Source organism: Clostridium vincentii (assembly GCF_002995745.1).
In the GTDB taxonomy this organism is placed as follows: Bacteria; Bacillota; Clostridia; order Clostridiales; family Clostridiaceae; genus Clostridium; species Clostridium vincentii.
In genome coordinates, this window is the sequence record NZ_PVXQ01000013.1 from 1 (window position 1) to 57,671 (window position 57,671).

Sequence of the window (57,671 nt, forward strand, 5' to 3'; positions counted from 1 at the left end):
ATAAATCCAACTCCATTCTTTTTATCTTAGCAATAAAATTATAATGGATAATTTATGTATTGGGGAGATGTTTTTACATCTCCTTTATTTTTTTGCTACCTTTGCCTACTAAAATTATACTCTAACGATTATTTAAGGTTATGTTTAGATTCTTTTTTATGCATTTTAAGATTTATATATTATATAATATTTTACACAAAATAGGAGCGGGAAAGCTTAATAAGTAATATTGTGGGGGTGGTGAAAAAATGAAGTATTTGTTTATAGTAAACCCAGTAGCGGGAAAAGGAGAAGGATTAAATTACATTCAAGAGATTAAAAAATTATTTAAAGAAGAAGAGTATTACATAGAAGTAACAAAAAGGAAGGGACATGCTATAGAAATTGCTAAAAAATATTCTTCAGAATCAGATTATATTATTTATGCAGTAGGTGGAGATGGGACAGTTAATGAAGTAGTAAATGGAATTGTGGGGAGTGATAGTTCATTAGTTATTATACCTACAGGCAGTGGTAATGATTTTATAAGAACTATTGACCCTAATTATAAGAAAAAAGATTTCTTACATAAATTAATTGGGGGCAATACTACCCTAGTTGATATTATAAAAATAAATGAAAAATATTTTTTAAATATAGCTTCAGTAGGACTAGATGCCGATATTGTTTATAATGCTATAGCATTTAAGAAAATGAAACTTGTTAAAGGAGATATGGCATATATTTTTAGTGTAGCTAAAACCATATTTGGCAAAAAAGGAATACCTCTTAAAGTTAAACTAGATGGTAAAGAAATTTGGGATGGTAAGGTATTGCTTTTAGCCATAGCTAATGGAAAGTGTTATGGAGGAGGAATAAAAATAACTCCTAATGCAGAGATTGATGATGGATTAGCAGATGTTTGTTTAGTTGAAAATTCAAATCTTTTAAAAATATTTCGATTACTACCTAAATTAGCTACAGCGAAACATACAGAATCTAAAGAGGTCATAATTTATAGGGCAAAACAAATTGAAATAGAAGGTGAGAATATATTCAGAGTTAATATCGATGGAGAAATTGTAGAGTCTGACAGATTAATAATGCAGGTTATTCCTAAGGCTATTAAGTTGGTTATACCGGAGAACTAAAGAATAGCGAATATAGGCTTAAACCCTTTATAGGGAAAAAAATAAATTTTCATTGAACTTTTTCTAAATTTTTACGTTTAATATATGAAAATAAAGTGGAATTTATATAACTTAAAAAAGATATGGGAGAGTGGGAGTATGTTAATAATTAATAATTTTTCTAAAACTTTTAAGGGTGGTAAAAAAGCAGTGGATAATTTAAATCTAACAATAGATGCAGGTGATATTTATGGATTTATTGGTCATAATGGAGCTGGAAAGACAACAACTATTAGGGCTATTGTAGGAGTTATGGAGTTCGAGGAAGGGGAGGTTTTAATTGAGGGTCATTCTATAAAAGCAGAACCACTTTTATGTAAGTCTAAGATTGCTTATATTCCTGATAATCCAGATTTATATGAGCATTTAACAGGAATTCAATACTTGAATTTTATTGGTGACATTTTTAATGTTGGGAAATCAGATAGAGAAGTAAGTATAAAAAAATATGCTGATTTATTTGAAATCACCAAGAACTTAGGAGATTTGATATCCTCTTATTCTCACGGAATGAAGCAAAAGCTTGCAATTATATCTGCACTTGTACATAAGCCAAAACTTTTAATTTTAGATGAACCATTTGTTGGACTAGATCCTCAAGCTGCCTTAACTTTAAAAAATATAATGCACGAATTATGCCATGATGGTAGTGCAATTTTCTTTTCTACCCATGTACTTGATGTTGCAGAAAAATTGTGTGATAAAATTGCAATTATCAAAGATGGTAAATTAATTGCCAGTGGGAAAACAGAAGAATTAACCAAGGGACGTACTTTGGAAGAGGTTTTTATGGAGGTAATTAAGCATGAGTAATGGCTGGATAATACTTTTAAAGGTACAACTAATGAGCTTTTTTGGAATCAATGAGCTGCGGTACTCTAAGGATTCTAAGAAACGGAGAAGTCTAATTATTTTTGGTGTATCTATAATTATTGTTGGAATTTGTGCAGGTGCATATAGTGCTGCTATGGCCTACGGTTTAGTTAGTATGGGAATGGTAGAAATTATTCCTGCTTATATGTTGATGATAATAAGTATTATCACTCTCATGGTTACTATGTTTAAAACAAATGGCATATTATTTGGATTTAAGGATTATGATATGGTTATGTCATTACCTGTAAAAACAAGTGCTGTCATCACCAGTAGGTTTATGATGATGTATGTTTTAAACTTTTTATTTGAATGTGTTGTTATTATCCCAGCATCTATTATTTATGCAATAAATATAGTACCTGAGCCAAGTTATTATATTATGATGATAATTAGCATTTTTATTATCCCCCTGATTCCAATGACCATTGCAACAACTTTTGGAGCAATAATTACAGCAATTTCATGTAGGTTTAAATATAAAAACCTATTGAGTATTTTGATGTCTTTTGGACTTTTTCTGGCTTTTTTTTATTTATCTATGAGTTCTAAGAATTTACAGGTAGAGGATGTGGCTAATCTAAGTTCTGCCATGATGCAACAAATAAATATGACTTACCCAATTGCTAGAATATTTACAGAAGCTATTTGTAATTATAATATTTTAGCATTTTCAGCATTTATTTTAATTTCCGTTACTTGGTTTTATGTATTTATTAAACTTATATCATGGAAATATAATGAGATGAATACTGCACTAACAAACCATGAAACAAAAAGAAATTATAAAATGAAGTCTCTTGAAATATCATCTCCTTTTATAGCTTTGTACAAAAAAGAATTGAAACGCTATTTTTCTTCAACCATATATGTAATGAATACTGGTTTTGGAGTGGTGCTTTTATTAATAGCAACAGTTTTTATTGCTATATTTGGTGTTGAAAATTTGGATACTCTTATTGGGGCTCCGGGGATTTCAGCTATGATTTCAGCATCAGCACCATTTGTTATTGCCACAATGATTTCAATAAGCTGTACCACAGCCTCTGCAATTTCTTTGGAAGGCAAGAATTTATGGATATTAAAATCCTCGCCTATAAAGGCAAAGACAATCTTCGATAGTAAAATAGCAGTTAATCTAACCATCTTATTGCCAACGGTTATTGCATCAGGAATTGTTCTAGCAATTAGATTAAGGCTAGGTATTTTAGGGACCCTTATGATATTCATAACTCCAATAGTGTATTCCTTTTATATTGCCATTGTTGGAATTTTTACCAATTTAAAGTTTCCTAATTTTGACTGGACGTCTGAAACAGTTGTAATTAAACAAAGTGGCGCAACCTTAGTTTCCATGGTAGTTCAAATGCTAAGTGTAATAATTCCTTTTGGATTGATATTTGTCATACAAAAAGAATTATCAAATTATATAGTCATTGGAAGTACAGTTGTTATTGCAACAATTGCAGTAGTATTATACTCTTATATTAGCAGCCAAGAGCTATAAAGATAATAGGGATGAGGGATATTAAATGAATATAGGATTAATAGGGTACGGTGGAGTAGGTAAAGCCTTTATAAGATTATTAGAGGAAAAACATATCCATTGCAGCATTAAATACATTCTAAAAAGTGATGGGGGAGTATTCAATTCTAAGGGCTTAGATATTAATGATGTTATTAAGATTGAGGATAATATTAAAGAGCATGAGGAGTGGATGGAAGGCAGAAACTTTGAAAATGTTATAGATGAAAAAATAGATTTTTTAGTGGAGCTAACTCCTACAAATATGAAAACAGGGGAACCTGCATTAACATATATAAAGGAAGCTTTAAATAGAGGGATAAATGTTGTAACAGGAAATAAAGGGCCTATTTTAATTAATTATTTAGGCTTAAAGGAGTTAGCTAAAAAGAATAATGTTTCCCTTGGGATAGGCTGTACAACAGGGGGAGCTCTTCCTAGTATAACTGGAGGTAGGGTTGATTGTGCAGGTGCTAGAATTGAAGAAATTCAAGGTGTGTTAAATGGTACAACTAATTATATATTAAAAGAAATGGGAACTAAGGAAATAGAATATGAAGAGGCACTAAAAAATGCTCAAGAATTAGGTATAGCAGAAACAAATCCTAAGATGGATGTGGAGGGTTTTGATACAGCTATAAAGATGATAATATTAACTAATGCCCTACTGGGAAAAAAGCTGACCCTAGAGGATGCAGAAATAGAAGGAATAACTAAAGTAACAGTTAAGGATATAAAAGAAGCGGAACAGGAAGGTAAGAAAATTAAATTATTAGGCAAGGTTTTCACTAAAAAAGGTAATATAAAGGTTAAGGTAACACCAGTGTCAATAGATGAAGAACATCCTTTATATTTTGTGGAAGGGAAAAATAAAGGGATATACTATAGGACGGATACCTTAGGCGATATAACTATAATAGGTGGAGCTTCCAGTACTAGAAATGCTGCAGCTGCAATTTTAAGAGATATTGAAAACATTAAGATTATGAGGGTGTAAGTTATGAAGAATAAAATAAGAAAAGATATTATTGGGAAAAGAGATTCTTTAGATTTAGAGAAAAAGAGAAATTTTGATAAAATTATAATAGGAAAGTTAAAAGAGACAGAGGAGTATAAAAAAAGTAAAAATATATTTATATATATAGGTTTTGGTAGTGAAATAGATACAGCAAAATACATAGAAGAATTCTTAATGGAAGGAAAAAAGGTTTTTGTCCCTAGAACTAATATGGTGATTAAGACTATGGATGCAGTAGAAATTACATCCCTAAAAGAATTAGAAAGAAATAAGTTTGGAATATTAGAGCCGAATAAGAATAAGGAATCCATAGATAAAAATCAGCTTCAATTAATTATTATGCCAGGGGTCGCCTTTGATATTGATAAAGGAAGAATAGGTTATGGTGGAGGATATTATGATAAGTATATGGAATATATAGCTGAAGGCATTCCTAAAATAGCATTAGCTTATGAACTTCAAATTATAGATAAGGTTCCTAGGGAAGACCATGATATTCTTCCAGACTCTATAATTACAGAAAAGAGAACTATAATTCAGCCTGTATTGGAGTAATATTAATTAAATTAAAGCGTATATAAAAAAATAAGAAGTGAAGATTCTTTTTCAAGGAATTTTCACTTCTTATTTTTTATACATCTTTAAAGAGTAACAAAATGGATAAAAACAATTTTAAATAAAGTACAAATATTACTTATCTTGAAAAACCATATTTACCACACAAAGTTGTAGGATATAAATAATAAGTGGGAGATGGACTAAATTTCATGCAATTTAATCCATAAGCTGCTTAATTAAAAAGAGAGAAATTATTGATTTAGAGTAAACTGAAAATGATATACTTAGATTAGGAGGTGAAATCATATGAAGATTGCAGAAGTATGTGAAAAATTTGGTCTTTCTCAGGACACACTCCGCTATTATGAACGCATCGGGCTGATTCCTCGTGTTAACCGCAATAAAAGTGGAATTAGGGATTATACTGAAGAAAATTGCAGGTGGGTGGAATTTAATAAATGTATGCGAAGTGCAGGACTTCCAATTGAAGTATTGATTGAGTATGTTACGCTGTTTCAACAGGGTGATCAAACCAGTCAGGCAAGAAAAGAACTTTTAATTGAACAACGTAAACTGCTTAAAGCAAAAATGGAAGATATGGAAAAAACAATTGGACGTTTGGATGATAAAATTACAAGATACGAACAGGCAGTAGTTGTAAAAGAAAAAACACTAAAAAGATCTGAGGAGTAGTCTTGTGATATAGAGTTTCAAGTTTAAACAGTAATATACTACAAAACAAGACCAGCAAATTAATTTGCTGGTCTTTATATTGCTTACAAATTATAAATATATAATTTGTGTAAACAAAGTAATATTAATATTTTTTTAAATTAGGTATTAATAAATTTAAGCCTATATCTCTTTGTTAGCAATTTCAGTTAATATTCTAGTTTCAAATTCTACTAGAGCTACACTTCCTTCATCACCATCTTTTCTACTTCTTACAGATACTGTGTTTGATTCAGCTTCCTTTTCTCCAACAACTAGGATAAAAGGAGATCTCTCTAGTCTAGCTTCTCTTATCTTGTAACCAATCTTTTCAGCTCTGTAATCAGCTTCGACTCTTATGCCTTTGTTCTTTAATGATTTAACAACAGAATCTGCATAGTCATTGTACTTATCTGAAATTGGAAGAACCTTTGCCTGAACAGGAGATAACCATGTTGGGAAGGACCCAGCATATTTTTCTATAAGCATAGCTAATGTTCTTTCATAACAACCTATTGATGATCTATGGATTATATAAGGACGTTTCTTTTCTCCATTCTTATCTATATAAGTCATGTCAAATCTTTCTGCTAAGGCAAAGTCAATTTGAACTGTAAATAGTGTATCTTCTTTACCATGAACGTTTCTGCATTGGAAATCAAGCTTTGGACCATAAAAGGCAGCTTCATCATCAGCTTCAACATAATCAATTTTTAAGTGATCGAGTATTTGCTTCATTACAGATTGAGTATGGTCCCAAGCCGCAGGGTTATTTATATACTTTTCAGTATTTTTAGGATCCCATTTAGAGAATCTATAAGTAATATCCTCAGCGATACCTAAAGTAGACATTATATAATCAATTAATTCAAGAACACCTTTGAATTCTTCTTCAAGTTGTTCAGGTGTAACAATTAAGTGACCATCAGCTAAGGTAAACTGCCTTACTCTTGTAAGTCCGTGCATTTCACCGGAAGCTTCATTTCTAAATAAAGTAGAAGTCTCACCATATCTAATTGGTAGATCTCTATAGCTATGTTGCTCTGCATTGTAAATTGTATATTGGAAAGGACAAGTCATGGGTCTTAGAGCCATAACTTCCTCACCTTTTGATTCATCACCTAAAACAAACATTCCATCTTTATAATGATCCCAGTGGCCAGAAGTTTTATATAAATCACTTTTAGCCATTAATGGAGTTTTAGTTAAAAGATAACCTCTTTTTTCTTCTTCATCTTCAACCCATCTTTGAAGTAGTTGAATTATTTTAGCTCCCTTTGGCATCATTAGAGGAAGACCTTGACCTATTTTTTCATCGGTCATAAATAGTTTTAGTTCTCTTCCTAGTTTGTTATGATCTCTTTTTTTAGCTTCTTCTATAGCTTCTAAATGAACATCTAATTCAGCCTTTTTTAAGAAAGCAGTTCCATAAATCCTAGAAAGCATCTTATTCTTTTCATTTCCTCTCCAGTAAGCACCAGCACTTCTGAGTAACTTAATTGCTTTTACTGGCTTTAAGGACATTAAGTGTGGTCCAGCACAAAGGTCCGTAAAGTCACCCATCTTGTAGAAGGAAAGAATTTCTCCTTCTGGTAGGTCGTTTATTAACTCAACCTTGTATGGTTCACTTTCCATTAATTTTAAAGCTTCTTCCTTTGGAAGTTCAAATCTTTCTATAGAAGGATTTTCTTTAATTATCTTTTTCATTTCAACCTCTAGCTTTACTAAATCTTCAGCAGTAAAGGGTGTCTCTACATCAAAATCATAGTAAAAACCATTAGTTATAGAAGGTCCTATAGCAAGCTTTGCAGTGGGGAATAGTCTTTGAACAGCATAGGCTAAAACGTGAGAAATACTATGACGTACTGCGTCTTTACCTTCTTGAGAATCAAAGGTGCATATACTAAGCTCTGCATCGTTATTTACTATATGACGAAGGTCTGAAACCTTACCATCTACAATACCGCAACAAGCATTTCTAGCTAGACCTTCACTAATACCTTTTGTTATGTCTAAAACTGAAACTCCAGGTTCGAATTCTTTAATAGAACCATCTTTTAAAGTTATTTTAATCATTTTTAAAATCTCCCTTCAAATATGTGTTAATAAATATTTTGTAAAATAAAAAAACCCCGCTCTATGATGACATAGAGACGAAGTTTATCCGTGGTTCCACTCTAATTACCTATAAAATAGGTCACTTATGGTTATCGTAACGTGATAAAAACGGACTTTATTAAAGCCACTCAGAGATGGTTTTCAGTTAATTTCATTTAAAAATACTCTCAGCTAGGTATTTTCTCTCTGCAAATGAAGTGCTAACTTACTGTTCTCGTCATCATTTTGTATATTCATTAGTATTAATTATAATTATATTGATTTTATATGTCAACAGATTAATAAAATTAACCTGTTTTTAACTAAAAACAAACATAATTTTTGCAAAAAACTATTAATATTAGAAATATTGGTAGGGGGTAATTATATGTTTAAAAGTATTAAAAGTAAATTATTAATAATATTAGTTCCTATATTTATTGCAGGGTGTATATTCCTTTCAAACTATGCATACCAGTCAGCAAGTAAGAGTTTAACTGAAAGCAATTTAAATATAATGAGCGAAATGAATAAAATAGCAGCAAATAATGTAACTGAACAAGTTAATAAAGAATTTAAGATTTTAGATATAATATCGAAAAATACAATAATTAAAAATGATAGTTTATCATTAGAAGAAAGAATGAAGGAAGTAACCCCTTTAATTGAAGTAAATGACTCTTTGGATGTTGCAATTGCTGATAAAGATGGAAAAGCTATCTTTTTAAGTGGGAAGAGTGAAAGCATCAAGAATACAAAATATTTTATGGCAGCTATGTCTGGGAAAAGTGAAGTGTTAACACCTTATTACGATTATACTTTGCAAAAGAAGGTGATTGCTTATTCTAGGGCCATCAAAAATGATAATAATGAAAATATAGGAGTAATTGTAGCCTTTAAAGATAGTAGCCAACTAGGCTCTATAACGAGTTCTATTAAATTTATGAATACTGGTAGTGGATTTATTGTAGATAGTTTTGGTAATTATATAGCCCATGAAGATGAGAGTTTTGTAAAGGAAAACAAAAACATAGTATCTATTACTGCAGATGGGCAAGATCTTACAGCTTTAAATAATGTAGGAAAAAATATGACAAGTGGTTTTTCAGAATCTAATGAATATGTATATGGTGGCATTGAAAAATATGTTACATATACTCCAGTAGGTGAGAGTGGATTATCTCTTGCAATATCCATAGATAAAAGTGATTTGTTAGAAAAGTTAATAGCATTAAAGATTACTAGTATTATTGTTACAGTAGTTGTTGTTGCAATATTAACAATAGTAATAATATTAGTAAGTATTAATATAGCAAGACCTCTTAAAAGAACAAAAGAGTATGTTCATATAATGGCAGATGGAGATTTTACAAAGCAAATTAATCCTAAATATATGAAAGGAAAAGATGAGGTAGCAGATATATGTAAGTCTATAAATAGGGCGAAAGATTCCATAGGGGATATGATATATTCTGTTAAGGATACTTCGGAAGGCGTGAGAGTTAATGCTAATGCGTTATCAGATATTTCTGTGGATTTACTTGCATTAACAAATAATATAACTGTAGCTATAGAAGAAGTATCAGATAGAACAGGAAATCAATCAAATGAACTATCCATTATAGTTGAAAAACTTAACTATTTTAGTGAAAAAGTAAATAGTATAAATAATAACATTAATCATATTAATTTAAAAGCAGAAGAGGTTAGAGTTGAAGCTATACAAGGGAATGAGGATATGAAAAATTTAGACAATGGGATAACTAACTTTAATATTAAGTTTCAAAAGTTAGTTGAAGAAATAGAAAGTATTAACGAACATATCCTAAAGGTAAATGCCATTACAGATTTAATTAAAGAAATATCAGACCAGACAAATCTTCTAGCTTTAAATGCAGCAATTGAAGCAGCTAGGGCGGGAGAGGCTGGAAAAGGCTTTGCTGTAGTGGCAGATGAAATAAGATCTCTTGCAGAAGAAAGTAGCTCATCTTCTAAGAATATATATGGAATTTTAAACGAACTAAGAAGTAGAATTGGAGGAGTAGTAGACTCAAGTGATGCGATTAACCTTGAATTTAAATCTCAGAGGGAAGGTGTTAATAAAGCATTGCAAGCCTTTAATGGAATATCGGATTCAGTTAGGGATATAGCTCCAAAGGTTAAGGATATTAAGAATGATTTTGATAAATTATCAAATAGTAAAAATATTATAGTAAATATAATAGAGGAGATAGCCATATCGTCTGAGGAAACCTCTGCCTCAACAGAAGAGGTAATAGAAGCCGCTATAAATTTAAATAAAAGTAGTGTTGATTTAGAAACAAGTTCAAATATCCTTTTAGATAAGGCAGATAATTTAATGAAGAGAATTGAAAAATTTAGTATCCTAGATCCAAATAAGATATAAATATATTGACTTTTTTTAGGATGTAAGTATATAATAATAATACAACAAGCAGATGTGGCGGAATTGGCAGACGCGCTAGACTTAGGATCTAGTGCCTTCGGGCATGGGGGTTCGATTCCCTTCATCTGCACCAAATAAAAAGAAGTAACTTTAGAAGTTGCTTCTTTTTTTGTATAAAATTCCAAAATAACTTAATACTATTAATAAAGATTGTTCATAATACGGTTTATTTCTATATGATCTAAAGTTTCTTTAGAATATAATGTTCCGCCCATAAGAGTTAATATAATAGGATCCTTTTTGTAGCCTTCTTTATATAATTTAATATTTTTAGTTATTCTTTTTAAAGCATTTATGGAGATTTCCAGTATATGTCCTAATTCTTTAAAAGTATAATATTCTTTAGGAAGCAGAAAATAAAGTTTATCTTGTAGCTCCAGTTTATATTTTATATCTGTTTCAATAGAATGATGGGGACCATCTTTACCTCGATGGTGTTTCTGGCAAAGGTAGGTGTAGTTTATCTCTATATCTAAACCTCCTTCACTTCTATGAACAATATGATGAATATCAGCTTTTTTGTTGCAGACTTCGCAGAGAAACAATAATAAACCTCCTTAACTATTATGAGTATATTATATAATAAAAGCTTTATTAATTCAATTTATTGGAAATAGAAAAACAATAAAAAACAGTATATATTAATAAAGTTAAGGTATACATTGTAATGTAATTGAATAAAAATTAAAAAAGAGGTATAATATACTATATAGGAAAAGACAATAAATAATATATTATACAGTATATAATATTATATAAAAGGGAGAAAGGTGATAGTAGGTGAGGCAAAACTATAATTCTATTAAGTACTGGGAAAGTGTAGTAAGTGAAAATAAGACTATACGAGGGCATATGTTTATGCAGGCTCCACCAAGGGCGAATTCTTTATACATTCATACGCTTATTTTTAGTAAAAACAATGGAATAGACAATATTTATGCGTATTTTCCAGATGTAAAATTATTATTAGGATATATACAGTATTCTTTTTTACAAGAAGCCTTTTATAAATGGATTTATGGTAAGAATAAGATGATAACAAAGATACCAGCATTACCTGTTGAAAAAATAATTAAAGGTGGACTACAAAGAGGGCTAATAACAAGTGATATTGCAAAGACTATGATAAATAATTATAGTAGAGTCGCTAAAATGTGGGATTTACCTAAAGAGAGAGTGTTTTCAGAATTAACAAAATTTATTAGAGACTTTAATAGAACTTGGTTTGGAAATAATCAAGAATTCTTATATATGAAAATTTTTAAAAGTGCCGTAGAACTTGGAGATTTCGTTGTAGAGTCAACTATGATTACAAATGATAAAGAAGAGTTCGAAAATAAGATCGGAGTTACAATAGATGAATGGAATACTATATGTAAACATGCAACTTCGGATAAGTTAGTAGGAGAAAAGTTTCAAAATATTCTACAAAAAAGTTTAACAGAAGTTATATAGCAAATTTATAAATAAATAGCAGTATATCGTTCGGAACAACTCGTGATGGCGAACAAAAGAACCTTTGAAGGAAAATCCTTCAAAGGTTTTATTTTATATCTAAAAGACAGATACTTTGAGATGAAATTCCTAGTTCTTCTCCGGTAAAACCAAGCCCTTCTTCTGTTGTAGCTTTAATATTTATCTGTTCTACAGATATATCTAATGCAGACCTAATATTTTCTCTCATTAAAGATATGTGAGAGGCCATTTTAGGCTTTTGAGCTATAATAGTGGAATCTATATTGGAAATTACAAAACCTTTTTCAGATATCAAGTGCCCTACTTCTTCTAATAGTTTAATGCTTGAAATTCCTTTAAAGTTCTCATCAGTATCAGGAAAATGCCGACCAATATCTCCAAGGGAAGCAGCGCCTAATAAGGAATCCATTATTGCATGTAATAAAACATCTGCATCAGAGTGTCCTAAAAGTCCAAGGGGGTGAGGAATTGTAACTCCTCCAATTATAAGTTTTCTGCCAGGGACAAGACGATGTACATCATACCCCATTCCTATTCTCATATCGTCACCTCTTTTTTTCTTAATATTTTATCATAGTTTAAGGTGATTAGATACTTTATAAAAGTTTTTTTTAGGAAGAGTCTCCTTTAAAATTTTATTTTTATTATTGAAATGCTTCTTAAAGTGGTTAAATATTAAAAAAAAGGCAGAAAGGAATGTATAGTTTAGATAACTAACTTTTTTATGAGTGAATATAAAATCAACATATATAACATTGTTATTCATAATAAAACCTCTTTCAGTATAATAGCTATACTATAATATATTTAGGTTTAATCTCATGTATACAAAACTTTATTAGTTTTCGATATGGTATAATATAATATATGAAGAATTAAATTATTTGGCATTATTAGAGTTAATAGAGTATTAACTGTTTAAATTTCATAGTAAATGCTTTGGAGGCTGGTAAAACTTGAAAGATTTTAATAAAGATAAATATACATTTGTAAGTACAGTAGCAATAGTAGATATCGGAGAAAAGGCAGTAAAGCTGAGGGAAAAGCAAATAGCCATTTTTCTAAAGGAACTATTGTTATTTAAGGTATTATTAAAGGATTTAGTGGGACATTCCCCTAGCTATAAAAATAAAACGGTTATATTAAACTTAGCTTATTATATAATTGAGGATACAGAAATGCTTGAAAGAATATTTAAAAAAAAAGAATTACCTTTAAGGAAACTTGAAAGAGAAACTAGGGCATCTAGAGCATTTTTGGAGATATGGCAGGATTATATATTAGCTTATATAATTATTCTATCAAATCCTAATTATAAATATATACAAGATTTTTTGAAGATCGAATTAAAGGAAGAAAAGACTACTATAGCACTTTATGAAAATACAAAGGAAAGAATTTTAAAAGGACTAGCATTAAAAGTAAATGAACAAAGTGCTATTATTATGACTGTGTTAGGGGATTTTGTTAGAATAAAAAAAACAGAACAACTAATGGTAGGAGAAGTAGGTCAAGGAAAAAAGAAAAGGGGCGTAACTGATTATAAATTACATATAGCTATTGCAATAATTCTTATAATGCTAGTTTCTTTTGGATTGTATAAAGATTATAACAAAGTAGTAACTACTGTTGTAATTAGTAGTACTTCACAAATCAAGCTTGAGCTAAATAGAGGAAATACAATAATATATATTCATACTGTGACAGATAAAGGGAACGCTATGATTTCATCAGTGGAGCCTATGGATAAGAATATTGATATAGGTTTAAAAGAGCTTATTGAGTATGCAAAGAATGATAAAATGATTCCTGGTGATGGTATAGTAGTAACCATAATAGGAGAACCTTTGAAATATGGAATACTTAAAGAAACAGCTCAGTATATTAAAGATAATGACATATCAATACAAATAAATAATGATGGCAATTTACATAATATATATGAACTTGCAGATTAGGAAAAGGAAGATAAAAATGAAGGAAAATAATATAATAATACATGAAGATAGAGCTGGGGATATAAGACTAAATAAATATATAAGTGAAACAGGAATCTGCTCTAGACGAGAGGCAGATAAACTTATAGAAGCGGGTAAAGTGAAAATTGACGGACTTGTAGCAGCTATGGGAACCAAGGTTGCTAAAAATCAGATAGTAACAGTCAAGGGTAAACAAATTTCAAAGGAAGAGGAACTTGTATACATTGTATTAAATAAGCCTATTGGAATAACTTGCACTACGGAAAAGAAGATTAATGGAAATATTATTGATTTTATAGGGCATAAAAAAAGAATATTCCCTATAGGAAGATTAGATAAGGATTCTCAGGGGCTAATTTTACTTACAAATGATGGGGACATAGTAAATAAAATTTTAAGAGCAGGGAATAGTCATGAGAAAGAATACATAGTTAAAGTTAACAATCCTATTAAGAAGGAATTCATAGAAAAGATGTCCTCAGGGGTAGGTATATTAGGAACTATAACCAAAGACTGTTATGTTAGAAAAGCGGGATCCAATAGTTTTAAGATTATATTAACTGAAGGGATGAATAGGCAAATTAGAAGGATGTGTGAAGCTTTAGGATATGAAGTAACTTCACTTAAAAGAGTAAGGATCATGAATATAACTCTTGGAGAATTAAAAATAGGTCAATGGAGAGAACTTAGATCAAAAGAATTATATGGATTAAATGAGCTAATAAAAGAATCAAATAAATAATTTTATATAAATAGCCACCCATAATATGGGTGGCTATTTATGTACCTGCAATAATTGAACCTTTAATTTTGTATTCCTAAAAGTCTATCTTTAAATGTGTCTATAGAATGAAGAGAATTCACGTAAATTCTATCTAGAGTAACAGGGTTATCAGTTCTATCTGCTAGCCCTGTATCTGTAGTAAAGGCTATAGAATATCCGGAAGCAATAGTAGCTTTTTTAGTATCCTCATTATAATCACCATAAGGGTATGCTACAGAAAGTACATCTTTTTTTGTGATACTTTCAATTTTAGATTTAGAACTTTTAAGTTCTTCTAATTGTTCTTCATATGAAAGGGTATCTAAATGAAGATGACTAACGGTATGGCTTTCTATATCAATTCCATAGTCTGACATTTCTTTAATTTGGCTACTAGATACATAATAATTGCCAATGTCTGTTTCTGATGTAATTACAAAAATAGTTGCTTTCATGTTTAATTCTTTTAAAATAGGGAAAGCATAGGTGTAATTATCTGTATATCCATCATCAAAAGTAATAAGAATACTTTTTTCTGGTATAGCTTTATTATTTTTAATATAATCATTAACTTCAGTCATAGTAAGGCTAGTATAGCCTAAGTCTTTAATTAATTGAAGTTGTTCTTTAAGTTGAGTAGGAGAAACATAGAGTTCTTCTCCAGGATGTGCAGGGTCTACTGCATGATAATATAAAACTGTTACACCCACGTTTTCATTAGTAAGGGTAAGATCTTCAAATCTATTCTTTTCTTTAGGAAGTTCAACATCATTAGTTTTATTTTCTTCTAAAATTTCGTTATCCTGCTTATCAGAAATATTTTTATTAATTATAAATATAATTGAAAAAACTATGATTAATGACATCACAATAATCATGATACAAAGCGAGACTTTTTTCAAATTCGGTTTATTATTCATTATTTACCTCCAATATAAAATATTACAAATTAAATTTTATCACAATAATAAGCTTAAAACAAACTAACAGAAAAATATAGTAAAATACTGGATATAATCCACATAGTCCACAATTGGTTGTGGATAACTTGTTCGATATCTGTGGATTTGTATGTTAATAGTTGTGTATAGAGAAAAAAAGAAAATATCATACAGGATTAAATAAAAAAAGGTGTGGATAACTTTATATGTAAATTATTAATATAAATTGATATTGACAATATGTAAGGCTTCTAAGAGATAAGGGCATAGAATAAATTGTCGATAAATGTAGTTTAATTATTTGCTCTGCAAAAAGGCTAAAATAATAGTTAATATAGATAATTGAATTGACAGTATATAGTATAAGAAGTAATATATAATCAATGATTTAATCGTTGATTAAGGAGGCGCAAAATTATGAGTGAAGAAAATATTTCAAAAAGAGATATGATATTAAAAGTTGTCCTTGATTATATAACTAATCATAATGATTATGATATAACCATAAGAGAAATAGGCAGATTAGCAGGCGTTAATTCTGCAGCCATAAGCTATTATTTTGGATCTAAGGATAATCTAATAAAGGAAGCTTCAAAATATTATTATATTTCATCAAATAAAATATTTGAGCAACTAAAAAATAAAAATATAAAGCCAAGAGAAAGAATGATCTTATTTTGTATGAATTATTCGGACCATATTCTAATGTACATAGGTTTTTTAAAAGCTCATATATCAAGTTATATTGTAGAGAAGGAAACTGAGTGTGAAATGGAAGATTGGTTAGGAACTAATATAGAAGAAATTAGAACAACTATTAAAGAGCATACAAAAATTTTAGACGAAGAAATATTAAATTTTAAAGCAATACAATTAATCTCAAGTATGGTTTATCCAACATTAATGAATAAGTATAAAGATGTTATAGGTGGAATGGACTATTGTAATTATGAAACAAGAAAGAAATATTATGAGAGTTTAGTAGATAGTATATTAAATATTTAACAAAAAGGGGTCATGATAATGAGTATAGAAAAGATTGTAGAAAATCAAAGGTTATTCTATAGAAGTAATAAGACTTTAGATGTAGATTTTAGGATAAAGCAATTAGAGAAATTAAAAAGGGTAGTAAAAGAAAATGAGGATATTATACTTAAAGCTTTAAAAAAAGATTTATATAAGTCTGATTTTGAAGGATATATAACAGAAATCGGAATATTATATGAGGAAATTAATTTAGCCATGAAGAAGTTAAAAAAATGGGCAAAGAGGGAAAGGGTTAAGACTTCAATAATGTACTTTCCAGCTAAAAGTTACATATATAAGGAACCTTATGGTGTAGTGCTTATAATAGGACCTTTTAACTATCCATTTCAATTAGTAGTTTCACCCTTAATTGGTGCTATAGCAGGAGGGAATTGTGCTGTAATAAAACCTTCCGAGCATACAGTAGCAACCTCTAAAGCATTAGAAAAAATAATAAATGATAATTTTGATGAAAAATATATAAAGGTAGTTGATCCTTTGGGAGGAAGAGAGGTAGTTACAGAGTTACTTGAATCAAACTTTGATAAGATATTCTTTACTGGAAGTGTTAGGGTAGGTAAAATAGTTATGGAAAAAGCTGCGAAGAGGCTTATACCAATAACTTTAGAGCTTGGAGGGAAGAGTCCTTGCATTGTAGATAAGGATGTTAACATTAAAATGAGTGCCAAGAGAATAGTTTGGGGTAAATATTTGAATGCGGGACAAACTTGTGTAGCACCAGATTATTTATGTGTTCATAAAGATATTAAGGATGAATTGCTAAGGGAGATGGTAAAGGAAATAAAATTACAATTTGGAGAGGACAATAGAAAGTCTCTTGATTACCCAAGGATAATAAGGGTAGAAGAGGTAGATAGACTTTCTCGTTATATAGATGAAGGAGACATTTATTATGGAGGAGAGATAGTAAGAGAAGAAAAATATATCTCCCCAACAATACTTATAAATATAAAAGAGGGAAGCAAAATATTAGAGGAAGAGATTTTTGGACCGATATTACCGGTTTATGAATTTAATAACTTGCAAGATGTATTAGATAAAGTTAATGAGGGACATAAACCTTTAGCTTTATATTATTTTTCTGAACGTAAAGACCAAATTGAAAAGGTATTAAAGGAGAGTTCATCAGGTGGCGTTACAATAAATGATACAATACTTCATGTATCCTCAGGCTTTCTACCTTTTGGTGGGGTAGGGAATAGTGGAATGGGTTCTTACCATGGAAAGTATAGCTTTGAATGTTTCTCACATAGTAAAGCTGTTTTAAAGAGAGGAACTTTTACTGAATTTTCCTTTAGATTTGCACCTTACAAGGATAAAATAAAATTAGTTAGAAAAGTTTTTAAATAGAATAAAGGTGATTGGCACTTATGTGTACCAATCACCTTTTTTCTACTTAAAATTTTAATTCAAATAACATGGCATAGCTACTTTATTGTAAAATACTATTATTTTATGTATGAGCAACAGTAATCAACCACTTCTTTAACTACAACAGTAAATTCTGAATTTGAATGAATTGAAAAACTATCTCCTTCTTTTAAAGAGACGAAATTATCCTCGCCAGGTAATTTTGCATCCAAAGAACCCGCAGTAATTTCCATTAACTCCTTTTCAACAGTAGAAAATTTATAAGTTCCAGGCATCATTATGCCTAAAGTTTTCTTTTCTCCATTTTCAAGGATAATAGTTCTGCTTGAAACTTTGCCATCAAAATATAGATTAGCCCTTTTTATTGCTGTAACATTAGTAAAGTTGCTCATTAGTAAAACCTCCATAAAAATTATATAGTATTAATTACACCTTGATTTTAATTGATCATCAAGTAATTGTTTAGCTACTTTAGGGTTAACTTTACCCTTTGAAGCTTTCATAATTTGACCCATTAAGAAGCCAGCAGCTTGAGCTTTACCATCAGCAAAGTCAGCAACAGACTGAGGATTTGCATCAAGAACCTGAGAAATTATTTGTTCAACTTCTGAAGTATCACTAATTTGAGTTAGTCCCTTAGATTTAACTACATCTAAAGCAGAAACTCCTGTTGTGAACATTTCCTCGAATACTTCGCGTCCAACAGTGTTGCTTATTTTCCCTTCTTCAATAAGGGTTATTAGCTCATATAGAGACTTAGAAGTTATTTTTATTTCAGTATCATCTAAATCTTCTTTAAGAAGTCTTAAGAAGTCTCCTAAAAGCCAGTTAGTAACAGATTTTGCTTTTGCTCCTAATTTAATTGTCTCTTCAAATAGATCAGAAAGCATTTTATTATCTATTATTATTTCAACTTCTTTTTCAGGTATACCATAGGATTCGATAAATCTTGCCTTCTTTGCCTTAGGCATCTCAGGAAGGGAAGATTCAATTTCTTTTATTTGCTCTTCGTTTATTATAATTGGAACTAAATCTGGTTCAGGAAAATATCTGTAATCATGGGCATCTTCCTTGCTTCTCATTGAGACAGTTTTACCCTTACCATTATCCCATCTTCTAGTTTCTTGTTTTATCTTATATTCTTCACCATAAGTATATAATTCTCTTTGACGTTTTTCTTCTTTTTCAAGAGCTTTTTGAAGCTCTTTAAAAGATCCGATGTTTTTCATTTCAACCTTAGTGTTTAAAACATCTGTGCCAGCTTCACGAATAGAGATATTAGCATCACATCGTAAAGACCCTTCTTGCATTCTACAGTCTGAAATATCAGCATGTTGCAAGATTGCTTTTATAGTTTTAAAGTAAATAACTGCCTCGTCAGGAGAGCGTAAATCTGGTTCTGAAACCATTTCTATAAGAGGGACTCCAACACGATTGTAGTCAATTAAAGATACATTGTCTTCATCAACATGAACTAGCTTTCCAGCATCTTCTTCAATATGAATTCTATTTAAGCGGATTTTTTTAGTTACTCCGTTAATGTCTATTTCAACATAACCCCCTGAACATAGTGGTGAATCAAATTGTGAAGTTTGATAAGCCTTTGGAAGGTCAGGGTAGAAGTAGTTTTTTCTATCCATTTTATTTAATTTATTAATTTTACAGTTAAATGCTGTTCCTGATTTAATAGCTAAAGCTATTACTTTTTCATTAAGAACAGGAAGAGTTCCAGGTAGGCCTAAACAAATAGGACAAGTGTTATAGTTAGGATCCTTACCAAACTCAGTAGAGCAGGAGCAGAAAATTTTAGTTTTGCTTTTTAATTCGGCATGTACTTCAAGACCAATTACGGTTTCTAAACTCATATTAATTCTTCCTTTCTATACTAAAGTATTGGGGCAAGAGTAGATATTTTGACTTCTTGCTCTAAGGCATAAGCTACCTTAAATATTTTTTCTTCACCAAAGTGAGGACCTATTATTTGAATACCTATAGGTAAACCTGATTCGCTTTTCCCATAAGGAAGTGAAATAGCGGGAATACCAGCAAGATTTATATTAATTGTATATATATCACCTAAATACATTGCTAAAGGATCTGTACAGTTTTCTCCAATCTTAAAAGGAAGGGTAGGAGTAGTAGGACTTAAGATAACATCATATGTATCAAAAGCTTTCTTAAATTCTTCCTTAATTTTCTTTTTAAGCTTTAGAGCTCTGTTGTAGTATGCATCATAATAACCAGAAGATAAAGCATAAGTTCCTAGCATAATTCTTCTCTTAACTTCAGTACCAAAAGCTTCAGTTCTAGTTTTAGTTATTAATTCATCTACATCTACAAATTCTTTAGTACGATATCCATATCTTATTCCATCAAACCTTGCTAAATTTGAACTAGCTTCAGCAGAAGAAATAATATAATAAGCAGATAAACCTTCCTCAGTAATAGGAAGAGAAATCTCCTCAACTTGAGCTCCAAGAGCTTTTAATTTTTCTATAGAATCAAGTAGGGAAGCTTTAATTTCTTCATCAAGACCTTTTTTAAAGAATTCTTTAGGAACTCCAATTTTCATACCAGAAACTCCAGATTCTATAGTAGATAAGTAGTCTTTTTGTATAGGTTCTTTATAAGTTGTACAATCTAACTCATCAGATCCTTGGATAATTTCAAGAGTTAGGGCAGCATCCTTTACTGTTTTTGATATTGGTCCTATTTGGTCTAAGGAAGATCCAAAGGCTATAAGGCCAAATCTTGAAACTAAACCATAAGTAGGTTTAAGTCCAACAACTCCACAAAATGAAGCTGGTTGTCTTATAGAACCACCTGTATCTGAACCTAATGAAACTGGAGCTAATCCTGCAGCAACACAAGCGGCAGAACCACCTGAAGAACCTCCTGGAACTCTTTCTAAGTCCCAAGGATTACTAGTTACTTGGAAGGCTGAGTTTTCAGTAGAAGATCCCATTGCAAATTCATCCATATTAGTTTTACCAATAATAATAGCATCTTCTTTAAGTAACTTTTCTATTACAGTTGCATTATATGGTGGAATAAAGTCTTCTAATATTTTAGATGCACAAGTGGTAATGATACCATCAGTACAAATATTATCCTTTATAGCTATTGGAACTCCAGCAAGGGCTCCAATAGGTTCATTTTTAGCAATCTTTTCATCAACTATTTTTGCTTTTTGTAAAGCATCTTCTTCACAAAGTCTAAGGTAAGATTTTACTTTAGGATCAATAGATTTTATTCTTTGAAATAATGAAGTAATTACTGAAGTGGCAGTAAAACTTCCATTTTTAATTCCGTCTCTAATTTGGCATATATCCATATTTTCAATGTTCATTACTTCATCTCCTATTCAATAATTTTAGGAACTATTATTGCAGTACCCCTCATGGATTTAACATTTTGTAATAGCTTTTTTTTATCTTCAAAGCATTTCACTTTATCTTCTCTAAGAACTGGCTTTAAATCATCAGCGTTAAGGTCTAAATTAATATCACTTAAATCAAAGTTATCTATGGATTCAAAGTGAGATAATATGCTTTCAAATTCTCCTATAAGCGTTTGAAATTCCGGCTCAGTAAAGCTAAGCTTTGACAATTTAGCAATATATTTAACATCTTTAATTTCAACTTTCATAATTTCATCCTCCTATGGTTCTAATCTCTTTAAATCTCTTGGTAGTAGAGTAGCTTCTCTAATGTTTTCAAGATCCAATATTTTTAAAGTAAGTCTTTCAAGACCAATAGCAAATCCTCCATGAGGTGGCATACCATATTTAAAGGTCTCTAAATAGAAATTAAAATCTTCTGGATCTAATCCGAATTTTGTAATGTTTGCTTTTAACATTTCATAGTTATGAATTCTTTGACCACCAGTAGTTATTTCAAGTCCTTTAAATATAAGGTCAAAACTTCTAGTAAGACTTGGATTTGTACTATCTGGCATAGCATACATTGGTCTTTTTGCAACAGGATATTCAGTTAAAAATACAAAATCACAGTTATAAGTTTCCTTAACATATTGTGAAATTAATACTTCACCTGCAGCATCTATATTACCTATTGGAGATTTTTTATTGTATTTTTCAAGTAATATATTATGTGCTTCTGCAAGAGGAATTCTTGGAATTTTAATAGTTTCAGGAAGCTCAATATTATACATTGCAAGTTCTCTTTCACAGTTTTTTCTTAAAGCAGAATACAGATAGTTTAAAAAATCTTCCTCAAGATCCATAATATCAGTTTCGTCTTTAATAAATCCCACTTCAACATCAAGACTTATATATTCACTTAAATGTCTCCAAGTACCGTGAAGTTCAGCTCTATAGGCAGGAGCAATTTCAAAAACTCTTTCAAAACCAGCACCAACCATCATTTGTTTATAAAATTGAGGACTTTGGGCTAAAAATGCACGTCTACCAAAGTAGTCAACAGTAAACATTTCAGAACCACCTTCAGTGCTTGAAGATATAAGTTTAGGAGTATGTATTTCTGAAAATCTTTGACTTCTTAAGAAAGATTTAAATGCATCAGTAATTTCTTCTTGGATTCTAAAGACAGCTCTTGCTTTAGGTCTTCTTAGGGATAAACCTCTATAATCTAATTGTTTTTCTAAAGCGACCTTTTGTTTGAATCCATTGATTTCAAAGGGTAGCTTTTCATAAAAAACATCACCTATAATAGTAATTTCCTTTGTGTCCAATTCTAGTCCACCTGGAGCTTTTTCATTAACAATCTTTTCTCCAATAGCTTCTATACACATTTCTAATCTTAATTTTTTAGAATTTTCTTTATCCATTACCAATTGAACAATACCAGTTTTATCTCTAAGATGTACAAATGATACCGTACTAAGCTCATGAATTTTATGAACCCATCCCTTTACAAGTACTGTACTTTCAGATACATCTTTAATGTCACATACATAAACTCTTTTCATTTTTTAAAAAGCCTCCTTGTTAATTTAAGTAATTATAGTTTTAGAACAAAATATCCCTATACTTATTAAAATAGTATAGGGACGAAAAACTTCGCGGGCCACCCTAGTTAGCTAAAGAATTTAAGGTTTACGGAAATATAAAAACCGTTCCTATACTTGCGTATAGGAACGGTATATATCCGTAATGCCATCCTAAATTATCTTAAACTTACTCTTAATTAGTACAAAATATTATAATTTTATACCTAGTCATGTTAACGGTTGACTACCGGCTAAGTCTACTCTTTTCATTTCGGTTAGCGTCTCAAAGGTGTTCTTCCATACATAAATCATACTAGGCTCACACCAACCCTAGCTCGCTAAAAATCAAGTAAGTACTTACTCTCCTCATCATTGACTGTTTTTAAACTATATTCTAATTATTTACTATTATATGCTCTAAATATAAATTAATCAATATAATTTTCACTATTTATAGAAAAAAGCACAAGTTCTCTTATGTATTTACACCTTCATTTAGGTCAGCATCTTCTTCATCTTTTTCCATATCATTTACAAATACCTTGTATATTTGAATTATGAAAGTAGGTAAAAATGCTAGTAAGTATATACCTGCAATTAAGGTTACATCAAGTTTAGCAACTTCAAATAAATGTTGTAATGGTGGTACAAATAATACTAGATTTAAGAATACTAAACCAGCACCGAAGGCATACCAACTAAATTTATTAGAAAATATTCCAAGGGCGAAGAGCGATTTTTTTCCTCTGCAGTTAAATCCATGAAACAATCTAGCTAAGCATAGAGTAGAGAAGGCCATAGTTTGCGCAATTGCTTTATTTCCAGTAGATAATCCGATATGGAAAGCAATTAAAGTAAATATAGCGATTAAAAGACCTTCAACAGCAATTTCTTTCATGAAGTCTTTAGTTAATATAGATTCCTTACTACTTCGTGGTTGATCTTTTAATAAGTCTTTCCTTGATTTCTCCATACCTATTGCAATAGCAGGCAAACTATCTGTTAATAGATTAATAAATAAAAGATGTACAGCGGCAAAAGGTACTGGCAGTGCCATAATAGATGAATATAAAACTGCTAGAATTCCTGACATATTACCTGATAGCAAGAATCTGATTGAATTCTTTATGTTTGTATAAATATTTCTACCATTAGTTATAGCCTTAACAATAGTAGCGAAGTTGTCATCAGTAAGGATCATAGAAGCTGCATCCTTAGAAACTTCAGTACCTGTGATACCCATAGCAATTCCTATATCAGCTTGTTTTAAAGCGGGAGCATCATTAACCCCATCACCTGTCATAGCAACAATGTGGCCTCTATTTTGCCATGCACCTACTATACGAATTTTATGTTCGGGAGAAACTCTTGCATAAACTGAAATGTGCTCAAGCTTTTTATTAAGTTCATCTTCAGAAAGCTTGTCAAGTTCTAAGCCTTCAAGAGCTATGTCTCCATCTTGTAAAATACCTATTTGTTTAGCAATAGCAGAGGCAGTAATCTTATGGTCTCCGGTAATCATAATAGGTTTAATTCCAGCCATTATACAATCTTTAACAGCTTCAGCGGATTCTACTCTTGGTGGGTCAATCATAGAGACTAATCCAAGGAATACATATCCATGCTCATCATCTAAAGAAAGATCTTTTTCGTTAGGCAATACCTTATAAGCAAAGGCAAGTACTCTTAAACCATGTTGTGAAAGAGATGTATTTGTATTAACTATTTTTTCTTTATCCGTAGGTAGGATCTCACGAATTCCAACAGAGGTTTTAATATGAGTAATTCTATTTAGTAATACATCAAAAGCTCCCTTAGTATACATAATATATTCTCCATCAATTTTGTGGACAGTACTCATAAGTTTTCTGTCAGAATCAAAAGGGATTTCATTAAGTCTACTATGTTTAGTTCTAACATCACCTTCAATAAATGAATGACTACGACCTAGGTTTACAAAAGCAACTTCAGTAGGGTCACCCATTTCAACTCCATAAACGGAAGTTGAATCATTACATAATATTGCAGCTCTTAAAATAGATTTATGAACTGCATTAGATAGATCTAAATTCTCAGATTCAATTAAACTATCATCAACGTATATTTGCTTGGTTGTCATCTTGTTTTGTGTTAAAGTACCTGTCTTATCAGAGCAGATTATTGAAACACAACCAAGACTTTCAACGGATTTTAGATCTTTAATTATAGCATGTTGGTTTGCCATCTTTTGAGTACCTAAAGCTAGTACTATCGTAACAATGGAACTTAAGGCTTCAGGGATTGCAGCAACAGCTAAAGCAACAGCGAACATTAAGGAGTCAAGCATAGGTCTGTTCCTATAAAGACTTAATCCAAAAACAATTATGCAAATTACTAGAATAATAAGGGCTAGTTTTTTACTGAAATCATCTAAGGTTAGTTGAAGAGGTGTCTTTTTTTCCTTAGTTTGCTCCATTAATGTTGCAATTTTCCCAAGTTCAGTATTCATACCAGAAGTAGTAACAACAACAGTTGCTCGTCCATAAGTAACTAATGAACTAGAGAAGACCATATTTTTTTGATCTCCAAGGGCAATTTCAGTTTCATTTATAACTTCAGCGAATTTTTCTACAGCTTCAGATTCACCTGTAAGAGAACTTTCATTAATTCTTAATGAAAAGTTTTCAATAATACGACCGTCAGCCACAACTAAATCTCCAGATTCAAGTAATAAAATATCTCCAGGTAAAACCTCTCTAGAAGGAATTTCAACCTTAATCCCATCTCTAATTACTTTTGCACTTGGTGCTGATAAAGCCTTTAAGCTTTTTAAAGATTGTTCAGCTTTTACATGCTGAACAGTTCCTAAAATTGCATTCATAATAATAACTGCAAAAATAACTATAGTGCTTTCAGAATTACCAGTTGCCATTGAAACAAGTGCAGCAATAATTAGGATAACTACTAGTAAATCCTTAAACTGTTCAAGAAATATTACTAAAGTACTTTTCTTTTTCTTTTCAGTTAATTCATTAAATCCATTTTTTTCTAAAGAGCTTTCTACTTGAGCTGTAGATAAACCATTTTTTTCTACATTAAAAACTTTTAGGACATCCGTTGATGTCTTTGAAAAAAACTTTTCCATAATATGCTCTCCTCCTAAAATTTATAAGTGAATAAGATAATAAAAAAAGACCTTTAATATAAATAGGATAAGCCTAATTATATTAAAAGTCTTGTAACCATAAAGGTATATAACACCAGGTTTAAAAAAACCGGGATTGTTGATGTTATATTTTAAACTACTCCCTTTTAATCTTAAATTATTTATTTATAGTACAATAATACGTGACTGCAAAAAAAATGTCAATAAAATAAATTTAAAAAATTTAAAAAGATAGGAATGGAATTAGAATTTAAGCAGATACTAATTAGTTATTCTCATTAATAGAATATGGTGACAAAAAATGAAAAGGATATTAAATTTTCTTTAGCCTGAATTATAATAATCACAACATACCAACTGGTCATATAATAGAGTAATAACACTGATATGGAGTTGGAAATTAGTGATATACGGGCTGATTTTAGCTGGAGGTAAAGGTAGTAGATTATACCCTTTATCCAGAGTAAATGAACCAAAGCAATTTCTCAAAATAATAAATGAAAAAAGTTTTTTGGTTAATACAGTAGATAGAGTAACTCCCTTGATAAGCAAAGAAAATCTATATGTTGTTACAAATAAAGATTATCAAGAGAAAATAAGGGAAGAACTTCAAGATATTAATAGAGAAAATATTGTTGCTGAGCCTAGCAATAAGGAAACTGCAACATGTATAGGTCTTTCAGCAGTAAAATTACTAAAAAAAGATGTAGATGCGATAATTGTAGTTCTTCCATCAGATCATTATATAGAAGGAGAAAAAAATTATCTGGAGACACTTAAGCAGGGTGTTGAACTTGCAAATAGACGAAGGGCGATAATTACTTTAGGAATAGAGCCAACAAGGGCAGAGACTGGATATGGATATATTGAAATGGGAGAAAGAATTCCAGGGAATATTGCTACCTATAAAGTAGCTAGATTTACAGAAAAACCTAATGCAGAGGTTGCTACAGACTTTTTAAGTAAAGGAACTTATCTTTGGAATTCTGGAATGTTTATATTTAGAGCAGATGTAATTCTTAGGGAAATAGAGAAATATTTACCGAAAATGCATAAGTCCCTAATGGAGATATATAAACACATTGGAGAAGATGATGAGGAGAAGGTAACAATAGAACAATATAAGCTTATAGACGGTATTTCTATAGATTTTGGTGTTATGCAAAAAACAAGGAAGGCTCATGTAATAAAATGCGATTTCTCATGGGATGATATAGGAAGCTTTTCGTCATTAAGTAGATTTCTTGGAAGGTATAGAAATAATAGTATCTCTAAAAATGTTCATTTAGAAGAATGCGAAAATTGTTCTATATTTGGTAAGGGAAATCTGATAATTGGCTTAGGAGTTAAAGATCTGGTGGTAGTTGATGCCGGCGATGTAATATTGATCATGGATAAAAATAAGGATCAAGAAATAAAGCAATTATTAAATAATTTAGGTAAAGAAAAAAAATACAAAGAATATTTATAATAAATAAGCTGTTCCAAAATCATTTAAATAATTTTGGAACAGCTTATTTATTATTTGTAATCTAAAGGTATTACAGTAACACCTTTATCTTGAAATTCATAAATGTCACTTTCTTTAATATCAGAATCTGTAATTAGATGAGAGATTTCATGTATATCTCCACTAGAAAAACTGTGATGTTTTCCTACTTTTAAACTATCGGCTAGAACATAGACCGGGCCACTACAACGATTTATCATTTCATGATTGATTAATGTTTCTTCAAGGACTGAAGTGCTGATACCTGAATCAAAAGTTATTCCACTCACACCTAAAAAACATTTATCTGCCGTTATTTTAGAAAGAATATAAGTGGCGAATTCTCCAATTAAAGATTGTTTTCTTTCATAAACTTGGCCACCTGTTAATACTAGTTCAATATTAGGACCAATAGTTGATTGAAGAGCCTTACCATTATTAGTAACCACATAGATCCTTTTATCACCTAAATATTCAAGTATTAAAAGTGCAGTTGAACTGGAATTTATGAAGATTGTATCTCCATCCTCTATTAAATCAGCTGCATATTTTGCAAGGATGTGTCTTTTTTCATTATAAGTTGAATCAAATATATTCTCTTTAGAATTAACTTTATTATCGTTATCTATATTAGTAGCTAATTTAGCACCGCCATAGTATCTGACTATTAAACCTTCATCATCTAAAGCTTGTAAATCTCTTCTTAAAGTAAGAGGAGATATATTTAATTTTTCTGCTAGCTCATTAGTGTTAATTGATTCATTGTTACTTATATAATCTAAAATTCTTTCTCTCCTTTTAGAGACTATGCTGTGAGTTTTTTTCATATCTATCGCCATCCTTACTTTATAAATATAATTTAAGTATATTTATAAATTCATATTTAAATCTTTAAACAAATTACTATTCTATATATATTCCCTATAACTATTATATAACAAACATTCAAAAAGTTCAATTAAAACAATCAAAATAGAATAAAAGTAAAAGAAACAAAAATAATTCAAAAAAAGCTTGAATTATTTGAATGATTGAAGTAATATGAATACATAAACAAGCAAAACAATCAAAAAAAATAAAACAGAAAGTTCAAAAATAGTAAAAACAATAAAAGTCTATAAAAATAAATTATAATATGTAAGGGGAGATTAAAATGTCACAAGTAGATAATATTACAAGAGAATCATGGATACTTAAAACTTTTCCAGAATGGGGAACTTGGTTAAATGAAGAAATAGCAGAAGAACAAGTAAAACCAGGAACATTTTCAATGTGGTGGCTAGGATGTACAGGCATATGGGTTAAATCAGAAGGCGGCACAAATATTTGTATGGATTTTTGGTGTGGAAGTGGAAAGAATACAAGAGCAAATAAAAATATAGGACCTCAACATCAAATGGCTAGAATGAGTGGAGGAAAGAAGCTTCAACCAAATTTAAGGGTAGCACCTTTCGTATTAGATCCATTTGGAATTAGGGAAATTGATGCAGTTGTATCAACACATGACCATAATGATCATATTGATATAAATGTTGCTGCAGCAGTTATGCAAAATTGTGATTCAAGTGTTCCGTTCATTGGACCAAAAGCATGTGTAGATAAATGGATCGGATGGGGAGTACCAAAAGAGAGATGTATAATTGTTAAACCAGGAGATACAATAAAAATTAAAGATATAGAAATAGTTGCATTAGAATCATTCGATAGAACAGCATTAATTACAGAACCACCAATGGGTGATATAAGAGGAACAATGCCAATTGATATGGATATTAAGGCAGTTAATTATTTAATAAAAACTCCAGGTGGAAATCTTTATCATAGTGGAGATTCACATTATTCAAATTATTATGCAAAGCATGGAAACGATTATAAAATTGATGTTGCATTAGGATCATATGGAGAAAATCCAAGAGGAATCACAGATAAGATGACATCAGTAGATATTTTAAGAATGGCAGAATCGCTAAAGACAAAAGTAGTTATTCCATTCCATCATGATATCTGGTCAAATTTCCAGGCTGATACAAAGGAAATATTAGAATTGTTTGATATGAGAAAAGATAGATTACAATATAAATTCAATCCATTTATTTGGCAAGTTGGAGGTAAATTCACATTCCCAGAAGATAGTACACACAGAGAATATCATTATCCAAGAGGCTTTGATGATTGTTTCTCAACAGAAATAAATCTACCATATAAATCATTTTTATAATATATATAGGGGGTTAAAAAAATTAACCCTCTATATTAAAAATCAGGAGGCAGACATTATGTTACAAGAATTAATAGATAAAAAAAGATATTCATTTCATGAAGGTTTTGATACTTGGGAAGAAGCAGTTCAAGCTTCTTGTAAACCTTTAATAGAGGATGGAGCAATAGAAAGTGCTTATGTGGATGCAATAATAGCAAATGTGAAAAAATATGGACCATATATAGTTATAGCACCAAACATTTGCATACCACATGCTCAAGAAGGGATTGTAGGAGTTAATGAAACAGCAATGTGTTTTATGAGAACTAAAAATCCAGTTCATTTTGGTGATGATTCAGAACAGGATGCAAGATTATTTTTTGTATTAGCATCAACAGATAATAATGTACATTTAGAAAATTTATCAAATATGGTTGGATTAGTAGAGGATGAAGCAATAGTAGATAAATTACTTGAAGCTGAGTGCAAGGAAGATTTAGAAAAAATTGTTGAAATCTTAAAAGCAAAGTCTATATAACCAAATTAATGGTTAATAAGGATAGAAAGAAAAACTATACGAATAAAGATAACTTAAAATAAATTTATTAAACATAGGGGGAAATAAAATGGAAATATTATTAAGTGTATGGAAATTTTTTCAGGTAAATATTTTGACAAACCCAGCATTCTTTATAGGATTTATAGTACTTATAGGTTATTTGCTATTAAAACGTCCAATATATGAGGCAATAGCAGGATTTATAAAAGCTATAGTTGGTTATTTGATCTTAAACGTAGCAGCAGGAGGACTTGTAAATAACTTCCGGCCAATACTAGCAGGATTAAAAGACAGGTTTAATTTAACCGCTGCAGTTATTGATCCTTATTTTGGACAAACAGCAGCACAATCAGCCGTAGAAAATGCGGGTAGATCCTTCTCACTTATGATGATAGTACTATTAATAGCATTTATTTTTAATATAATCTTAGTATTATTTAGAAAACAGACAAAAATAAGAACAGTATTTATTACGGGTCACATAATGGTTCAACAATCAGCAACAGCATTATGGATAGTAATATTCTGTTTCCCAGAGTTAGCTGATACACAAGTAGTAGTTATGCTCGGTTTATTACTTGGAACTTATTGGGCAGTAGCGTCAAACCTTACAGTTGAGGCAACTCAAGAATTAACTGAAGGTGCTGGATTTGCAGTTGGGCATCAACAAATGTTTGGAATTTGGATTACAGACAAAATAGCAGGAAAAATTGGTAATAAAGAAAAATCAATAGAACATCTTAAATTGCCAGGGTTCTTACAGATTTTTAATGATAACGTAGTTGCAACCGGTATCCTAATGATGATATTCTTCGGAGCAATCATGGGAATATTAGGAGCAGACTTAATGCATGAAATAGATAAAACATTTGCAGTCGATAGGAACTTTGTATTTTATATAATGGAAAAATCATTAAACTTTGCAGTGTACTTAAGCATATTACAACTTGGTGTTAAAATGTTCGTTGCAGAACTTACAGAATCATTCCAAGGTATTTCAGATAAAATTTTACCAGGATCAATGCCAGCAGTTGACTGTGCAGCAACCTATGGATTTGGGCATGCTAATGCAGTAACAATTGGATTCTTATTTGGAGCATTAGGTCAATTTATATCAATTATAGGATTAGTAGTATTTAAAAGTCCAGTATTAATAATCACAGGTTTCGTACCAGTATTTTTTGATAATGCAACTTTTGCAGTATTTGCAAATAGAAAAGGTGGATTACGAGCAGCAATGATCATTCCCTTCGTATCAGGAATTATACAAGTATTAGGGGGAGCATTTGCAGCTTACTACTTTGGATTAGCACAATATGGCGGATGGCATGGAAACTTTGATTTTGATACAGTATGGCCAGTAATCGGAGTTCTTATGAAAAACTTTCAATATGTAGGCTTTGGCGTTGTAGTGCTAGCATTACTTGCAATACCACAATTCCAATATAGAAAAAATAGGAAAGGTTATTTTAAAATAGCAGAAAACTATGAAGAATATATTAGTGAAATGGAAGAAGCAAAAGCTTAAAGGGGGATTTAAAATGTTAAAAGTAATAGCAGCTTGCGGAAGCGGTATGGGTTCAAGTCAAATAATAAAGATGAAAATAGGTAAGGTTTTTAAAAAATTAGGTATAGATGTAACAATTCAACACAATAGTGTAGGAGAAGCTAAAAGCCAAGCTTCAGGCTTTGATGTGGTATTTTGTTCACAAGTATTAACATCAAATTTTAAGAGAGCAGAAGATTCAGGAACTATAATCATAGGATTAAAAAATATTATGTCCGAAAAAGAAATGGAAGAAAAAATCATAGAACAAATAGTAAATAAGGAATAGTTTATCTAAGGCTTAGATGAAATTTAACAATTGAATTTTATCTAAGCCAAAGAATATAGGAGATATAAAAATTACATTAGATTAATGTAAGTTGAGGTGAATGGAATATGAAAATTATAAAAAAGCATTTGGATGAAATGTACCGTGCATACGCAGCAAGTTCAATGGATATAGATGGTGAACTAAATTTGCTAGTAGCGTCTGAAGAAAAAGGATATCCTTGTTATGCATATAGTGGTAAAAATTTTAATCACCGTCATACAGTTTGGGATAATGGTGGAGGATGCATGTCAATTATTCCTATTCCAAAGCGTAGTAATGAATTTTTAGCTGTTCGTGACTTCTATTTAAAGGAGAGTCCAAGTGGTGCTCGTTTAGTCTGGGGCCATTTAGTTGATGGTGAATGGGTTATTGAAACTGTTATTAAATTACCTTATTTACATCGTTTTGACCTATGGGATGTTGATGGAGAAATATATTTTATTGGAGCTACTATAGCTGATCTCAAAGAGTCTAAAGATGACTGGAGTCACTCGGGAACTATCTATTATGCTAAATTACCAGAAGTATTAACTGATGGGCTAGCCCTTAAAGTTCTTAAAAAAGGTTTATATAAAAATCATGGGTATACTCGTCATATGATAGATGGAAAACCTCGTGGTACTTTTGGCTGTGAGCAGGGAGTGTTTGAAGTAATTCCAAGTAAAGATGGAGAATGGCAAGTCGATCATTTAATGGAAGGTAAAGTCAGTGAAGTTGCTTGGTGTGATTTGGATGGCGATGGTCAAGATGAATTGATGACTATTGAACCCTTTCATGGAAATTCAATGAAGATTTATAAGTTTATTGATGGAAAGTATACTGAAATTTATACTTATCCACACGAAATTGATTTCGCTCACACTTTAGTAGGGACAACCCTTTGTGGTGTACCAAGCTTTGTTGGTGGTATAAGACGTATAGATACTGAATTATTCTATATCCAATGGATTGATGGAAAATGTCAGGAAACAATTATAGAGAAGGGTGTTGGGCCAGCTAATGTGGCAGTCATCAATTTGAAAGATTGTGATTTAATTATTTCCGCTAACCATACAAAGAATGAAGCATCAGTATATAAAGTGATAAAAAATTAATTTGGTTTAAGTTAGGGGGATACTTAATGTTAGAAGAATTAAAAAAAGAAGTTTATGAAGCAAATATGCTTTTGACAAAATATAAATTGGTAACTTTTACATGGGGAAATGTTTCTGCAATAGATAGAAAATCTGGATTAGTTGTAATTAAGCCATCAGGTGTTGATTATGAAAAAATGGGGCCAAAAGATATGGTTGTAGTTACTTTGGATGGAGACATAGTTGAAGGAAACTATAAACCATCATCTGATACACCTACCCATCTTAAGTTATACAAGGATTTCAATCAAGTTGGAGGAATTGTGCACACCCATTCAAGATGGGCAACTATATTTTCCCAAGCAGGAAAATGTATTAATTCATATGGTACAACTCATGCAGATTACTTTTATAATGAAATTCCGTGTACAAGAGAGATGACACCAGAGGAAATAAAATCAAACTATGAATATAACACTGGTGGAGTTATTATTGAGACATTTAAGCACATAAATCCAACACAGGTCCCAGCGGTTTTAGTTAAAAATCATGGGCCTTTTACTTGGGGAAAAGATGCTATGGAAGCAGTGCATAATGCAGTTGTATTAGAAGAAGTTGCAATGATGGCTTGGAATACAGAAGTGTTAACAAACCATACAATTGAAACTATGCCAAAAGAATTAATAGAAAAGCATTTTATGAGAAAGCATGGACCAAATGCTTATTATGGACAATAAATTTATCTTTAGAAAGTTGGTGATTTTATGAAAGAATATACATTAGGCTTGTATGAAAAATCTATGCCAAATTTTCTATCATGGGAAGAAAAATTAAATTGTGCTAAAGAATGCGGATTTGATACTGTAGAAATAAGCATAGATGAAACTGATGAGAAGTTAGCAAGGCTAGATATGAGTAAACAAGAGAGACAGGAGCTTGTAGATCTAATGTTTAAATGTGATGCTCCTATAAGAACAATGTGTCTAAGTGGACACAGAAAATATCCTTTAGGAAGTATGGATGAAGCTACTAGGAACAAGGGCATGGAGATTATGAGAAAAGCTATTGATTTAGCTTCAGACTTAGGAATTAGAATAATTCAATTAGCTGGATATGATGTTTATTATGAAAAAGGAAATGAAAAAACAAAAAAAATTTTTGAAGATAATTTAAAAGAATCGGTTAAAATGGCTGCTAATAAGGGAGTAATTCTTGCGTTTGAGACTATGGAGACAGAATTTATGAATACTATAGAAAAAGCAATGGAATTCGTTAAACTGGTTGATTCTCCATATCTTCAAGTTTATCCAGACTGTGGGAACATAGTAAATGCGACTTTAGATTATGGAACAAATCCTATAGACGATTTAGAAAAAGGAAGAGGACATATTTCGGCTGTACATTTAAAGGAAACTGTTCCAGGGAAGTTTAGAGAGATTACTTTTGGCACCGGGCATGTTAACTTTGAAAAGATAATTAAAAAATCATGGGATCTTGGAGTGAGAAAATTTACATCAGAATTCTGGTATGTTGGAAATTCAGATTGGAAAGATGTAATTAAAAATACAAAAGTTTTTATGGATGAAAAATTTAAAAAAGCTTTAGAGGAAAATTAAAAAATAACTTATTTTAAAGTATAAGTATTGAGGTGTATAAAAATGAATAAACAAGAGTTGATTTCTATAGCAAAGAAAGTTAAAAAAAATATTGTTGAAATGATTTATGAGGCAAGGTCAGGACATCCAGGAGGATCATTATCTTGTGCAGATATAATAACGTATTTATATTATGAAAAAATGAATGTAAACGTTGAAAAACCAAATGATCCTAATAGAGATAGATTTGTTTTAAGTAAAGGCCATGCTGCACCAGCACTTTATGCAGTACTTGCAGAGAAAGGATATTTTCCTAAGGAAGAATTAAAGAAACTTAGAAAATTAGGTTCACTTCTTCAGGGACATCCAGATTCCAAACATATATCTGGGGTAGATGTTTCAACAGGTTCTCTAGGACAAGGAATATCAAATACAGTAGGTATGGCATTAGGCCTTAGAAATCAAAAGAATAATGCAAAAGTGTATGTGGTTTTAGGAGATGGAGAACTTCAAGAAGGGTTAGTATGGGAAGCTTCAATGGCAGCAGCTCATTATAAATTAGATAATATAGTTGCAATTATTGATAACAATGGACTTCAAATTGATGGAAAAAATGAGGAAGTAATGGGCGTTGAACCATTAGATAAAAAGTTTGAAAGTTTTGGATGGAATGTTGTTTGTTGTGATGATGGGAATGATTTTGATAAAATAGATGAAGCATTTTTAAGAGCTGACAAAACTGAAGGAAAGCCAACTGTAATAATTGCAAAAACAGTAAAGGGTAGTGGCGTTAGTTTTATGGAAAATAAAGCAGAATGGCATGGACAAGCACCTAATAAAGAGGAAAAGGCAAAGGCAATAAAAGATATTATGAATTAAATAGATTCAAACTTGTTTCTATAAAACATAGTAAAAGCTAGGAGGATTAAAAAGATGGGCAAGGCTACAAGAGAATCTTATGGAATGGCTTTAGTTGAACTTGGACGAGAAAATGAAAGAATAGTAGTGTTAGATGCTGATCTTTCTAAGTCAACTAAGACAAATGGATTTAAATCAGAATTTAAAGATAGATTTTTTAATTCAGGAATTGCAGAACAAAACTTAATGGGAATGTCTGCAGGATTTGCTAACGTAGGAAATATACCTTTTGCAAGTACCTTTGCAGTATTTGCAACGGGAAGAGCTTTTGAGATAATAAGAAACTCAATTTGTTATCCGAAAATGAATGTAAAAATAGCAGCAACTCATGCTGGAATAACAGTTGGGGAAGATGGAGGAACACATCAATCAATTGAAGATATTGCACTTATGAATTCACTTCCTAATATGACTGTAATAGTTCCAGCAGATCATAGGGAAGCAATGGCAGCGACTAAAGCAGCAGCAGAATTTGATGGCGCTGTTTATTTAAGATTTGGACGATGTAATACAGAAGATATATTTGACGAAAATTATAAATTTCAAATTGGTAAAGGTGTCCAAATAAGAGAAGGCAATGATGTAGCAATTATTGCAACAGGAATGATGGTTCAAAGAGCTATTGAAGCTTCTAATACATTAAAGGATCAAGGAATTAATGCCAGAGTTATAAATATTTCAACTATAAAACCAATAGATAGAGAATTAATTATAAAGGCGGCAAAAGAAACAAAAGGAATAGTTACAGCAGAAGAGCATTCAATTATAGGTGGACTTGGGGCAATGGTGTCTGCAGTTGTATGTGATGAATGCCCTACTATTGTAAAAATGGTCGGAATAAAAGATGTGTTTGGAGAATCTGGAACCCCTAATGAATTAATGATCAAATATAAACTAACAAGTGAAGCTATTATTGAAGAAGTAAAAAAAATATTAAAATAGGAGAGTGTTTAATATGAAGATATTCGTAGATACAGCAAATATAGAAGAAATTAGAAAAGCTAATGATTTAGGTGTTATTTGTGGAGTAACTACAAATCCATCACTTATAGCAAAAGAAGGTAGAGACTTTAAGGAAGTAATAAAAGAAATTACAAGCATAGTTGATGGCCCAATTAGTGGTGAAGTTAATTCAATGGAATGTAATGGAATGGTTAAAGAAGCCCGTGAAATAGCTAAGATTCATAAAAATATGATAGTGAAAATTCCAATGTGTGAGGAAGGTTTAAAAGCTGTAAATATTCTTCATAAAGAAGGTATAAAAACAAATGTAACTTTAATATTTTCAGCTCTTCAAGCATTACTTGCAGCAAGAGCTGGTGCAAGCTATGTAAGTCCATTCTTAGGTAGGCTGGATGATATTGGAAGCAATGGTACTATACTAATTAGAGATATTGCAGAAATATTTGAAATTCATGGTATAGAGGCAGAAATTATTTCAGCAAGTGTTAGGAATCCAATTCATGTATTAGAATGTGCTAAGGCAGGCTCAGATATAGCTACAATACCTTATAATGTAATCATTCAAATGATAAAACATCCACTAACAGATGCTGGTATTGAAAAATTTATAAAAGATTATGAAGGAATGAATAAGTAAAAAATACCAAGCAAAATTGCTTTTGAAATTGGTTATTTAGAACAAACAAAATAAAATGTGCCCTATAGAGTAGATAATTTAAAAAAGTCTACTTATAGGGCATTTTTATGTATAATTAAATAAACAAACTTAAAAGTGGAGAAATAAAATATCATAGAGATGTTAGGAGTTTAAAATGAAATTATTAACTTTAAATTGTCATTCTTGGTTTGAAGAAGATCAGGAAGAAAAGATGAAAATTATTGCAAGAACTATAAAAGAACAAGATTATGACGTAATTTCGTTACAAGAGGTAAATCAATCTATAAAGAAAAAAATACTTTTTGATAACATAAGAGAAGATAACTTTGCTTTAGCTTTATTAAAAGAATTAGAAGAATTAGGCTGTAATGGATATAACGTGGTATGGGAAATTTGTCATATATGTTATGGAGTATATGAAGAAGGAGTAAGTATTATAACTAAACATAAAATAATAGAAGAAGATACTTTTTCAACATTTTTAAGTAGCAATAAAAATAAAGAATCAGTTAAAACAAGAAAGGCTTTAAGAGTTTCAATAAAAATTGATGAAGAAAGTATAGATTTTTATTCATGCCATTTAGGATGGTGGCAGGATAAAGAAGATCCTTTTAAAAGACAAGTAGATAATTTGGCAAATAGTATGAGAAAGGATAGATTGACATTTCTAATGGGAGATTTTAATAATGATGCTTTTACAAGAGAAGAAGGCTATGATTATTTAAGAGAAAAAGGGCTAATGGATACCTTTTTCATGGCTAAAGAAAAAGATAATGGGATAACTGTAAAGGGTAAGATAGCTGGATGGAGTTCAAATGAAAAGCATTTAAGAATTGACTTGATTTTAGCGAATAAAAATATAGATGTTGAGTATTCTAGAGTAATATTTAATGGGGAAAATTACCCAGTAGTATCAGATCATTATGGAGTAGAATCGGTGTTTAAACCATGAAATTATAAATCTATCTTTAAATGTAAGGTCGCAAATAAATTAACCGCTTATGTGTATATACATAAGCGGTTTATACTTTATTTGCACGGCTAAATTCTTTAGGTGTGACTTTGAATTTTTCTTTAAAAAGTTTATTAAAATAAGATACATTATTAAAACCTGTTTCAAATGAGATCTCTGTTATTGATTTATCAGTTGAGGATAAGAGTTTTGATGATAGATCTAATCTATAAACAGTAATATACTCTGTGCAAGTCATACCTATATGTTTTTTAAAGAACTTCATAAAATAGTATTGGCTTAGATTGCAAGCTTTAGCAATATCACGAATTAGAAGTGTATTCATATAATTTTCATGAATATAATTTAATATAATTTTGATTCTTTTGATTGATTCATTTGTTAATGGAGCAACTGTTTTCTTTAATACTAAATCATTTTCATAGATAAGTGAAAAAAAATAAAACAATAAAGATTTTAATTTTAATTCAAAGATATCACTTTTTGAATCAAAGCAATTGAAAATTTCCTTAAGAGAATTAAGCATTTCATTATATCCTTTAGAATCTTCTTTTATTAGAGAAAATTGATGTTCATTATTTAATATAGGTGCAAAATATTTGATTGAACAACCGTCTGTAATTAAACTATTTAGCATACCTAAGTTAAAGACTATAGTGCTCAAAGAACAATAAGTACTATCTGTTGGATACATTGTATGAAGTGCAAATGGTGGAATGATTAAAATATCGCCTTTTTTAAATATATAAGAATCTAAATCTACTTTAAATTCTCCAGAGCCTTTTTCTATAAATGTAATTTCTATTTCTTCATGCCAATGAGCTACAAAGGATGAACTATTATTAGTGAATTCAGAAAAGTAAGTTGTAAAAGGCAAAATGAAATCACCATGTATCTTGTTTTCTTTTAAATTAATTATATTCAATATTATCACCTCGTAAAAGACAGTATTTTTATATTATTAGACTGTATTTTGCAATTAATTCTAATATATATAATTTATAATAGCATTATATTAATATTATTAAAATAGCAATCTGTATTAGAAAATTAATATATATACAGGAAATTTAGGGGGATGTTTATGAATTGGCAAAGAGAATTAGTCGCTTATCAAATATATCCAAGAAGTTTTAATGACTCTAATGGAGATGGAATTGGAGATTTGCAAGGAGTAATTGAAAAATTAGACTATTTAAAGGATTTAGGAATTGATTTAATTTGGGTCAGTCCTATATATAAATCACCAAATGATGATAATGGATATGATATAAGTGATTATAAGGATATACTTCAAGAATTTGGTTCTATGGAGGATTTCGATAATCTACTGAAAGAAGTTCACAATAGAGGAATGTATTTAATTATGGATTTAGTTATAAACCATACTTCAGATGAACATCCATGGTTTAGTGAGGCTAAAAGCTCAAAAGATAATCCTAAAAGGGATTGGTACATTTGGAAAAAGGGAAAAGAGTCTATAGATGGAGAAGATAATGTAGAACCTAATAATTGGGAAAGCATCTTTGGAGGCTCAGCTTGGGAATATGATGACAATAGTGATGAATATTATCTACATTTGTTTAGCAAAAAGATGCCAGATCTTAATTGGGAAAATCAAGATATGAGAAATGCACTTTATGAAATGATTAACTGGTGGATTGATAAGGGTATAGATGGATTTCGTGTAGATGCAATTAGCCATATTAAAAAGTGTGATTATGATGATATGCCTAATGCAGATAATTTAAGATACGTTTCATCTTTTGATAAACAAATGAATCAACCAGGCATAGAGATATTGTTAGAAGATTTAAAAGAGCATACCTTTGATAAATATGATAGATTTACAATAGCAGAAGCGTCTGGTGTAAACAAAGATGATTTAAAAAAATGGACAGGAAATGAAAATGGAAAGTTCTCTATGATATTTCAATTTGAACATATGAACTTATGGGAGAATGATAATTTCAAAAAGCCTCTTCTTATAGATTTAAAAAATATTTTATCTAGATGGCAAGATACTATTTATAAAGATGGTTGGATTGCATTGTTTTTAGAAAATCATGATTTAACAAGAATAGTTTCTAAACTTGGAGATGAAAAAAAATATTGGAAAGAAAGTGCTAAAGCATTAGCTTTAATGTATTTTATGCAAATGGGAACTCCATTTATTTATCAAGGACAAGAAATTGGAATGACTAATGCAGATTATAATAGTATTAATGATTTTGATGATGTTGTAACACTTTATAAATATAAAGAAAGTATAGAAAATGGAATACCAGAAGGAGAAGCTCTTGCTCTTGTAAAAGCAACAGCTAGAGATAATTCAAGAACACCAATGCAATGGAATTCTAAAGATGATGGCGGGTTTACTACAGGAACCCCGTGGATTAAAGTAAATGAAAATTATAAAAGAATAAATGTAGAAGATGAATTAAAAGATGATGATTCTATCCTGAATTTTTATAAGGAAATGATTAAAATAAGAAAGGAAAATAGAACATTAATATATGGTAAATACAATCTTATACTAAGAGAACATGATAAAATATATGCGTATACAAGAACTTTAAACAATGAGAAGTATATAATAATTACGAATCTATCTGAAGAAAATGTAAAGTTTGATTATGAAGAAGAAAAATTAAAATATAAAGGATTGCTTCTTTCAAATTATAAAATTTATGAACATGAAGATGTAACAGACTTTATATTAAGACCGTATGAAGCAAGAATATATAAGTTATAGATAGAGAACTCTAGTAACTGAAAAAGAATTAAAATTAGAATAGTTAAAATTTAACTATGACTATTTCAATTCTTTTCTTGTATTTTAGTGTATAATAAAAAGAATGGTAAAAATAATAAAGGATGTGTTGAATTTGTTAATGGGAACACATAAATTATTTGCAAACAATTTTTTAAACTATGCAAATAATGAAATGGTATACCTAATTGATGAGAAAAAATTTATATGGGGAAACATTAAACCTGATTATGTATCTAAATATAAATTGAAGAAACATTTTTATGATGAAAGTATAGATATGATTTTAACTAAAATAGATTTCTTAAGCAGTATGTCAGTAGAAGAAATTTCTCATGAATATGGTAAGAAAAAATTTAGTGCTGAGCTTGGTGTGGTATGTCATTTTCTAAGTGACTATTTTTGCTTCGCTCATGATAAAAGATGGAAGTTGAAAAATGCATTAAAGAAACATGTTCTATATGAGAGAGATTTAGGCCGGATTGCAAAAAGTTTTAATTTTAGTGATTATATTGACGCAGAGTTAAAAATAGAAAATATGGGACAGTTTATTGAAGATAATTTGAAAAACTATGAAACAAATAATAGTTTTACAAATGATTTAATATATGCTACCTTCATTTGTAATAGTGTAATTAACACTTTGCTTAGTAAAGTTGTTAAGAATGTTTATGAACAAAGAAGAGCTGGATAAAAAAATATATTTTGAGAGTAGGATAGTTAAATAAGACTATCCTACTCTTTTTTCATAATGAATCCTAAGTTGTTTTTGGGATTTATGTTTACAATATGCAAAGAATCGCATATAATAATATTAACATATGAACAGATGCTCATATGTTGATGGAGGAACTAAGATGACTATAGATAATAAAGGCGAGGATTGCACTTGTAATGTAATTCACAATGATGTAATTGAAAAAGTTAGAGAAAATATACCAAAGAAAGAAGTGCTAAATGACTTAGCAGAATTTTTTAAAGTCTTTGGAGATTCTACAAGAATAAAAATTATCTGTGCACTATTTGAATCGGAAATGTGTGTATGTGATTTATCAGCATTACTAGGAGTATCACAGTCAGCAGTCTCCCATCAATTAAGAACACTTAAGAGTGCTAGATTAGTAAGATATAGAAGAGACGGAAAGGTTGTTTATTATTCATTAGATGATGAGCATATTAAAACCATATTTGATGTAGGTTTAAAGCATATCACTGAGTAGAGGGAGTGGCAAAAATGGAACTGAAATTATTATTAAAGGGATTAAGCTGCGCAAATTGTGCAAATAAAATTGAGAATAAGCTAAATTCATTGCCAGAGGTGAAGGAAGCTATAGTTAATTTCTCTACAAGTATGTTGATAATTACTTTAAATGAAGAAATAGGTGAAGATGAAATACTTGAGAAGGTAAAAAAGATAGTAAAGACTCTAGAGCCAGACGTAACAGTGGAGAAGTATAATAAATCCAGGATAAAATCTAAGGAGTCAGTATGCTCCTCAAATTGTTGCGAAGATGGGCATGAGGGTCATGAAAGTCATGAAGATTCGCATCAACACCATGATAATGAGGGTGGTATAGGTTTAAAGCAGAAAGTAATATTAGGCGTTGGAATTCTCCTTTATGTTATTGGTTTAATTTTAGGGGAAGAAAATATCTATGGAATTATATTTTTTATAACAAGTTATGTGTTAGTTGGTGGAAAAGTAGTTTTAACTGCATGTAAAAATATTCTTAAAGGTCAAGTTTTCGACGAAAATTTCTTAATGAGTATTGCAACTATTGGTGCCTTTGCTATAGGAGAATATCCTGAAGCTGTGGCAGTAATGATATTTTATGCAATAGGTGAGATGTTCCAAGACTATGCAGTGGATAAATCGAGGAAATCTATATCATCTCTTATGGATATTAGAGCAGAGTATGCTACTTTATTAGTTGATAAAGTAGAGAAGAAGGTAGCTCCGGAAGAGGTTAACGTTAATGATATTATATTAATAAAACCAGGAGAAAGAATTCCTTTAGATGGCTTAGTTATATCGGGAAGAACTACTTTAGATGCTTCAGCCTTAACAGGAGAATCTCTTCCAAGAAGTGTGGAAGAAAATGAAGAAATATTGGCGGGTGCAATAAATTTAACCGGTGTAATTCAAGTCAAAGTAACTAAAGATTTTGGTGAGTCTACTGTAGCTAGAATTTTAGAACTTGTACAAAATGCTGGAAATAAAAAAGCCCCTACAGAAAAGTTTATAACAAAATTTGCAAGATATTATACGCCAGTTGTAGTATTTTCAGCATTGGCATTAGCGGTAGTGCCACCGTTACTAATTGAAGGGGCTGTTTTCTCAGACTGGTTATATAGAGCTTTAATATTTTTAGTAGTATCTTGTCCATGCGCATTAGTAGTTTCCATTCCTTTAGGTTTATTCGCTGGAATTGGAGGTGCATCTAAAAAAGGCATCCTTATTAAAGGAGGAAATTATTTAGAGGCTTTAAAGGATGTTGAAACTGTTGTTTTTGATAAGACAGGTACACTTACTAAGGGTGTGTTTAAGGTTGTTAAAATTAATGAAATTAATATTGAAAAAGATGAACTTCTTAAAGTGGCAGCTTTAGGGGAAAGTTTTTCTAATCATCCAATAGCGAAATCTATAATGCTGGCTTACAATAAAGATATTGATAAAAATTTAGTAAAAAATTATGAAGAAATATCAGGTAATGGAATAAAGGTTGTTATTGAAGGGCGAGAAGTACTCCTTGGAAATAATAAACTTATGGAAAAATTCAATATAAAGTATTCTCAAAATGATGAGGTAGGAACTATAATTCATCTTGTTATTGATGGGGAATACAAAGGAAATTTAGTAATTGCAGATGAAGTGAAGGATGATTCTTTAGAGGCTTTAAGGGAATTGAAAAAATTAGGAATAAAGAATATTGTTATGCTTACTGGTGACAATAAGAAAGTGGCAAATAAAGTTGCAAAGGAATTAGAGTTATCTCAGGTTCACTCAGAATTATTACCTCAAGATAAGGTAGCAAAGCTAGAAGAACTATTAAATGAAAAAACAGCTAAAGGAAAACTTGTTTTTGTAGGAGATGGAATAAATGATGCTCCAGTTCTAGCTCGAGCTGATGTTGGAGTAGCTATGGGTGGCATTGGTTCAGACGCGGCTATAGAAGCAGCTGATGTTGTGCTTATGAGAGATGAACCTATGGCATTAGTAGAAGCTATTAAGATAGCAAAAAGAACTAATAAAATTTTATGGCAAAATATAGTATTTTCATTAGGTGTAAAAGGGTTAATTTTAATATTAACTACTTTAGGATTAGCTAATATGTGGGAAGGAGTATTTGCAGATGTGGGAGTAACTTTAATTGCTGTATTTAATTCAATGAGAGCTCTTAAGAACTAGATTGAAAAATATTGACTTAGTAATTATTGATAAGTATAATATTGTGAGACTTATGTATAACGATTAGAGTTTCGTTGTGCATAAGCCTCTTTTTTTTATTGGAGGAAAATTATGAGTTTAATATCAATTTTTTTAATTGGGTTAGGATTGGCAATGGATTCTTTTGCAGTTTCACTAACTGTGGGAATGAATACAAGAAAAAAAGATAAATGGAAGATGGCGTTAAAGGCAAGCATTTTCTTTGGAGTGTTCCAAGGAGTTATGCCTTTTCTTGGTTGGGCTATTGGTATCAGTTTTGCAGATTATATTGAGAAAATAGATCATTGGATAGCATTTATATTACTTGTTTTAATCGGTGGAAAAATGATTTTTGAAGCTATTAAGGAAGATGACACAACTGAAAAGGTGGATAAGGGATACTCTAACAAAAGATTCTTAATTTTAGCCATTGCCACTAGTATAGATGCCTTGGCAGTAGGTATTAGTTTTGCTTTTTTAAAGGTTAATATACTATCTGCCATAAGTATTATAGCAATTATAACTTTTATTATATGCATGATAGGGGTTTATGTTGGGAAAGTTTTATGCAAAATATTTGGTTCTAAGGCAGAAATAATAGGTGGGGTAATATTAATAATTATAGGAATTAAAATTTTAATAGAACACTCATTTATGTAAAAAGATATTAATATATAAAAGGGAAAAATAGGATTTATTGAAAGACATATTTGCAAATATAATTGGATTAAGGGCAAACTTTTATGGTAATATATTTAAGTAGGCATATGATATGAAAGAATTCGCAATTTATATTCATAAAGTTTGTTAAAATTTAGATTAAAAGAGGGGAACAGTATGGAAAAGAAAAAGAATATTTCTATGGCTGTGATAAAAAGATTACCGAAGTATCATAGATATCTTAAGGAATTAATGAATAATGAGGTAGATAGAATATCTTCTAAGGATCTTGGCGAGAAGATTGGATTTACTGCTTCTCAAATACGACAAGATCTTAATTGTTTCGGTGATTTTGGTCAACAGGGATATGGATACAATGTAAGAGAACTAAGTAATCAAATAAGTAATATTCTTGGTTTGAATAAACAATATAAAGCAGTAATAGTAGGTGCTGGTAATATTGGGCAGGCTATAGCAAACTACAAATTCACTAAGCTGGGGTTTGAGTATACTGGTATATTCGATGCTAATCCTAAACTTATAGGAATGAAGATGCAAGGTGTAGAGATTAGAGATATAGATACACTTAAAGAGTATTTAAAAGATAATAAAATAGATATAGGAAGTATATGTGTTCCTAGAATTAACGCTCAAAAAGTTTGTGATGAGTTAATTGATGGAGGGGTAAGAGGGATATGGAACTTTGCACCTGTAGATTTAATAGTACCAAAGGATGTAACTGTTGAAAATGTCCATTTGAGTGAAAGTTTATTGACGTTAATATACTTATTGCAAAAGAAACAGGAATAGGTGCAGGTTGAGGAAATATATAATGTTAAAATTAACATAAAATCGTTATATATATATTGCAAAAAAATTGTCAAAGCATTATAATTGAAATTGGATTTGAAATAAAAGAAATTTTTTTTGTAACACATTGTTATATAATTAACAAATAAGGTAAAGAAATAGTTTTCAACATATCATAATAAACTCATATCTCTTTAAAAAAATACACAATATATAAAGAGGTATTTGTAAATAAATTTAGTCGGTCAAAAATAATCATATAATTTTAAGGAGGCAAATGGGCATGGAATTAAAGAATGTAATTCTTGAAAAAGAAGGTCACTTAGCTATTGTTACAATCAATAGACCAAAGGCATTAAACGCTTTAAATTCAGAAACTCTAAAAGACCTTGATACGGTAATTGATAACTTAGAAAAAGACAATAACATTTATGCAGTTATATTAACAGGTTCAGGAGAGAAGTCTTTTGTTGCAGGAGCAGATATTGCAGAAATGAAAGACCTAAGTGAAGAACAAGGAAAAGAATTCGGAATACTTGGAAATAATGTATTCTTAAGAGTAGAAAATTTGGCTAAGCCAGTTATAGCTGCAATCTCAGGATTTGCTCTTGGTGGTGGATGTGAATTATCTATGGCATGTGACATAAGAATAGCTTCAGAAAGAGCTAAATTTGGTCAGCCAGAAGCTGGGCTTGGTATTACACCAGGATTTGGAGGAACTCAAAGACTTCCCCGAATAGTTGGATTAGGTAAGGCAAAAGAGTTAATTTATACTTGCGATATTATTAAGGCTGATGAAGCTTTAAGAATAGGACTAGTTAATAAAGTTGTACCTTTAGAGAATCTTATGGAAGAAGCAAAATCTATGGCCGCAAAGATTATAGCTAATGCTCCAATAGCAGTTAAGTTATGTAAAGATGCAATAAATAGAGGTATGCAAGTAGGCATAGATAAAGCAGTTATTATAGAAGCAGAAGACTTCGGTAAGTGCTTTAGTAGTGATGACCAAACTGAAGGAATGAATGCCTTTTTAGAAAGAAGAGAAAAGAACTTCCAAAACAAATAAATTTGTTTTTGAAATATTAAGGAGGGAAATTTAAATGAATTTCGAATTAACTAGAGAACAACAATTAGTACAGCAAATGGTAAGAGAATTCGCAATAAATGAAGTTAAGCCAATAGCTGCTGAAATTGATGAAACAGAAAGATTCCCTATGGAAAACGTAGAAAAAATGGCTAAGTTAGGAATAATGGGTATCCCATTTTCTAAAGAGTTTGGCGGAGCTGGCGGAGATGTTCTTTCATACATACTAGCTGTAGAAGAATTATCAAAAGTTTGTGCTACTACAGGAGTTATACTTTCTGCTCATACATCATTATGTGCGTCAGTAATTTATGAAAATGGTACTCCAGCTCAAAGAGAAAAATATTTACCTGAGCTTAATCAAGGTAAAAAAATCGGTGCTTTTGGTTTAACTGAACCAGGTGCTGGTACAGATGCAGCTGGACAACAAACAACTGCTGTATTAGATGGAGATAATTACATTTTAAATGGTTCAAAAATCTTCATAACAAATGGTGGAGTTGCTGAGACTTTCATAATATTTGCTATGACAGATAAGAGTCAAGGAACTAGAGGGATTTCTGCATTTATAGTAGAAAAAGCATTCCCAGGGTTCTCAGTAGGAAAGCATGAAAACAAGATGGGTATTAGAGCGTCTTCAACTACTGAATTAGTTATGGAAGATTGTATAGTACCAAAAGAGAATCTAATCAGTAAAGAAGGTAAGGGATTTGGTATAGCAATGAAGACTCTTGATGGAGGAAGAATTGGTGTAGCTGCTCAAGCTTTAGGTATTGCAGAGGGCGCTTTACAAGAAGCTATTGCATACATGAAGGAAAGAAAGCAATTTAATAAACCTTTATCAGCATTCCAAGGATTACAATGGTATGTTGCTGAAATGGATGTTAAAATTGAAGCTGCTAGATTTTTAGTATATAAAGCTGCATGTAAGAAACAAGATGGTAAAGCGTATTCACTTGATGCTGCTCGTGCTAAACTGTTTGCAGCAGATGTTGCAATGGAAGTTACAACTAAGGCAGTACAAATCTTTGGTGGATATGGTTACACTAAGGAATACCCAGTTGAAAGAATGATGAGAGATGCCAAGATAACAGAAATATATGAAGGAACTTCAGAAGTTCAAAAGATGGTTATCGCAGGAAGCATTTTAAGATAGGAGGATTTTTATAATGAATATAGTAGTTTGTATAAAACAAGTTCCAGATACTGCAGTAGTAAAGATTGATCCTAAAACTGGTACATTAATAAGAGATGGTGTTCCATCAATAATGAATCCAGAGGACAAGCACGCACTAGAAGCTGCATTACAATTAAAAGAAACTCATGGTGCTAAGGTAACAGTTATAAGCATGGGACTTCCAATGGCTAAGGCTGTACTTAGAGAAGCATTATGTATGGGAGCTAATGAAGCTATCCTATTAACTGATAGATGTCTTGGAGGAGCTGATACTTTAGCTACTTCAAAAGCACTAGCAGGAGTTATCGCAAAATTAGATTTTGACATAGTACTTGCTGGAAGACAAGCAATTGATGGAGATACTGCACAAGTTGGTCCAGAAATAGCTGAACATTTAAATATTCCTCAAGTAACTTACGTTCAAGAAATCAAAGTTGAAGGTAATTCATTAATAGTTAAAAGAGCATTAGAAGATGGATACCAAGTGGTAGAAGTTAAAACTCCATGCCTATTAACTGCAATTGAAGAATTAAATGAAGCTAGATACATGAATGTAGCAGATATATTTGCAACGAATGATGATATGATTAAAATTATGACAGCAGATGATATAGATGTAGATAAGGCTGAATTAGGACTTAAGGGTTCACCTACAAAGGTTAAAAAGTCAATGACTAAAGAAGTCAAGGGCAAAGGCGAAATAGTTAGAGAATCACCTAAAAACGCAGCATATTATGTTGTAGGAAAATTGAAAGAACAACACTACATCTAATAATAGGAGGTTAATTTATTATGAATATAGCAGATTACAAAGGCGTTTGGGTCTTTGCTGAACAAAGAGAAGGCGTACTACAAAAAGTATCTTTAGAAATACTTGGAGAAGGTAGAAGAATTGCTGATGAATTAGGAGTAAAGTTAACCGCTTTATTACTAGGAAAAAATATAGAATCATTAGCAAAGACATTAGCTGAACATGGTGCTGATGAAGTTTTAGTTGCTGATGACAAAAATTTAGAACATTATACAACTGATGCTTACACTAAGGTTATTTGCGATTTAGCAAAAGTAAGAAAGCCTGGAATATTATTCGTAGGAGCTACTTTCATAGGAAGAGATTTAGGTCCAAGAATAGCGGCTAGATTATCAACAGGATTAACTGCTGATTGTACATCAATTGAAGTTGAAGCTGCAAATGGTGACCTTTTAGCTACAAGACCAGCATTTGGTGGTAACTTAATGGCTACAATTGCTTGTCCAGATCATAGACCACAAATGGCTACAGTAAGACCAGGAGTATTCGCAAAGGTTTCTTCTGATGGATCTAAGTGTGCTATTGAAAAGGTTGAAGTTGAATTAGCTGATAGCGATGTTAGAACTAAGGTTTTAGAAATTGTTAAAGCTAAGAAAGAAATTATAGATATAGCAGAAGCTGATTTCATAGTATCAGGTGGTAGAGGAGTTGGAAGTAAAGAAAACTTTAAACTACTTAAAGATTTAGCAAAAGTATTAGAAGGAAGCGTAGCTGGATCAAGAGCTGCAGTTGAAAATGGATGGATTGATGGAGCATATCAAGTTGGTCAAACTGGTAAGACTGTTAGACCACAAATTTATATAGCTTGTGGTATTTCAGGAGCTATACAACATGTTGCTGGTATGCAAGATTCAGATTTAATCATTGCTGTTAATAAAGATGACACAGCTCCAATAATGAAACTTGCAGATTATGCAATAGTTGGAGACATTGCTAAGATAGTGCCAGAATTAATAGCTCAAATTAAGGAAATAAAGAACGCTGATTAGTTGATAAATTGAAAATTGAGAGTTGAGAGTTGAGGGTTTTAAATTCTCAATTCTTAATTTCAAATTGATGAGGAGGAATTTTTTATGAAAAAAGTTTTCGTACTTGGTGCAGGAACAATGGGTGCTGGAATAGTTCAAGCATTCGCACAAAAGGGTTGTGAAGTAATTGTAAGAGATATCAAAGATGAATTTGTTCAAAGAGGTTTAGCTGGAATTACTAAGGGATTAGAAAAGCAAGTAGCTAGAGGAAAAATGACTGAAGAAGTTAAAGTAGAAATTCTTTCAAGAATTTCAGGAACAACTGACATGAAGTTAGCTGCTGATTGTGACTTAGTAGTAGAAGCTGCAATTGAAAACATGAAAATCAAGAAAGAAATCTTTGCTGAATTAGATGGAATTTGTAAGCCAGAAACAATATTAGCTTCAAACACATCATCTTTATCAATTACTGAAGTTGCTTCAGCTACAAAGAGAGCAGATAAGGTTATAGGAATGCATTTCTTTAATCCAGCTCCAGTAATGAAGTTAGTTGAAATTATCAAAGGAATTGCTACTTCTCAAGAAACTTTTGATACTGTTAAGGCATTAGCAGTTGAAATTGGAAAAGAGCCAGTAGAAGTTGCAGAAGCTCCAGGATTTGTTGTAAACAGAATCCTAATTCCAATGATTAATGAAGCTTCATTCATTCTTCAAGAAGGAATTGCTTCAGTAGAAGATATAGATACAGCTATGAAATATGGCGCTAATCATCCAATGGGACCTTTAGCATTAGGGGATCTTATTGGATTAGACGTTTGTCTAGCTATTATGGATGTTATGTTTAGTGAAACAGGAGATAGCAAGTACAGAGCTAGCAATGTTTTAAGAAAATATGTTAGAGCTGGATGGTTAGGTAGAAAGACTGGAAAAGGATTCTACGATTATTCAAAATAATATAGAATTTATTAAAACCTCCAAGGATTATTCCTTGGAGGTTTTTTTGTATCTAAAAATTAAAATGGAATATTTTACTGCGAATATATTGAAAAGCGTACCCGATAAGGCGTAGAATAGTATTATAAGGAGGTCCAAGCTTTATTCAAAAATAATATATTACAGTATGAATTTTTTAGGAGGTATTAAGAGTTATGATGAGATTTACATTGCCAAGAGATATTTATTACGGAAAAGGGTCTATGGAACAACTAAAAAATCTTAAAGGTCATAAAGCTATGTTAGTACTTGGAGGAGGCTCCATGAGAAAATTTGGGTTTGTAGATAAAGCTTTAGGATACCTAGGTGAGGCAGGAATAGAAGTTAAGATTATTGAAGGAATAGAACCAGATCCCTCAGTTGAAACCGTACTTAAGGGCGCAGAACAAATGGTGGAATTTAATCCTGATTGGATTATAGCTATGGGTGGCGGCTCACCAATTGATGCAGCAAAGGCTATGTGGGTATTTTATGAGCATCCGGAACTAACATTTGATGATATAAAAAATCCATTTACTATACCAGAATTAAGAAGTAAAGCTAAATTCTTAGCAATACCATCAACTAGTGGTACAGCAATAGAAGTAACTGCATTTTCTGTAATTACAGATTATAAAACAGAAATAAAGTATCCTTTAGCGGATTTTAATATAACACCAGACATTGCTATAGTAGACCCTGAACTCGCAGAAACAATGCCTCAAAAGCTAACTGCACATACAGGTGTAGATGCTCTAACTCATGCAATTGAAGCTTATGTATCTACAATGCACTCTCCATTTACTGATCCATCAGCACTGAAAGCAATTCAAATGGTTAAAGAATATTTAATTAAGTCTTATAATGGAGACGTTGAAGCGAGAGAACAAATGCATTATGGTCAATGCTTAGCAGGAATGGCATTTTCTAACGCATTACTTGGCATATGTCATAGCATGGCTCATAAGACTGGGGCTGTTTTTCATATCCCTCATGGATGTGCGAATGCTATATATTTGCCTCATGTAATTAGGTTTAATATGAAAATATCTCTAGACAGATATGCACAAATATCTAAACAGCTTGGATTAAGTGGAAATAACGATGAAGAATTAGTTGAGTCTTTGATAAGCATGATAAAGGACTTAAATAAGGAAATGGGAATAGCAGCATCATTAAAAGAATATGGTATTGATGAAAATGAGTTTAATTCAAAACTTGATTTAATATCAGAAAGAACTATTTTAGATGCTTGTACAGGATGTAATCCAAGAGAAGTGAATAAAGATCAAATGAAGAAGATCTTCCAATGTGTATATTATGGAAATAAGATAGATTTTTAAATTTAAGATTTTGAAACCACTCTTTTGAGTGGTTTCTTTAATATACAAAATAAGGTATATTTCTACATAACAATAATTGTGGTTGTAACTAATCATTGATTTAAGGTATAATTAAAGAAATAAGCAACAAACTGGGGGATAAAAAGTGTATAAAATAGTAAAAAAAGAAAGACTAACAGATAATATTTACCTAATGGAAATTGAAGCGCCAAGAGTTGCTAGATCAGCAAATCCTGGACAATTTATAATTGTTAAACTAGATGAACGAGGGGAAAGAATCCCTTTAACAATATGCGATTATGATCCAAAAAAGGGAACGGTTACAATAGTTTTCCAAGCAATGGGAGCGTCTACTGAAGAAATGATAAAGTATGAAGAGGGAGATTCTTTTAAAGATTTTGTAGGACCTTTAGGAATGCCATCAGAATTTGTTCATGAAGACCTAGAGGAATTATCAAAAAAGAAAATAATTTTCGTTGCAGGTGGAGTAGGTACTGCACCAGTATACCCTCAAGTTAAATGGTTAAATTCTAAAGGAATTAAAGCAGATGTTATTGTGGGAGCAAGAAATACGGATATAGTTATTCTTCAAGATGAGATGAAGGCAGTTGCAGACAATTATTATTTAGCAACTGACGATGGATCATCAGGATATAAAGGATTAGTTACAGATAAGTTGAGAGATTTAGTTGAGAAGGAAGGCAAGAAATATGACTTGGTAGTTGCAATTGGACCGATGATTATGATGAAGTTTGTTACCTTATTAACTAAGGAATTAAATATACCTACTGTAGTAAGCATGAACCCAATTATGGTAGATGGTACAGGTATGTGTGGCGCTTGTAGGGTATCTGTTGGAGGGAAAATTAAATTTGCTTGTGTTGATGGACCAGAATTCGACGGACATTTAGTTGATTTTAATCAAGCTATGAAGAGGCAATCTGTTTACAAAACGGAAGAGGGAAGAGCAATATTGAAAGAAAAAGAAGGAAGTACCCATCATGGTGGTTGCGGAAATTGCGGAGGTGACAAATAATGAATAAGATGAAAAAAGTCCCAGTTTCTGAACAAGATCCAAAAGTGAGGGCTACTAATTTTGAAGAAGTATGTTTAGGTTATAACAATGAAGAGGCAATAGCAGAAGCTACAAGATGCTTAAATTGCAAAAATCCTAGATGTGTAGGAGATTGTCCTGTTAGTATATCAATTCCGAGATTTATTCAAGCAGTTAAAAATGGGAATAATGAAGAAGCAGCTAGAATTATTGCTGAATCATCAGCATTACCTGCTGTTTGTGGTAGAGTATGTCCGCAAGAGTCTCAATGTGAAGGTGTTTGTGTACTTGGAATTAAAGGTGAAGCTATTTCAATAGGTAAGCTAGAAAGATTTGTGGCTGATTGGTCTAGAGAAAATAATATTGATTTGTCACAAACTTTACCTAAGAATGGTAAAAACGTAGCAGTTGTAGGTAGTGGTCCTGCTGGACTTTCATGTGCTGGAGACTTAGCTAAATTAGGCTATGAGGTTACTATATTTGAGGCGCTTCATGAGGCTGGCGGAGTTTTAGTTTATGGGATACCTGAATTTAGATTACCAAAAGAGACTGTAGTTAAAAATGAAGTGGAAAATGTTAAGAAGCTTGGAGTAAAGATAGAAACTAATGTTATTATTGGTAGAACTATTACTATTGATCAGTTATTTGAAGATGAAGATTTTAAAGCCGTTTTCATAGGATCAGGAGCAGGTCTTCCAAGATTTATGGGGATACCCGGAGAGAGTTCGAATGGTGTTTCCTCAGCTAATGAATTTTTAACTAGAAACAACCTAATGAAGGCTTTCAAGGATGGATATAAAACTCCTATTCGTGCCGGAGAAAAGGTTGCAGTAGTAGGTGGTGGAAATGTTGCTATGGATGCTGCAAGAACTGCTTTAAGACTAGGGGCAGAGGCTCATATAGTCTATAGAAGAGGGGAAGAAGAACTTCCTGCAAGAGCAGAAGAAGTTCATCATGCTAAGGAAGAGGGAGTAATCTTTGATGTTCTTACTAATCCAACTGAAATCCTTCATGATGAAAAGGGCTGGGTTACTGGAATGAAGTGTGTGAAGATGGAACTTGGAGAACCAGATCAATCAGGAAGAAGAAGTCCTATGGTTATTGAAGGTTCTGAATTTATATTAGATGTAGATACTGTAATAATGTCACTTGGTACATCACCAAATCCATTAATATCATCTACAACTAAGGGATTAGATACAAATAAGAGACAATGTATTATCGCATCAGATGAGACAGGCCTTACTTCAAGAGAAGGAGTATTTGCTGGAGGAGATGCTGTAACAGGTGCTGCTACAGTTATACTTGCAATGGGAGCAGGGAAAAAAGCTGCAGTTGGGATACATGAATATTTATCAGCAAAATAATAGAACTTTAAAATGGGTGCATAGCACCCATTTTTTTTATGGTATAATTAATTTTAATTATTAAATAATATATAGTGTACAGTAGTTAAATTAGAGCGGAAAGGGTGAAAATATGGACTATAATAATGTAATTTATAAAGAAGATAAGGTAATACTTGAAGGTGTAAGAAATTTTAATATAAAACAAATAGTAGAGTGTGGACAATGCTTTAGATGGGAAAAAACAGAAGAATTAGACTATATTGGAGTGGCTCAAGGTAAGGTAATTGAAGTTATTCAAGAAGAAGATAATGTTACTTTTTTAAATACCAATGAAGAGGATTTTAAAAACATATGGTTTGAATATTTTGATTTAGGTAGAGATTATAGTAAGGTTAAAGAAGCGTTAGCTAATGATGAAATCTTAAAGAAAAGCGTTGAGTATGGATATGGGATAAGAATATTAAATCAACAATATTTTGAGATTTTAATTAGCTTTATTATTTCAGCTAGAAATAGTATACCTTCAATAATGAAAAGCATAAAGAAAATATCTGAAAAATGGGGAAAGGCTATAGAGTATAAAGGCACCACATATTATACTTTCCCAACAGCAGAGGAAATTAAAGTGGGAACACTAGAAGAAATAAAAGAAACGGGAGCCTCTTTTAGAAGCAAGTACATACTAGATACTATATATAATATAAATAATTGTGCAGAAAATCCAGAGTATAGCTTAGAAAATATTGCTTTACTTAATGATGATGATTGTCATATTAAACTACAGAACTTTAAAGGCGTAGGAGCAAAAGTAGCAGATTGTGTTATGTTATTTTCTATGGAAAAGTATTCAGCATTTCCTGTGGATGTATGGGTAAAAAGAGCTATGATGCATTTTTATAATGCGGAGGAAGCTTCGTTAATTAAGATAAGGATATTCGCAAGAAATAAATTTGGAAATTTATCAGGGTTTGCACAACAATATCTGTTCTATTATGCTAGGGAAAACAAAATTAGCATATGACGATTCGATTTACTTATTAAAAAGAGGGATCTTCCCTCTTTTTTTGCGGATAAAAATTCCATAAGAATGAAAAAGAGGTGAGATAGTTGTTGTTAAAATATAAGAATTGGATTTATATTATTAGTTTTAGCTGTTTATATAATGTTTTATATTTATTTTCTAATAATATACCTAATCCAGCTGTTCCTAATGGGTTCATAGCTATTAGTATGGTTATACCTGTTGTAGCAGGCTATTTGCTCGGTCCATATAGTGGGGCAATGACAGGTGGAATAGGTGTAGGATTAAATGTACTTATTAATGGGAGTCCAATAACTGTTGCTGCCATGGTACCTATAATGATTATGGGTTTCGCAGCAGGCTATGTTGGGAAAAATAGAAATATTTTGCTTACCTCATTAACAATAATTATTGGGCATAGTTTAAATATTTTGTATTTTATTAGGCTTGGACTTATAAGCAGTTTGAGTGAAAAAATTTCGGTAATAGCACTGTCATTGCTATCGGAAGCTGCTTTTGATATTGTAATTATTATTACTATAATAACAAGCTTAAAAAAATTTTTTCGTAAGGAGAGATGGTAATGAAAAAAATAAGTAGAAGGCAAGTTGGTATAGTGATTTTTATTTTTCTTTATCCAATTGCTAATATTTTTCTAAATAATGTTCCTAATCCAATGGTACCAGAAAGTTTCATTGCTTTAAATATGATTTTCCCTATACTTTGTGGTTTTCTTTATGGACCTAAATCTGGTTTCATATCTGGTGCATTAGGGCTTGGTATATCTACTTTGATTTTTGGATCGTTGTATGATGCCGCAGGGGTTTTGCCATGTTCTATTATGGGGTATGTTGCTGGAGTTATTGGGAAAAAAGGAGTAGAATTTACTTCCTCATTATCTATTTTTTTGGGGCATACCCTTAATTTAATATTTTTCTATAGAATGGGTTTTATGAAATTTAATATAAATGAATTTGGTCCGGTTTTTTTAGGAGTTATAGCAGAATCAACAATTGATATTCTCGCTATTGTACTTTTAGGATATTTATTAAAAAAGAAGTTCTATGAGGTAAATAGATGGTAGATTTAAAATGGGTTGAGCATAAAAATACGTTTAAGATTTTCTTAATATCAATATGGTGGATTTTAGTAACAATAGCGGTAGTAAATATTGAAGATAATATGTGGAAAGAAATTTTAGCCTACTCATTTGTAGTTTCAATAGTATTTGCTTCATATCATGGAAAAGTGCCGGGACTTATATTTTCCATAATGTCTAGTGTCGTAAGTGGATCACAAGCTATGGATGAATTTTTATTATTTTCACCTTTTGCTCAAAGAATACTGTTTCAAATACTTTTTATTAATGTGGTAGCGCTAGTGACGACAAGTTTATCCGAACGAGAAAAAAAAGCAAGGGTTAGCCTACAACAATTATTTAGCAATATGCCAATTGGTTTATTTAGAATAGACTCAGATGGAAAATTACTAAAAATAAATGCTGCTATGGTTCATATGCTTTCCATTGATGAAAAGCAAAAGCTAAGTAGCTATAATTTAAAATACTTTTTTGTAAATAGTCATGAATTTTTAGAATTATTTGATAATAAAGATACCGGAGTAAAAAACTCTGAAGTAATGTTAAAGAAAAAAGATGGTAAAATAATTTGGGGAAATATTATATGCCGTTTTAAGGAAACTGATGATGTTGCTTATACTTTAAGAGAATATGAAGGGAGTTTCGAAGATATTACAGACAGAGTAGCTCTTTTTCAAGAGGTAAGAAAGCTTGCAACTTATGATTCG

At 31.0% G+C, this 57,671-nt stretch carries 54 protein-coding genes, 1 tRNA gene and 1 other annotated feature (1 of these 56 running past the window's edge); of the genes, 43 read left to right on the forward strand and 12 right to left on the reverse strand.

Annotated elements, in window-relative coordinates:
• The first annotated feature begins 248 nt into the window (after positions 1-248).
• The 6 genes from CLVI_RS07440 to CLVI_RS07465 all read left to right on the forward strand — a co-directional run bounded on the left by CLVI_RS07440 (position 249) and on the right by CLVI_RS07465 (position 5,836).
• Positions 249-1,130 (forward strand): diacylglycerol/lipid kinase family protein, encoded by an 882-nt coding sequence (locus CLVI_RS07440; protein ID WP_106059492.1) that lies wholly within the window; start codon positions 249-251, stop codon positions 1,128-1,130.
• 138 nt (positions 1,131-1,268) lie between these two features.
• Positions 1,269-1,982, forward strand: a complete 714-nt coding sequence (locus tag CLVI_RS07445; protein WP_106059493.1) for an ABC transporter ATP-binding protein — start codon at positions 1,269-1,271, stop codon at positions 1,980-1,982.
• Positions 1,975-3,549: an ABC transporter permease gene (locus CLVI_RS07450; protein ID WP_106059494.1), complete on the forward strand. Its 1,575-nt coding sequence runs from the start codon at positions 1,975-1,977 to the stop codon at positions 3,547-3,549. The genes CLVI_RS07445 and CLVI_RS07450 overlap by 8 nt, the downstream gene beginning before the upstream one ends.
• 25 nt (positions 3,550-3,574) lie before the next feature.
• On the forward strand, positions 3,575-4,564 hold the full coding sequence (locus CLVI_RS07455; RefSeq protein ID WP_106059495.1) for a homoserine dehydrogenase: 990 nt from the start codon (positions 3,575-3,577) through the stop codon (positions 4,562-4,564).
• Between the two features lie 3 nt (positions 4,565-4,567).
• Positions 4,568-5,140, forward strand: a complete 573-nt coding sequence (locus tag CLVI_RS07460) for a 5-formyltetrahydrofolate cyclo-ligase (RefSeq protein WP_106059496.1) — start codon at positions 4,568-4,570, stop codon at positions 5,138-5,140.
• 309 nt (positions 5,141-5,449) lie between these two features.
• Positions 5,450-5,836, forward strand: coding sequence for a MerR family transcriptional regulator (locus CLVI_RS07465; RefSeq protein WP_106059497.1), 387 nt, complete (start codon positions 5,450-5,452; stop codon positions 5,834-5,836).
• 162 nt (positions 5,837-5,998) lie between these two features.
• Here the strand turns inward: CLVI_RS07465 and thrS are convergent, their stop codons facing one another.
• Positions 5,999-7,930 (reverse strand): threonine--tRNA ligase, encoded by a 1,932-nt coding sequence (gene thrS, locus CLVI_RS07470; protein WP_106059498.1) that lies wholly within the window; start codon positions 7,928-7,930, stop codon positions 5,999-6,001.
• A gap of 70 nt (positions 7,931-8,000) precedes the next feature.
• Positions 8,001-8,202 (reverse strand) — a binding site (T-box leader).
• A 137-nt stretch (positions 8,203-8,339) separates the two neighbouring features.
• On the opposite strand from thrS, the gene CLVI_RS07475 reads away from it, so the two are divergent.
• Both CLVI_RS07475 and CLVI_RS07480 read left to right on the forward strand, forming a co-directional pair.
• Complete coding sequence (locus CLVI_RS07475) at positions 8,340-10,358, forward strand: methyl-accepting chemotaxis protein (protein WP_106059499.1); 2,019 nt, start codon at positions 8,340-8,342, stop codon at positions 10,356-10,358.
• 48 nt (positions 10,359-10,406) lie between these two features.
• Positions 10,407-10,491, forward strand: a tRNA-Leu gene (locus CLVI_RS07480).
• A gap of 67 nt (positions 10,492-10,558) precedes the next feature.
• Here the strand turns inward: CLVI_RS07480 and CLVI_RS07485 are convergent.
• Positions 10,559-10,963, reverse strand: coding sequence for an HNH endonuclease (locus tag CLVI_RS07485; RefSeq protein WP_106059500.1), 405 nt, complete (start codon positions 10,961-10,963; stop codon positions 10,559-10,561).
• A 235-nt stretch (positions 10,964-11,198) separates the two neighbouring features.
• On the opposite strand from CLVI_RS07485, the gene CLVI_RS07490 reads away from it, so the two are divergent.
• Complete coding sequence (locus tag CLVI_RS07490; RefSeq protein ID WP_106059501.1) at positions 11,199-11,873, forward strand: hypothetical protein; 675 nt, start codon at positions 11,199-11,201, stop codon at positions 11,871-11,873.
• Between the two features lie 88 nt (positions 11,874-11,961).
• Here the strand turns inward: CLVI_RS07490 and ispF are convergent, their stop codons facing one another.
• A complete protein-coding gene (gene ispF, locus CLVI_RS07495) occupies positions 11,962-12,435 on the reverse strand; it encodes a 2-C-methyl-D-erythritol 2,4-cyclodiphosphate synthase (protein ID WP_106059502.1) in 474 nt (157 codons plus the stop codon).
• A gap of 415 nt (positions 12,436-12,850) precedes the next feature.
• Between ispF and CLVI_RS07505 the strand changes: the two genes are divergently transcribed.
• Together CLVI_RS07505 and rluF are read left to right on the forward strand one after the other, a co-directional pair.
• A complete protein-coding gene (locus CLVI_RS07505) occupies positions 12,851-13,852 on the forward strand; it encodes an anti-sigma factor domain-containing protein (RefSeq protein WP_106059504.1) in 1,002 nt (333 codons plus the stop codon).
• Positions 13,836-14,615 (forward strand): 23S rRNA pseudouridine(2604) synthase RluF, encoded by a 780-nt coding sequence (gene rluF, locus CLVI_RS07510; protein WP_170065617.1) that lies wholly within the window; start codon positions 13,836-13,838, stop codon positions 14,613-14,615. Before CLVI_RS07505 ends, rluF begins: the two co-directional genes overlap by 17 nt.
• 62 nt (positions 14,616-14,677) lie before the next feature.
• Here rluF and CLVI_RS07515 read toward each other — a convergent pair whose 3' ends face one another.
• Complete coding sequence (locus CLVI_RS07515; protein WP_106059506.1) at positions 14,678-15,556, reverse strand: polysaccharide deacetylase family protein; 879 nt, start codon at positions 15,554-15,556, stop codon at positions 14,678-14,680.
• Positions 15,557-15,994: 438 nt separating this feature from the next.
• On the opposite strand from CLVI_RS07515, the gene CLVI_RS07520 reads away from it, so the two are divergent.
• Both CLVI_RS07520 and CLVI_RS07525 read left to right on the forward strand, forming a co-directional pair.
• Positions 15,995-16,582 (forward strand): TetR/AcrR family transcriptional regulator, encoded by a 588-nt coding sequence (locus tag CLVI_RS07520; protein WP_106059507.1) that lies wholly within the window; start codon positions 15,995-15,997, stop codon positions 16,580-16,582.
• Between the two features lie 15 nt (positions 16,583-16,597).
• Positions 16,598-17,974 (forward strand): aldehyde dehydrogenase, encoded by a 1,377-nt coding sequence (locus CLVI_RS07525; protein WP_106059562.1) that lies wholly within the window; start codon positions 16,598-16,600, stop codon positions 17,972-17,974.
• Positions 17,975-18,072: 98 nt separating this feature from the next.
• Here CLVI_RS07525 and ppnP read toward each other — a convergent pair whose 3' ends face one another.
• The 6 genes from ppnP to CLVI_RS07555 form a co-directional block, all read right to left on the reverse strand.
• The gene (gene ppnP, locus CLVI_RS07530) at positions 18,073-18,387 is read right to left on the reverse strand and encodes a pyrimidine/purine nucleoside phosphorylase (RefSeq protein WP_106059508.1); all 315 of its coding nucleotides are present in this window, start codon (positions 18,385-18,387) and stop codon (positions 18,073-18,075) included.
• Between the two features lie 30 nt (positions 18,388-18,417).
• On the reverse strand, positions 18,418-19,860 hold the full coding sequence (gene gatB / locus CLVI_RS07535) for an Asp-tRNA(Asn)/Glu-tRNA(Gln) amidotransferase subunit GatB (protein WP_106059509.1): 1,443 nt from the start codon (positions 19,858-19,860) through the stop codon (positions 18,418-18,420).
• A 20-nt stretch (positions 19,861-19,880) separates the two neighbouring features.
• On the reverse strand, positions 19,881-21,344 hold the full coding sequence (gene gatA / locus CLVI_RS07540; protein WP_106059510.1) for an Asp-tRNA(Asn)/Glu-tRNA(Gln) amidotransferase subunit GatA: 1,464 nt from the start codon (positions 21,342-21,344) through the stop codon (positions 19,881-19,883).
• A gap of 11 nt (positions 21,345-21,355) precedes the next feature.
• Positions 21,356-21,643, reverse strand: a complete 288-nt coding sequence (gatC, locus tag CLVI_RS07545) for an Asp-tRNA(Asn)/Glu-tRNA(Gln) amidotransferase subunit GatC (protein ID WP_106059511.1) — start codon at positions 21,641-21,643, stop codon at positions 21,356-21,358.
• A gap of 12 nt (positions 21,644-21,655) precedes the next feature.
• A complete protein-coding gene (aspS, locus tag CLVI_RS07550; protein WP_106059512.1) occupies positions 21,656-22,945 on the reverse strand; it encodes an aspartate--tRNA(Asn) ligase in 1,290 nt (429 codons plus the stop codon).
• Between the two features lie 496 nt (positions 22,946-23,441).
• On the reverse strand, positions 23,442-26,090 hold the full coding sequence (locus tag CLVI_RS07555) for a cation-translocating P-type ATPase (protein ID WP_106059513.1): 2,649 nt from the start codon (positions 26,088-26,090) through the stop codon (positions 23,442-23,444).
• Positions 26,091-26,514: 424 nt separating this feature from the next.
• Here CLVI_RS07555 and CLVI_RS07560 point away from each other — a divergent pair, with 424 nt between their 5' ends.
• Entirely contained in the window at positions 26,515-27,582 is a 1,068-nt protein-coding gene (locus CLVI_RS07560; protein WP_106059514.1) for a mannose-1-phosphate guanylyltransferase, read from the forward strand.
• A gap of 50 nt (positions 27,583-27,632) precedes the next feature.
• Here CLVI_RS07560 and CLVI_RS07565 read toward each other — a convergent pair whose 3' ends face one another.
• Positions 27,633-28,427, reverse strand: a complete 795-nt coding sequence (locus CLVI_RS07565; protein WP_106059515.1) for a DeoR/GlpR family DNA-binding transcription regulator — start codon at positions 28,425-28,427, stop codon at positions 27,633-27,635.
• Positions 28,428-28,753: 326 nt separating this feature from the next.
• On the opposite strand from CLVI_RS07565, the gene ulaG reads away from it, so the two are divergent.
• The 11 genes from ulaG to CLVI_RS07620 all read left to right on the forward strand — a co-directional run bounded on the left by ulaG (position 28,754) and on the right by CLVI_RS07620 (position 38,395).
• Entirely contained in the window at positions 28,754-29,818 is a 1,065-nt protein-coding gene (ulaG, locus tag CLVI_RS07570) for an L-ascorbate 6-phosphate lactonase (RefSeq protein ID WP_106059516.1), read from the forward strand.
• Positions 29,819-29,876: 58 nt separating this feature from the next.
• Complete coding sequence (locus tag CLVI_RS07575) at positions 29,877-30,338, forward strand: PTS sugar transporter subunit IIA (protein WP_106059517.1); 462 nt, start codon at positions 29,877-29,879, stop codon at positions 30,336-30,338.
• Between the two features lie 88 nt (positions 30,339-30,426).
• Entirely contained in the window at positions 30,427-31,887 is a 1,461-nt protein-coding gene (locus CLVI_RS07580; protein ID WP_106059518.1) for a PTS ascorbate transporter subunit IIC, read from the forward strand.
• 13 nt (positions 31,888-31,900) lie between these two features.
• Entirely contained in the window at positions 31,901-32,194 is a 294-nt protein-coding gene (locus tag CLVI_RS07585) for a PTS sugar transporter subunit IIB (protein WP_106059519.1), read from the forward strand.
• A gap of 107 nt (positions 32,195-32,301) precedes the next feature.
• Complete coding sequence (locus CLVI_RS07590; protein ID WP_106059520.1) at positions 32,302-33,330, forward strand: hypothetical protein; 1,029 nt, start codon at positions 32,302-32,304, stop codon at positions 33,328-33,330.
• A 26-nt stretch (positions 33,331-33,356) separates the two neighbouring features.
• Positions 33,357-34,046 (forward strand): L-ribulose-5-phosphate 4-epimerase, encoded by a 690-nt coding sequence (gene araD, locus CLVI_RS07595; RefSeq protein ID WP_106059521.1) that lies wholly within the window; start codon positions 33,357-33,359, stop codon positions 34,044-34,046.
• 27 nt (positions 34,047-34,073) lie between these two features.
• Entirely contained in the window at positions 34,074-34,925 is an 852-nt protein-coding gene (locus CLVI_RS07600) for an L-ribulose-5-phosphate 3-epimerase (protein ID WP_106059522.1), read from the forward strand.
• Between the two features lie 42 nt (positions 34,926-34,967).
• Positions 34,968-35,783, forward strand: a complete 816-nt coding sequence (locus CLVI_RS07605) for a transketolase (RefSeq protein ID WP_106059523.1) — start codon at positions 34,968-34,970, stop codon at positions 35,781-35,783.
• A gap of 54 nt (positions 35,784-35,837) precedes the next feature.
• Positions 35,838-36,764 carry a transketolase family protein gene (locus CLVI_RS07610; RefSeq protein ID WP_106059524.1) on the forward strand — a complete coding sequence of 309 codons (927 nt, stop codon included), beginning with the start codon at positions 35,838-35,840 and terminating at the stop codon, positions 36,762-36,764.
• 13 nt (positions 36,765-36,777) lie between these two features.
• Entirely contained in the window at positions 36,778-37,422 is a 645-nt protein-coding gene (fsa, locus tag CLVI_RS07615) for a fructose-6-phosphate aldolase (RefSeq protein ID WP_106059525.1), read from the forward strand.
• Positions 37,423-37,597: 175 nt separating this feature from the next.
• The gene (locus tag CLVI_RS07620; protein WP_106059526.1) at positions 37,598-38,395 is read left to right on the forward strand and encodes an endonuclease/exonuclease/phosphatase family protein; all 798 of its coding nucleotides are present in this window, start codon (positions 37,598-37,600) and stop codon (positions 38,393-38,395) included.
• A gap of 70 nt (positions 38,396-38,465) precedes the next feature.
• Here CLVI_RS07620 and CLVI_RS07625 read toward each other — a convergent pair whose 3' ends face one another.
• Positions 38,466-39,341 (reverse strand): AraC family transcriptional regulator, encoded by an 876-nt coding sequence (locus CLVI_RS07625; RefSeq protein WP_106059527.1) that lies wholly within the window; start codon positions 39,339-39,341, stop codon positions 38,466-38,468.
• A 153-nt stretch (positions 39,342-39,494) separates the two neighbouring features.
• On the opposite strand from CLVI_RS07625, the gene CLVI_RS07630 reads away from it, so the two are divergent.
• From CLVI_RS07630 to CLVI_RS07715, 18 genes are all read left to right on the forward strand, one after another.
• On the forward strand, positions 39,495-41,171 hold the full coding sequence (locus CLVI_RS07630) for a glycoside hydrolase family 13 protein (protein WP_242980613.1): 1,677 nt from the start codon (positions 39,495-39,497) through the stop codon (positions 41,169-41,171).
• 139 nt (positions 41,172-41,310) lie between these two features.
• Positions 41,311-41,883: a zinc dependent phospholipase C family protein gene (locus CLVI_RS07635; RefSeq protein WP_207655339.1), complete on the forward strand. Its 573-nt coding sequence runs from the start codon at positions 41,311-41,313 to the stop codon at positions 41,881-41,883.
• 163 nt (positions 41,884-42,046) lie between these two features.
• The gene (locus tag CLVI_RS07640) at positions 42,047-42,409 is read left to right on the forward strand and encodes an ArsR/SmtB family transcription factor (RefSeq protein WP_207655340.1); all 363 of its coding nucleotides are present in this window, start codon (positions 42,047-42,049) and stop codon (positions 42,407-42,409) included.
• A gap of 14 nt (positions 42,410-42,423) precedes the next feature.
• Entirely contained in the window at positions 42,424-44,598 is a 2,175-nt protein-coding gene (locus CLVI_RS07645; protein WP_106059530.1) for a heavy metal translocating P-type ATPase, read from the forward strand.
• Between the two features lie 111 nt (positions 44,599-44,709).
• Positions 44,710-45,276 carry a manganese efflux pump MntP gene (locus tag CLVI_RS07650; protein ID WP_106059531.1) on the forward strand — a complete coding sequence of 189 codons (567 nt, stop codon included), beginning with the start codon at positions 44,710-44,712 and terminating at the stop codon, positions 45,274-45,276.
• Positions 45,277-45,453: 177 nt separating this feature from the next.
• Positions 45,454-46,086: a redox-sensing transcriptional repressor Rex gene (locus CLVI_RS07655; RefSeq protein ID WP_106059532.1), complete on the forward strand. Its 633-nt coding sequence runs from the start codon at positions 45,454-45,456 to the stop codon at positions 46,084-46,086.
• A gap of 283 nt (positions 46,087-46,369) precedes the next feature.
• A complete protein-coding gene (locus CLVI_RS07660) occupies positions 46,370-47,152 on the forward strand; it encodes a short-chain-enoyl-CoA hydratase (RefSeq protein WP_106059533.1) in 783 nt (260 codons plus the stop codon).
• A 34-nt stretch (positions 47,153-47,186) separates the two neighbouring features.
• Positions 47,187-48,326, forward strand: a complete 1,140-nt coding sequence (locus CLVI_RS07665; protein WP_106059534.1) for an acyl-CoA dehydrogenase — start codon at positions 47,187-47,189, stop codon at positions 48,324-48,326.
• Positions 48,327-48,339: 13 nt separating this feature from the next.
• Entirely contained in the window at positions 48,340-49,119 is a 780-nt protein-coding gene (locus CLVI_RS07670; RefSeq protein ID WP_106059535.1) for an electron transfer flavoprotein subunit beta/FixA family protein, read from the forward strand.
• A 20-nt stretch (positions 49,120-49,139) separates the two neighbouring features.
• The gene (locus CLVI_RS07675) at positions 49,140-50,147 is read left to right on the forward strand and encodes an electron transfer flavoprotein subunit alpha/FixB family protein (protein WP_106059536.1); all 1,008 of its coding nucleotides are present in this window, start codon (positions 49,140-49,142) and stop codon (positions 50,145-50,147) included.
• 84 nt (positions 50,148-50,231) lie between these two features.
• Positions 50,232-51,080 carry a 3-hydroxybutyryl-CoA dehydrogenase gene (locus tag CLVI_RS07680; protein ID WP_106059537.1) on the forward strand — a complete coding sequence of 283 codons (849 nt, stop codon included), beginning with the start codon at positions 50,232-50,234 and terminating at the stop codon, positions 51,078-51,080.
• Positions 51,081-51,274: 194 nt separating this feature from the next.
• Positions 51,275-52,441, forward strand: a complete 1,167-nt coding sequence (locus tag CLVI_RS07685) for an NADPH-dependent butanol dehydrogenase (RefSeq protein ID WP_106059538.1) — start codon at positions 51,275-51,277, stop codon at positions 52,439-52,441.
• A 145-nt stretch (positions 52,442-52,586) separates the two neighbouring features.
• Positions 52,587-53,477, forward strand: a complete 891-nt coding sequence (locus CLVI_RS07690) for a sulfide/dihydroorotate dehydrogenase-like FAD/NAD-binding protein (protein ID WP_106059539.1) — start codon at positions 52,587-52,589, stop codon at positions 53,475-53,477.
• On the forward strand, positions 53,477-54,862 hold the full coding sequence (gene gltA, locus CLVI_RS07695) for an NADPH-dependent glutamate synthase (RefSeq protein WP_106059540.1): 1,386 nt from the start codon (positions 53,477-53,479) through the stop codon (positions 54,860-54,862). The genes CLVI_RS07690 and gltA overlap by 1 nt, the downstream gene beginning before the upstream one ends.
• Positions 54,863-54,974: 112 nt before the next feature.
• Positions 54,975-55,865 (forward strand): DNA-3-methyladenine glycosylase family protein, encoded by an 891-nt coding sequence (locus CLVI_RS07700; RefSeq protein WP_106059541.1) that lies wholly within the window; start codon positions 54,975-54,977, stop codon positions 55,863-55,865.
• Positions 55,866-55,951: 86 nt separating this feature from the next.
• Positions 55,952-56,449, forward strand: a complete 498-nt coding sequence (locus CLVI_RS07705; protein ID WP_106059542.1) for an ECF transporter S component — start codon at positions 55,952-55,954, stop codon at positions 56,447-56,449.
• A complete protein-coding gene (locus tag CLVI_RS07710) occupies positions 56,449-56,949 on the forward strand; it encodes an ECF transporter S component (protein ID WP_170065619.1) in 501 nt (166 codons plus the stop codon). The genes CLVI_RS07705 and CLVI_RS07710 overlap by 1 nt, the downstream gene beginning before the upstream one ends.
• A protein-coding gene (locus CLVI_RS07715; protein WP_106059544.1) for a sensor domain-containing diguanylate cyclase crosses the window boundary here: on the forward strand, positions 56,943-57,671 show its 5' portion. It continues 468 nt past the right edge of the window; 729 of the gene's 1,197 nt are visible here — the first part of the coding sequence; it begins with the start codon at positions 56,943-56,945; its stop codon lies off the right edge, out of view. Before CLVI_RS07710 ends, CLVI_RS07715 begins: the two co-directional genes overlap by 7 nt.

Coding starts and splice junctions, on each gene's coding strand:
- CLVI_RS07440 (WP_106059492.1), top strand. CDS start 249: ATGAAGTATTTGTTTATAGTAAACCCAGTAGCGGGAAAAGGAGAAGGA.
- CLVI_RS07445 (WP_106059493.1), top strand. CDS start 1,269: ATGTTAATAATTAATAATTTTTCTAAAACTTTTAAGGGTGGTAAAAAA.
- CLVI_RS07450 (WP_106059494.1), top strand. CDS start 1,975: ATGAGTAATGGCTGGATAATACTTTTAAAGGTACAACTAATGAGCTTT.
- CLVI_RS07455 (WP_106059495.1), top strand. CDS start 3,575: ATGAATATAGGATTAATAGGGTACGGTGGAGTAGGTAAAGCCTTTATA.
- CLVI_RS07460 (WP_106059496.1), top strand. CDS start 4,568: ATGAAGAATAAAATAAGAAAAGATATTATTGGGAAAAGAGATTCTTTA.
- CLVI_RS07465 (WP_106059497.1), top strand. CDS start 5,450: ATGAAGATTGCAGAAGTATGTGAAAAATTTGGTCTTTCTCAGGACACA.
- thrS (WP_106059498.1), bottom strand. CDS start 7,930: ATGATTAAAATAACTTTAAAAGATGGTTCTATTAAAGAATTCGAACCT.
- CLVI_RS07475 (WP_106059499.1), top strand. CDS start 8,340: ATGTTTAAAAGTATTAAAAGTAAATTATTAATAATATTAGTTCCTATA.
- ispF (WP_106059502.1), bottom strand. CDS start 12,435: ATGAGAATAGGAATGGGGTATGATGTACATCGTCTTGTCCCTGGCAGA.
- rluF (WP_170065617.1), top strand. CDS start 13,836: ATGAACTTGCAGATTAGGAAAAGGAAGATAAAAATGAAGGAAAATAAT.
- CLVI_RS07515 (WP_106059506.1), bottom strand. CDS start 15,556: ATGAATAATAAACCGAATTTGAAAAAAGTCTCGCTTTGTATCATGATT.
- CLVI_RS07520 (WP_106059507.1), top strand. CDS start 15,995: ATGAGTGAAGAAAATATTTCAAAAAGAGATATGATATTAAAAGTTGTC.
- ppnP (WP_106059508.1), bottom strand. CDS start 18,387: ATGAGCAACTTTACTAATGTTACAGCAATAAAAAGGGCTAATCTATAT.
- gatB (WP_106059509.1), bottom strand. CDS start 19,860: ATGAGTTTAGAAACCGTAATTGGTCTTGAAGTACATGCCGAATTAAAA.
- gatA (WP_106059510.1), bottom strand. CDS start 21,344: ATGAACATTGAAAATATGGATATATGCCAAATTAGAGACGGAATTAAA.
- gatC (WP_106059511.1), bottom strand. CDS start 21,643: ATGAAAGTTGAAATTAAAGATGTTAAATATATTGCTAAATTGTCAAAG.
- aspS (WP_106059512.1), bottom strand. CDS start 22,945: ATGAAAAGAGTTTATGTATGTGACATTAAAGATGTATCTGAAAGTACA.
- CLVI_RS07555 (WP_106059513.1), bottom strand. CDS start 26,090: ATGGAAAAGTTTTTTTCAAAGACATCAACGGATGTCCTAAAAGTTTTT.
- CLVI_RS07565 (WP_106059515.1), bottom strand. CDS start 28,427: ATGAAAAAAACTCACAGCATAGTCTCTAAAAGGAGAGAAAGAATTTTA.
- ulaG (WP_106059516.1), top strand. CDS start 28,754: ATGTCACAAGTAGATAATATTACAAGAGAATCATGGATACTTAAAACT.
- CLVI_RS07575 (WP_106059517.1), top strand. CDS start 29,877: ATGTTACAAGAATTAATAGATAAAAAAAGATATTCATTTCATGAAGGT.
- CLVI_RS07580 (WP_106059518.1), top strand. CDS start 30,427: ATGGAAATATTATTAAGTGTATGGAAATTTTTTCAGGTAAATATTTTG.
- CLVI_RS07585 (WP_106059519.1), top strand. CDS start 31,901: ATGTTAAAAGTAATAGCAGCTTGCGGAAGCGGTATGGGTTCAAGTCAA.
- CLVI_RS07590 (WP_106059520.1), top strand. CDS start 32,302: ATGAAAATTATAAAAAAGCATTTGGATGAAATGTACCGTGCATACGCA.
- araD (WP_106059521.1), top strand. CDS start 33,357: ATGTTAGAAGAATTAAAAAAAGAAGTTTATGAAGCAAATATGCTTTTG.
- CLVI_RS07600 (WP_106059522.1), top strand. CDS start 34,074: ATGAAAGAATATACATTAGGCTTGTATGAAAAATCTATGCCAAATTTT.
- CLVI_RS07605 (WP_106059523.1), top strand. CDS start 34,968: ATGAATAAACAAGAGTTGATTTCTATAGCAAAGAAAGTTAAAAAAAAT.
- CLVI_RS07610 (WP_106059524.1), top strand. CDS start 35,838: ATGGGCAAGGCTACAAGAGAATCTTATGGAATGGCTTTAGTTGAACTT.
- fsa (WP_106059525.1), top strand. CDS start 36,778: ATGAAGATATTCGTAGATACAGCAAATATAGAAGAAATTAGAAAAGCT.
- CLVI_RS07620 (WP_106059526.1), top strand. CDS start 37,598: ATGAAATTATTAACTTTAAATTGTCATTCTTGGTTTGAAGAAGATCAG.
- CLVI_RS07630 (WP_242980613.1), top strand. CDS start 39,495: ATGTTTATGAATTGGCAAAGAGAATTAGTCGCTTATCAAATATATCCA.
- CLVI_RS07635 (WP_207655339.1), top strand. CDS start 41,311: ATGGGAACACATAAATTATTTGCAAACAATTTTTTAAACTATGCAAAT.
- CLVI_RS07640 (WP_207655340.1), top strand. CDS start 42,047: ATGACTATAGATAATAAAGGCGAGGATTGCACTTGTAATGTAATTCAC.
- CLVI_RS07645 (WP_106059530.1), top strand. CDS start 42,424: ATGGAACTGAAATTATTATTAAAGGGATTAAGCTGCGCAAATTGTGCA.
- CLVI_RS07650 (WP_106059531.1), top strand. CDS start 44,710: ATGAGTTTAATATCAATTTTTTTAATTGGGTTAGGATTGGCAATGGAT.
- CLVI_RS07655 (WP_106059532.1), top strand. CDS start 45,454: ATGGAAAAGAAAAAGAATATTTCTATGGCTGTGATAAAAAGATTACCG.
- CLVI_RS07660 (WP_106059533.1), top strand. CDS start 46,370: ATGGAATTAAAGAATGTAATTCTTGAAAAAGAAGGTCACTTAGCTATT.
- CLVI_RS07665 (WP_106059534.1), top strand. CDS start 47,187: ATGAATTTCGAATTAACTAGAGAACAACAATTAGTACAGCAAATGGTA.
- CLVI_RS07670 (WP_106059535.1), top strand. CDS start 48,340: ATGAATATAGTAGTTTGTATAAAACAAGTTCCAGATACTGCAGTAGTA.
- CLVI_RS07675 (WP_106059536.1), top strand. CDS start 49,140: ATGAATATAGCAGATTACAAAGGCGTTTGGGTCTTTGCTGAACAAAGA.
- CLVI_RS07680 (WP_106059537.1), top strand. CDS start 50,232: ATGAAAAAAGTTTTCGTACTTGGTGCAGGAACAATGGGTGCTGGAATA.
- CLVI_RS07685 (WP_106059538.1), top strand. CDS start 51,275: ATGATGAGATTTACATTGCCAAGAGATATTTATTACGGAAAAGGGTCT.
- gltA (WP_106059540.1), top strand. CDS start 53,477: ATGAATAAGATGAAAAAAGTCCCAGTTTCTGAACAAGATCCAAAAGTG.
- CLVI_RS07700 (WP_106059541.1), top strand. CDS start 54,975: ATGGACTATAATAATGTAATTTATAAAGAAGATAAGGTAATACTTGAA.
- CLVI_RS07710 (WP_170065619.1), top strand. CDS start 56,449: ATGAAAAAAATAAGTAGAAGGCAAGTTGGTATAGTGATTTTTATTTTT.